The sequence below is a fragment of the Mesorhizobium sp. M0983 genome, from assembly GCF_040318975.1.
In the GTDB taxonomy this organism is placed as follows: domain Bacteria; phylum Pseudomonadota; class Alphaproteobacteria; order Rhizobiales; family Rhizobiaceae; genus Mesorhizobium.
Genome location: NZ_JAMYNH010000026.1, coordinates 1 through 56165, shown reverse-complemented (window position 1 = coordinate 56165; position 56165 = coordinate 1). Strand labels below are relative to the sequence as shown.

Below are 56165 nucleotides of genomic sequence, written 5' to 3'. Positions count from 1 at the left end.
ATCGCCATGCCGCACGGCAAGATCGACGTCCTCTCTGGCGAAGTCGACGTGATGCATGGTTGCGGAAATCCTGAGATCGATGTCCGGATGCGTCTCGGCAAACCTGCCAAGGCGGTTTACCAACCACTTGGCGGCGAAGTCGGGAGACGTGCTGACCGTCAGCGCTCCGGCCCGAGATAGATGCTGGATGCGTTGCGTGCCGAGAGCAATACGGTCGAAGGCATCGCGCACCACCTCCAGATAGGAGAGGCCGGCCCGCGTGATGCTCAGCTTTTGACGTTCGCGATCGAACAGCCTGATGCCCAATTCGAGCTCGAGCGCCTTCACCTGATGGCTCACCGCACCCTGCGTCACGGAAAGTTCGTCCGCCGCCCTGGTGAAGCTCTCGTGGCGCGCCGCCGCCTCGAAGGCTTTGAGGGCGTTGAGTGATGGCAGTCGGCGGGCCAATTTCGCACCATGTCATGAGAAAAATTGGGCCAAGCAAGAGAAACCATGCTTTGCGCCCGCAGGCAGATTGGAGCATTTCCGCATCACACGTCAACCAGCGCACTGCGGAAGGATGAGAAATGTTGATTGAGACGCCAAGGCGTTCGGCGCCACAGACAAGTGCCTATCGCGTCATGGAAAATTTCGTGCGCTCGATCGCATCGGTGGCGCGCTGGATCGAAATCCATCGCCAACGGGAACAGCTGGCCGAACTCGAAGACCATCAGCTGGCAGACTTGGGTTTGAGCCCTGCTCAGATTCGGAAGGAATGTGCAATGTGGCCGTGGCAGGCGTAATTCTCGGCTGAGGACGACATCCTCGCGGGCAGCACGCGCTTGCCTTGCTGGATGCGGCAACTGGTGTGGTGACAGCGAGCCTCGATACCTGCGGCGATGCTGACGATGTTTTCTTCGACGGCAAGCGCGATCGAATCTATGGGAGCTGCGGAGACGGCGCGATCGACGCAGTAAGCGCAGCCCAAAAGGGCTCGGGCTGGTCCAAGGTGTGGCAACTTCCAGCGGAGCTCGGACCTCGCTCTTCGTACCGGAACTCGATCGCCTCGTTGTTGCCGCGCATGCTGGATGACTTGGATCCGGGCCGCTATCCTCGAATTCCGCCCTTCGCTATGATGTCGATCAGGCATCGGTCGTCCAAGTCAAATGCCTTCTCAGTTCGACGAGATTTGCCAAACGGCTACGCCAGCTAGAATGAGGCCGGCGATACCTTCGATGGTCCTGGATATGATATCAAACAGGCGTGGCCGGCTGTCGAAGAAATGCACCAGGCGCTCCCGAAACAGGATCGACAACACGGCTACGCAAGACAGCGTCAACGCCACGCCGACCATCATGGTGATTGCGAAGAGGATGCCGGCGACCGGAACGCCTCTGGATATCGCGAAGGTCATCACAAAAAGCGTGAGTGGACACGGGATCAAGCCCGCCATGACGCCGACGGCTTCACCTTCATGCTTGTGGTGATGGCCATGGCTCAAAGCGCGCCAGAGCATCCAGACGCCGATCAGGCCGAGCAGGCCGCGACTGACATCTTCCAGTAGGGGCGCGCGGCCAACACTGCCCAAGGCAATCGATACCAACGGAAGCGAGAGCGCCGCGATCAGCACAGCAATCGTGACATGCGTGAAGGACAGCGTCATAGACACCAGAAGGCCGCGCGAAACCTTTGCGTCCGAACCGGCCAAATACGTTGCCAGAACGGCTTTGCTATGACCCGGCGTCAGGGCATGCGCCGCACCGAATAGCACGCCCATCGGCAGAAAGGCCATGAAGGCCAGCCAGCCGCCGCCGGCCGAAAGCAGTTTAATCTGCTCGGCCAGCGCCAAGTAGATCGTGCGCTGGAATTCGACAAGCATCTGGAACATGGCGATCGAATCGGCTCCGCGTCAACCACACGTCAACTCAAGACGTGTCGCGAAAATCTTGCCGAGATTGGTCCCCGTCGGGTCAGTGAAGAACGCTTCCGTCAGGCTTTTCTGGTTCTGCGCGATCGCCGTGTCGGGATCCGGACGTACGACGGCGCGTGAGCAGCCTTGCGGCAGACCAGCCACCGCAATCTTATCGTCGTCGGTGAAATCGATTGCCGTGTAGAAGGTCGGATCGTATACGCCGATGCTGACTTTTCCATCCAGGGCCAACGGGTCCTTCGGCTGCGTTTCGAACTGGACGACGAGTTGATCGTTTTCATAGCTGACGCTGAATTTCGGCGGCGGCGCCATCGTCACGTCCTTGCCGTTCAAGGTCACCATCTGAAAGTAGTTGTACTCGGCCAGCGAGGCATGGATGGTGAGAGCGACTTCATCGAGTTCCTTGGCGTCAAGGACAAGGTCGGAATTCTTGTCGAATTCCATCAGCACGGTGCTGGAAAAGAGATCGTCGAAACGCCAGAGATGTCGAAGCGACTTGACCGTCTTGTCTGGGCTGACGGTCAGATCCAGCTTCGCTTCGGCAAAGACATGCGGATGGGCGTTCACCATCACGGTGGAAGCTAGCAGCAGTGCCGCGCCTGATACCATGCCTGCCAGTCGCATTTTCACTCGCACTTCATCGTTTCCGGGTTCAGGCAAGACGTCTGCCATTGCAAGCAGGCCGAAATGGGACGGACTCTCTGCGTGCCATCCATGCTGCGTGACTTATACCGGAGCAGCTACCCAAAGTCGCCCTTCAGCGAGTGGTTGAGCACGATCACTGCGAGGCCGGCAAGGAATGCCAGCGCTATCATCCAGATGATCTTTTGCCTATCGCTCAACTTCCTGCTCCGGATCGATGCCGAGGGATGGTTCCTATCGCGAGTTCCTTGCAAACGCAAAAAGTCCGCGTCTCTTGCGAGAGACGAGCCACCGAGGATTGCGGACTGGAATTTCACACACCGTTGCTGCATATCGTCCACATGGCCGAACGGCGCGGAATACTGGCATTTGTGGTTGGCGCGGTCGTCGGTTCGCTTGGCGGACTAATTGGCCTTGGCGGGGCAGAGTTCCGGCTTCCCTTCCTCATCGGGCTGTTCCGGTTTGCCGCTCTTGAAGCGGTAATTCTGAATAAGGCCACCAGTTTGGTGGTGGTTGCGTCTGCACTGCCCTTCCGGGCCGCTACCGTGCCTTTAGCCGCGGTCGCGGCTCATTGGCCGGTCATTCTCAATCTGCTGGCGGGTAGCCTAGCCGGTGCCTGGTTCGGTGCGGGTTGGGCAACAAGGCTCAAATCCGAAACTCTCTATAAGGTGATTTCCGCACTGCTGCTGCTAATCGCCATCGTCTTAGTCTTCGGCCACGATCCGAGCGCAACAAACCTGTCGCCTCTCAGCGGGCCGGCCTTGATCATTGCCGGGATCATCGCCGGCTTCGCCGTCGGCGTCGTGGCGTCGCTGCTAGGTGTGGCCGGTGGGGAACTGCTCATCCCCACGCTCGTCCTGCTTTTCGGGATCGACATCAAGCTTGCCGGGAGCATGTCGCTTGCGGTGAGCCTTCCGACGATGATGGTCGGTTTCACCCGCTATTCGCAGGATAGAAACTTTGCCGTGATCGCGAGGAACAAATCATTCGTGATCCTGATTGCAGCGGGGTCGATTGTCGGAACATGGATCGGCGGCATGTTGCTAGGCATCGTGCCAGAGAAAGTGCTGCTGCCTCTGTTGGCTGCTATCCTCGTCATCTCGGCCTACAAGGTGTGGCGCCACGAGTAGCACCGTCTGAATCACTTGGTCGCCATCGGCCGCCTGTTCACCCCGATTAATCATCGGCTATCGAGCTTGCAATGATCATGCTCGACTTGATCCGGGACCTTGGCGACGTCAAATGGACAAGCTGCTTGCGATTGCCGGCAATCAATATGTAGAGTTTGGAGACTTGCGTTCCCTTTCTGTCTTCGCCGATTTTTTCCGCATCAGTCCGGGCGAAGAAACGCTCCTCGAAAGCCGCACGGTCGACATCGAACAGCCTGATTGAGCAGGTTTGCACGGCCCTGCCGTTCAAGGTGGCTTTTGTCACCGCGATCATGGTTCTGGCAGGCAGGTCGTCGCCAGTCGCCTCCCAGCCCTGGAAAGCATCTACCTCATCGACCGGAGCAAGCGCTGCGTCGCCGGACAGCGGTGTCCATCCGCGTCTTCCGGCTACAGCGGCGGTTCGCTCGAAGTCAGGCCCATGGGCAAGACAAATCCCGTGAAAAGCTTCCAACGCCAGATCGACATTATCGGCATGCGCCAGCGGCGATGTCAGCCACATAGCCGCAAACGCCAGGACAAAAAATGCCTTCGACATTCAGCGCGCCTCAGTCAGGAGAACGGAACAATCCACACGATCAAGATGGACCCTCTGGCAGTTTGGTCAAGAGAGCCAGCAATGACCCTCTTTCAGATCACCGGGCGGCGCGCGCTATCTGCAAGGTGACAGGCGGCAACGCCGCCATGCGGCACCGATCGCAGCATCGGTTCCTCGACCCGGCAGACATCGATCGCCACCGGACAGCGCGTGTTGAACCGGCACCCCGGAGGCGGCGCGCTGGGACTTGGCGGATCGCCGGCGAGAATGATCCGGCGGCGCCCGGCTTCGATGCGAGGATCGGGAGAAGGAACAGCCGACAGCAGCGCCTGGCTGTAGGGATGGGCCGGCTCGCGAAACAGCGGGCGGGTCAGGCCGGCTTCCGAGATGCGGCCGAGATACATCACCGTCACGTTCGAGCAGACCTCGCGCACGATCGCCAGATCATGCGCGACAATGACAATGGTCAGGCCAAGCTGTTTCTGCAGCGACGTGAACAGGTTGACGATCTGCGCCCGGATCGAAACGTCGAGCGCGCTAAGTGGCTCATCGCATACCAGTATGGACGGCTTCAGCGCGAGCGCGCGCGCAATCGAAACGCGCTGGCGCTGACCGCCGGAAAGCGAGCGTGGAAGCCGATCGAGCACCGTCTCAGGCAGCGCAACCAGATCCAGAAGCTCGGCGATGCGGCGCCGGCGCTCGACTGATGAACCGAAGCGATGGATCTGCAGCGGTTCCTCCAATGTCTGAAAGACGGACTGGCGGCGGCTCATCGACCCCAAGGGGTCCTGGAAGACGAACTGGACCTCGCGGCTGAACGACTTCCTGTCCGATTTCAACCATTCGGCGCGATTCCTTCCTCCAATCAGAACGGTACCTTCGCTCTCCTTCTGCAAACCGACGATGGTACGGGCCAGCGTGGTCTTGCCGCAGCCGGACTCGCCGACGATGCCGTGGAACGCGCCGCGCGCGACCGTCAGGTCTATGCCATCGACCGCCCGCACCGCGCCGGCACCCGAACGGTTGGCGAAATGCACCTTCAATCCCCTGACCTCGATCGCCGCGGCATCAGACATGGACGGCGATCCCCTCTCGTTTCAGCACGACCGGGCAAGCGACACGGTGCGGGCTTGTGGACGCGGATATCGTCTGCAGAGGCGGCCGGTGTAGCCGGCAACCAGCCTCGACCAGTTCGCAGCGCTCGGCAAACCGGCAACCCGGTTCCAGCCGGATCTGGTTTGGCGGCAGGCCCGGTATCTCGCGGGTCGCCGCGCGTTCGTCGGCGCGAAAATCCGGCACCGATGCGAGCAGCCCGCGCGTATAGGGATGGACCGGCCGGGTCAGCACATCCATCGCCGTCCCCTCCTCCGCCACCTGGCCGGCGTAAAGCACGATGACGCGATCGGCGACGGAAGCGACCACGCCGATATCGTGCGTGATCAGCACGACCGCGATGCCATCCTCGCGCTGGATCTGACGGATGAGCTCCAGGATTTGCGCCTGGACCGTGGCGTCCAGCGCCGTTGTCGGCTCGTCGGCAATCAGCACGCGCGGCCGCGCCGCAAGCGCCAGCGCGATCATCGCACGCTGAAGCATGCCGCCCGACATTTCGTGCGGATAGCGGTTGTAGCGATCCTCGGGGTCCGGAATGCCTGAGCGCGCCAGAAGCGAAACCGCTTGCCTGCGCGCAGCCGCACGCGACAGGCCGGCGAAGCGGCGCGCCTGGCGTGCCAGCTGCGGGCCGATTTTCAGCATCGGGTTCAACGCGCTCATCGGGTCCTGGAAAATCACGCCGAAATAGCGCCCGCGCAGGTCCGACAATTGCCGGGAACCGATGCTGAGTAGTTCGCTTCCGTCGGCTCGCGCTGACCCTTTCATGTCCACGGTCACGCCCTCGGGCAGCAGGCCGAGCGGACCGAGCGTCATGACGGTCTTTCCCGAACCGCTTTCGCCGACGACCGCGACCGTTTCTCCGGGACGGACGTTGAACGACACCCCGTCCACCGCCCGCACCGAAACGGTGGTGGCGTAAAGATCGATGACCAAATTTTCGATCGCATAGAGCGGCTGATTGTCACTCATGCTGAAGTCGTCCCGGTTTCGACGGCGTTGCGTTCCGTCTCTTCACGGGCGCGCGCCAGTTTTCTTTTACGCAGCGTTCTGCCGCGAACCGGTCGTGGCACCTTTTGCAGCGCGAAGGCTTCGCCAAGCAGATTGAAGCTGACGACGACAAGTGTCAGTGCGAGCCCTGGCAGCACGACAAGGCGTGGAACCTCCTCGATGTAGCTCATGCCGTCGACGAGCATCTGGCCCCACTCCGGCGTTGGCGGCGCGACGCCAAGTCCAAGAAAGCTGAGGGTAGCGATGGCCAGGACAAGAGCGCCGGCGTCGGCGCTTGCATAGACGACGACCAGGGCAAGTACATGCGGCAGGATATGGCGGACAAAGATCCAGAGATGGCCGGCGCCCATGACGCGGGCCGCCTCGATATAGGGCTGCTGCAGCTCGGCGGTGACGACGGCGCGGCTCATGCGGGCATAGTTCGCCCACCACGCCAAGGTGAGCGCTGTGATCATCGACCAATAGCCCGTGCCCAGAATGCCGATCAACGCCAGCGCGATCACCAGACTCGGAAGTGCCAGCGCAATATCGATGATGCTGATAAGGACGAGCTCGACACGGCCGCCGACATAGCCGGCGAAGGAGCCGATCGTGACCCCGATCGCCAGCGCGGCGACAAGCACGATCACCATCGCCACCAGGGAAATGCGGGCGCCACCGACGATGCGGCTCAAGACGTCACGGCCGAGATAGTCGGTGCCGAGCCAGTGGCTCCAGCTCACGCCCTCCAGTGTCGCCGAATAGTCCTGCGCGCTTGGATCGTAAGGCATGATTACCGGAGCGAAGATGCCGACCAGCACAAAGCCGATGACGGGAAGCAGCACCAGCCACGGCCAGTCCTTGATGTCCCTGATAGCAGCAATGTTCATTGCCTCATGCTCCCCGCGCGCGGCGCATTCGCGGATCCGCGACGATGCAGATCATGTCGACGATGAAATTGACCATGACGAAAAAGACGACAAACAGCAGCAGCACCGACTGCATGCCTATGAAGTCGCGGAAGCGTATCGCCTCGATGAAAAAGGCACCGACGCCGCGCAATGCAAATACCGTCTCGACGACGATCGATCCGATGATCATCAGCGTGAATTGCGCCCCGAATGTCGTCAGGAACGGAATGGCGATGTTGGGCAGCGCCTCGCGCAGCAGCACCTGCGTCCTGGTGTAGCCCTTGGCAAAACCCGTTGTCGCAAACGGCCGCGACATCGCTTCCTGGAGGTTGACCCGAACGACGCGGCTCAGCACGGACGCCGGGAACAACGCGATCGTCACCCATGGCAGAAGCCACGAGGTGAGGCCGCTTGTCCCGAAGGTGGGCACCCAGCCCAGCATGACCGAAAACACGATGACCAGCAGCGCCGCCACGAAGAAGTTGGGGGTCGACGCGCCGATCAACGAAAATGCGTGCAGGAATCTGTCCATCACGCCGCCATTGCTGACGGCGCCAGCGATGCCAAGCGTGATCGACAGGATGAAGGCGAGAACGCCGCCGCCGGCAAGCAGAGCCGCCGTCATCGGAATGCGGGCGGCAAACTCCCGAGAAATCGGCTTTCCCGTTCGCAGCGATATGCCGAAATCGCCGGCCAGCGCGCTGGCCAGCCAGCGTCCATAGCGGATCGGCAGCGGGTCATGAAGGCCAAGCTCGTTGCCGATCTTGGTTATCATTTCGGCGTCCGCGCCGGGACCCGCCGCACGCTCGGCAATCAGTGCTGCAACATTACCCGGCGCCGCCGCAACCAGGGCGAATGTCAGCGCGGATGCTGCCAGGATCAATAGGCAGGCAAGCAGCATCCGTCGCAGGATCGTGCTTTTCATCGTCAGGCCTCGCTTGGGCTCGAAGTCTTCAGGCCTTCAGCGTTATCGCCTTGAACGGCAGATCATAGTCGGTCGCCGGGAGCGAGAAATTCTCCGCGCGCGGATTGTGGGCCCACAGTCGCTGGCTGACGACAAGCGGACAGATGGCGGTGTTGTCGTAGAGCCAGTCGTAGAGGGCCTGCATCTTGAGGTCGCGCTCGGCACCGCTCGCCTCGAGCGCAGCCTTGACCACGCCGTCGAGCGCGTCCGAGACGTAGATCTTGCCGTCAGGCCCGCTGTCTGCCGTCGAGACGAAGGCATTGCCAAGGGTTCCGTGAGGGTCATAGGGAGCGCCATAGGTGGTGAAGAAAGCGAGATCATAGTCGAAGGCCGGCCGCCGTTCATGCATGGTGGCATTGTCCACCGAGGACACTTGGACCTGGAAACCGACCTCGGACAACTGACCCTGGATCATTTCGGCGATGCGCCGCGACCCCGGCAGGGATTCTTCGGAAACCAGAAAGTCGATGGTCAGAGGAGAACCGGCCTTGGTCCAGGCGCCGCCGCTGTCGACCCAGCCGCCGTCGGCGAGGATCTTCTTGGCCACCGCCACGTCGCGCACCGGCACGTCATGCCGCTTGCCCGACGAAGGCACGTTTGCCGGGAAGAGATCGGCGGCCGGGTCGGCAAAGCCCTCGAACAGCACCTTGGCGATCGCCGCCCGGTCGATCGATGCATAGACGGCGTCGCGGACGGCCTTGTCGGCGATGATCTTCGATTTCGGCGAATAGCCGAGCAGCATCGTCGCGGTGCCCGGCTCGGCTACGACCTTCATGCCGTCGCTTTCCAGCGCACGGGCGCGGCGCGGCGACAGCGTCGCCACCCAGTCGCCACCGATGACATCGAGGTCGCCTGAGCGCAGACCATTGGCGCGAGCGAGCTCATCTGGAACCACTTTCAATTCCATGCGGCTGAAGAGCGGCTTCTCGCCCCAGTATTTGTCGTTGCGAACGAGGCTGGTGCCACTCGAATCATACTTTTCGACGATCCACGGACCGGTGCCGATCGGCGCCGTCTGCTTGCCATCCTTGTCGACTGCCTTGGGCGACAGAAAACGAACTGGGCGGACGATGGTGAGTTCAAGCAATGCGGCCGGCACCGGCCGCTTCAGCTTGACCGTCAACTTGTTCGGCCCGTCGGTGACGATGCTGTCGTACGCATCGGAGACGCCAATCCAGGAGAAGTCACTCACCCCCATCCAGCGCTTGAGGTTCCATTCGGCTGCGGTGGAATCGAAGGGCGTGCCGTCGCTGAAGGTCACGCCTTCACGCAGATCGAAGGCGATCGAAAGCTGATCGTCGGCGACTGTCCATTTGGTGGCAAGTCCCGGCTCAAGCGCACCGTTCTGGCCGTAGTGGATCAGCGCATCGAAGACGATGGTGTAGGTGCTCAGCGTTGAAACATTCTGCAGCAGGTCTAGATCGCCGGTCTCCGCAGCGATGGCAATCTTCAGCGTTTCATGCGTTTCGGAAAAGGCGCTGCGCGGAAAGGCGGCGACGAAGGCGAGGCCAGCGGTGGAGGCGAGAAAATTGCGGCGGTCGAGAGTGATCATTTTTCAGTTCCCCATTTTTGATTGATTTTGAATCATCCTAATTCGGATATGCGATATGTCTATACTTATTCGGTTTGCGTCGCTCGAAAACAAGGTCAGAAGCGATGGTCACGGATATGTTGCCACGAGCCGCTACATCCAGCTCAGCGTCATCGCCGCCAGCGCGAGGTAGCGGCCGACCTTCGCGATCGTGACGATCGCAAGGAAGCTCCAGAATGGCTCTCGCAGCGCTCCCGCCACAACCGTCAGCGGATCGCCAACGAATGGCAACCAGCTCAACAGCAGCGACCATCGTCCATAGCGCTGATACCATCGCGTCGCGCGCGTCAGCGCGGAGGGCTTCACCGGGAACCATTTGCGGTCGCGAAAGCGATCGACGCCCCGGCCGAGCCACCAGTTCACGATCGAGCCGAGCACATTGCCGGCGCTTGCGGAGGCGATGAGCGGAGTCGGGGCATAGCTTTCTGTCAGAAGCAGTCCCGCAAGGGCTGCTTCCGATTGCATCGGCAGGATGGTCGCCGCCGCGAACGCGGTCAGAAATAGACCAACATAGATGGCGAGCTCGCCAGGCATGTTGAGTTCTCAGCTTGTCTTGGGCCATTTCGGGTGCCGATCATCGACGACATAGCCATGCGAATGCTCGTAGCCTGCTTCCGACCATACCGCGTCGCCGATGTGCCGGTCGTCCTCAGGCAGATCGACATGCGTATGCACAAGCACGTCGGGATCGTGTTTCGGCCAGAGCCAGACTGCGGCAGCCAGGGCGACGGCGCCTATGACGCCGAGCAGAATGAATGTGAAAGGCAATCCCATTGCCGCACCGACGCGACCGGCAATGGGATAGGTAATCAACCAGCAGGCATGCGAAAGCGCGAATTGGGCAGCAAACAGAGCCGGCCGGTCGACGGCATCGGCGGAACGCCTGATCAATCGGCCCGAAGGCGTCTGCGCCAGCGAATAGCCGAGCCCGAGCACGAACCAGAGCGCCAGTAGCAGATAGTAACTGCCGGCGAGAGGTCCCACCAGCACGCCCACGACCAGGATCGCGGCGCCCGAGAGCATCGCAAGCCGGTCGGGGACGTTCTCGAGCAGCCGCGGCAGGGCAAGAGCTGCAATCATCGATCCACCGCCGAACGCTGCGAGCGCCAGCGCCGTGTCACTTTGCGAAAGGCCGAACTGTGCCTGAACCAGGACGACCGTGTTGACGATCACCATCGCGCTTGCCGCCGCGACGGCAACGTTAAGGGCCAGCAGCCCGCGCAACCGCGGCGTCGCCAGATAGATGCGCAATCCGCGCGTGGTACGATCGTAAACGCCGCGCTGCTGCGACGGTTTAGGGCTCGGCAGGACCACCGACACCACCAGCGCCGCCGAGGCGAGAAAGCCGATAACCGTACCGGCAAACAGGCTATGGAAGCTGATGACGGAAAGCAGCGCCGCCGCCAGCATGGGACTGACGACGCTTTCCAGGTCGTAGGCCAGTCGCGACAGCGACAGGGCTCGCGTGTAGTCCTTCTCCTCGGGCAGCACGTCAGGAATAGAGGCCTGGAAGGCCGGAGTGAAGCCTGCCGACGCCGACTGCAGGACGAAGATGAGAAGATATACCTGCCAGACTTCGGTGACAAAGGGCAGGAACACCGCGACTGCAGCCCGGATGAGGTCGAGCGAAACCAGCATGGTACGGCGTGGCAGGCGCTCTGCGAACGCAGCAGCGACAGGCGCCACGCCGACATAGGCGATCATCTTGATGGCAAGTGCCGTGCCGAGCACCGCGCCGGCATCGGCGCCGGCAAGATCATAGGCCAGCAGCCCGAGCGCCACGGTGGCAAGGCCAGTGCCGATCAGGGCGATGACCTGGGCCAGGAAGAGATGACGGTAAGTGCGATTGGCCAGGACCTGAAGCATATTTTGCCTTCTTGCAGCGGATTGGGGGTCGTCGAGCCAGGAAAGTAGCGCGACAGCCCGCCTGTCTCAGTGGTGGTGGCCTTCCGGCTCGACCATCTTGAACGGCAGCACCTGCTCGCGACCCTTCGCGACCAGGATCAACCTCGCCTGGAACTCATGCGGCTCAGCAGGGGCGACGGTGCTCTCAAGCCGATGATGGTTGTCTGCAACGGGATCGAGGGGAAGCGTCTCTGGCCCTTCGGGCCGGTCGACTATCACCGTCGCCGCCAAGTCATCGGCGTGACGATCGATAGTCAGCCGCATCCGCTCGCCCGCCGGTGTATCGACGATTTCCAATGTCCCTTCAGCCAGATCGCAGACTACCTTGAAGGGCTCCGGCGCATGATGGTGAGCATGAGAGGTTTCCGCGGCCGGCCCGGCCGGGCTCATCAGGCGGACATTGGCTTCCGCCAACGCCGGCAGGTGAGCGAACAGCTCCTCCTTGAGGGCTTCGGTTACGCCCAGCACGTCCTTGGCGGTTGCCATCCCCGGAACACTGATGGCGACGTCCGCATGCAGACGATGTCCGATCCAGCGCGCCTGCACGCTTTCAACGCGCCCGATGCCCGACACGTGTTCGGCGGCATGATGGATTTCGTCGATGACGCCGGGCTCGACTCCGTCGAGCATGCGGGTCAATACGGCTTTCGACGACTGCCAGACGATGGCGAAGATCGCCACGGTGATCAGCAGCCCGACGATCGGATCGGCAAGCGGAAAGCCCAGCCAGACGCCGATAGCGCCCAGCACGACCGCCAGACTGGTAAAGCCGTCGGTGCGCGCATGATAGCCGTCGGCGATCAGTGCCGCGCTGTTGATCTCGCGGCCGACACGGATACGGAACACAGCGACGGCCTCGTTGCCGATGAAGCCTATGAGGCCGGCGATGGCGACCCAGCCAAGAAATGTGATGGGACGCGGATTGATCAGGCGATCGATCGCCTCGTAGCCGGCGACGATGGCACTGAAGAGGATGATGAGAACGATGATGATCCCGGCCAGATCCTCGACCCGGCCCAGCCCGTAGGTGAACGTCTTGCTCGGTTTGCGGCGGGCCAGCGCGAACGCGATCCACAGCGGAATGGCAGTGGCCGCGTCGCCGACATTGTGGATCGTGTCGGCCAGCAGCGCCACGCTGCCGGAGAGGAACACGACCACGAGCTGAAGCGCTGCTGTGATGGCCAGAACGACGAACGACCATTTGATCGCCCAGATGCCACGTGTCGTCGTGGCGATCGTCGGATCGATAACGCCGTGTGTGTGGCCATGGCCACCATCACCGTGATCATGTCCGTGGCCCCCCATGCCATGCGTCATCGGGCCAAACCCGAACCAATCGCGAACTTTGTCCATCATGGCGCTTCTCACAGGTACTTGGTGATGTCCTTGAACTCGTCGATCGAGCGGCGCTGCTCGCGCGCCAGCGGCCCGACGACGTCTTCAAGGCAATGGTTGAGATGATCCTGGATCAGGGTCTTCTTGGCCTGCGAAATGGCCTTCTCGACAGCATGAAGCTGCTGGGCGAGGTCGAGGCAGGACCGGCCCGCCTCGATCATGTCGATGACGCCCTTGAGATGTCCGCCGGCCCGTTTCAGGCGTTTGACGATATCGGGATGGGTTTCGTGGATGTGAGGTTGCTCGCCCATGTTTCGATACTATCCTCCTGGAGTGGATATGCAAGTCTCAAAGAGGCCTCGATTCTGATGTAGCAAAACCATTCCTTAGGATTTTAGAGAATAATCGCCATTCATGTCGAATCGGATCCGCAGCACGGTTTTTTGCCTGGTCATCGCTTTAGCGATGATGTTCGGCGTGCTCCGTCCTTTCGGCTATTCGACCTCACACGATCCGATCGCGATTGCCACCGCGGTTGAACGTCAAGGCGGAGCCGCCGCACAGATCGAAGATCATGGCCACGCACACGATGATGGCGTTTCCGGCGAGCAGAGCTCGGACCATTTTCACGGGCACAATGCGGCAGACCACTCGCACGAGACGGCGAGTACGCCCGCCGACTTCGCACCGACCGTTCCACAAGTCGGGCGCGGCTGGCTGAACTATCCGCCGATTTTCGTCGATCCGGGCATGACATTTCCGCTCGAGCGACCGCCCAGACGATTCCTCGCCGCATGATCGATGTCGCTCAGGCGACAAACCCTCAACGACGAAGATTGGAAATTCTATGCAAGGATCCTTCGACCGGGGTCGGTCACGCTCGTGTCGCGAACGTTGGCGACCCACCCTGCCCCTGCTTATCGCTCTCATGACCCTGCCGCTCCTGGGCGGGGCTGCCTTCGCCCACGCCGTGGCCGAGGGCGACAAGGGCTACATCCAGGAAATCTCGGGCATCAACGTGCTGCCCTTCATCTATCTCGGCGCCAAGCATATGGTGACCGGATACGACCACATCCTGTTCCTGTTCGGCGTGATCTTCTTCCTCTACCGGATGAAGCATATCGGCATCTATGTCAGCCTGTTCGCGCTCGGCCACTCCACGACGATGCTGCTTGGCGTCTATTTCAACGTCGGCATCAACAGCTACATCATCGACGCCATCATCGGCCTGTCGGTGGTCTACAAGGCACTCGACAATATGGGCGCGTTCCAGAGATGGCTCGGCTTCCAGCCGAACACCAAGGTCGCGACGCTGGTCTTCGGATTCTTCCACGGTTTCGGCCTGTCGACGAAGATCATCGAATACAACATCTCGTCGGACGGCCTGGTGCCCAACCTTTTGGCCTTCAATGTCGGTGTCGAGATCGGGCAGCTCTTGGCCCTTGGCGCCATCCTGATCATGATGGGCTACTGGCGTGGGACACGTAGCTTCTGGCGCCACGCCTATACCGCAAACGTCATCATGATGACGGCCGGTTTCCTGCTGATCGGATATCAGCTCACCGGCCTGTTCGTCGCAGCATAAGGAACCGATACCATGTACAACACCGACCTTCCCAGCCGCGCCGATTTGCCGACGTCAGCGCAGCTGAAGCGCTCCACCATGATTGCCGCGCTGACGGCGCTCGCCCTGCTCGTTACGGTTGTCATGCCGTCCGAGTATGCGATCGATCCGACTGGAGCAGGCAGATTGCTCGGCCTCACCAGAATGGGCGAAATCAAGACACAGTTGCCAGCCGAGGCGGCAGCGGACGAAATGGCCAGCGCGAAGGCTTCGGCCGAGCGGATGACGCAAATGGTCCCTCCAGCCGAGTTGATGGCGCGCATGGACCGAATTGAAAACCTCCTCGTTGCGCTTACCGCCGAACGACCCGCGTCGCAGCCATCCCCAGCTGGGGAGGCCGTTGCCCAAGACAACGTGACAGTTGGAGAGGTTACGCCTGCCCAGCCCCTGCCAGTCAATCCGAGTACGGCGCCACAGGTCGCCGAAATCCCTGCGGAAGCGCCGGCCCCGACTACCGGAAGGCGAGATGAAATGTCCTTCACACTGACGCCGGGTCAGGGCATTGAGGTTAAGCTTGTGATGCGGCAAGGCGCCAAGGCAAACTTCGCCTGGGCCGTGGACGGCGGCGTCGTCAACTTCGACGCCCATGGCGATGGAGGCGGACAATCTGTCAGTTATGAAAAGGGCCGCAGCGTTCCTTCCGGTGAAGGCGTGCTGGAAGCCGCCTTCGACGGGAACCACGGCTGGTTCTGGCGCAACCGCGGTGACAGCGACGTGACGCTGACCATCCAGACCGAAGGCGACTACATCGACATCAAGCGTCTGATCTAGCGCTATACGGGGTCGCCCGGCTCCGCTCGGAGAGTCGGGCGTCACTTAGCGGTCTGTTCCACCGAAGATGCGCGTCCAAGGTTTGCGCCTAGACGAGGACGCGGTTGGGTTCCGTGTACCGCCCTTTGAAGGCAGCTCAATCCTACTGACGGATCTTTACCGCCGGCAAGCACCAGTCAGACGACAGCCTCGATAGCGGGGAAATGGAGGGACAGATCCAACAGGCAAGTCAGCGTCACCGCCAAGAAAACCATCATGATTTGTGCAAACTCAATGCCCGCGACCGGAATGCTCTGGAGATCGCGAAGGTCATCATGGAAAGTGCAAATGGACATGAGGTCGGCACGGCTCTGATGCAGTTTCTACAAGCCGCCTCGTTCGTTTTGCCGGCCGGAGCCTTGGCTGGTCGCCCCCTCCAGGATCGGCATGTGCTGAAATCCATTCGGGAAGAGACCAGCCGCGCGGACTTTGAGTGAGTTCGATAGCCTCCATCAGGGCAAGGAGCAGGGCCGACAACTATGCGGCAAGCGAAATCTCTCGTTCAGCGAACACACACAATTAAATCCTGACGCAACCCAAGAGCGTGGGGCCGTGAGATTCAAGCTTTGGCTTGAGCTGTCTACCATTCTGTGGCCTGGATACGGCATGCTGGATCGAGACCAGCGTCAGTCGATCGACGAATTCAAGGCCATCACCAAACACCGGGGCGGTCACTGGGGTTGGGCTCACAAATGCGATAGTTCCTTCGCCTAGACCTCGCTCGACAGCGCATTGCGCGCCGCATAAAGCTCGGCGATGAAATCGGTTGTCAACGTCGAGTTGATGCCGTCTGGGGGACGCAAAATCAGTGCTCGGAAATGCACGGCTGGCTCGAATGGCTTGGCGACGATGCCGTCGATCATGCGGTCGGCAATGACGGAAGGATTGACCAGACCGATACCCATGCCCTTCGCGGCAAGGATCGCAATGGTCAGACCGTAAGGTGTTTCGATCAAGACGCGCGGCCGCACACGATGCTCGGCAAAGATCTTGTCCATGGCGAGCCGCACCGTGTCTTCCGGCGACAGTGCCAGGAACGCCTCACCCTCAAGATCAGCAGGCCTGACCACGGGCTTGTGGGCCAACCGATGGTTCTTCGGCATCACGCAGACAGCGCGCGGGGTGGTGAAGATGCTGTGCAGCACGCCTGTCGTGTCGATCTCGTCGGCAGCGAGACCGATGTCGAAACTGCCAGATGCCACCAGATCGCGCACGACGTTGGACGTGCGCACCTGATAGCTGATGCGAACCTGTGGATGTTTGTTCGAGAAAGCCGCGATGGCACGTGGCACCAGACCGTGGCCGAGTGCCGAGAGGCTGGCAACGCGGATCGTCCCCGTCCCGACTTCCTTGATCTGGGCCGCGCGCAGCTTGAGCCGACCCAACCCCACCAGATTGGCCTTTACCTCGATGTGGAAAAGTTCTCCTTCCCGGGTCGGCACCAGCCTGCCGCGGATACGGTCGAACAGCTTGAAACCGAGCTCCGATTCCAGCTTCGTCAGAGAGCGACTTATCGCGGGCTGCGAAGTATCCAGCAGCGTCGCCGCTGCGCCGGCGCCACCCGTGATCATGATTGCGTTGAACACATCGATGTCGCGCGGGTTCATTGGCATTCCATATCAAAAGTGGATTACCTTTATCGCCACGGTCATAGATGGCAATGGGCGAGCCAGTTAAAGTCCGCCCATGACCCGACACGACGACACTTCACATATCCATCCTCCCAGGCGCTCGGAGGAGCCATTCAGGTCGTTGGCGATGCCAGTTGAACGCGCCTCAACGGTCGTCTTCGACGATCTGGATTCCTTCGAGCGCCGCGTCGAGCGACTGTACGATGGCTTCAGTTACGGACTTTACGGGACTCCGACCAGCCGCCAGTTGGAAGACCACATCGCTGCGCTGGAAGGCGGATCTCGGGCGATCGTCGTCCCTTCCGGAATGGCGGCCATAACGCTGACGACCATAACCGTCTGCCATAGTGGCGATCGGGTTCTGATCCCGGAGACGTTCTATGGGCCGGCACGCGAAATGGCCGCCCGCATTCTCGCTCCCCTTGGCATCGATGCGGTGACCTACGACCCCAAGCTCGATGGAAGCATTTCGGCGTTGATCGATGGCAGGACGCGGCTGGTCTGGGTGGAATCGCCGGGTTCCGGGACCTTTGAGGTACAGGACGTGCCGGCAATCACGGCTGCGGCCCATGAGGCTGGCGCGCTTGTCGCGGTCGACAATACCTGGGCCTCACACTTGCTGTTCAAACCACTCAAGCATGGTGTCGACGTCTCGATGCAGGCACTTTCCAAACATGCCGGCGGCCACGGCGACCTGCTGATGGGCTCGGTGGCGGTGAACGACGAGAGCTTGTTCCGGCGGTTAAAGGATACCGCGCGTTTTCTCGGTTACGGCGTTTCGCCGGAGGATTGCGCATTGTGCGAGCGTGGCCTGATGACCATGCCGGTGCGCATGCGCCAAGCCGACAGCACCGCGCTGAACATCATATCGTGGCTGTCTGAGCGCCCCGAGGTTGCGCAGATCCTTCATCCGAGTGAGCCCGACCATCCCGGCCACTTGACCTGGAAGCGTGACTTCGCCGGATCGGCAGGTGTCTTCTCGTTTGTGTTACAGCCGGAACTAGCGCCGCACCAATCCGAGGCTCTGCGTCGTATGCGACTGTTCAGGCTAGGTGCAAGCTGGGGCGGGGTGCACTCGCTGATCTCCGTCAGTGATCCTCGAAAGCGGCGCAGTGGCCTCGGCTGGCTGAAGCCTGGCCCAGTTTGGCGGCTCTCTATCGGCCTGGAGGCCGTCGGCGACCTTCTCGCCGATCTGTCACAGGCCTTCGAACACTTTGCGGAAACGCGACGAACCACAGTTGGCGACGCCAAGGCTGCAGAATGACAACAACTTCAACGAAAGGGGAATGGATATGAAATGCGAAGGGCATAAATGGCTTGCCGCCTTAGCGATCGGGCTGGTCGGCCTGGCGTCAAGCGCGGGAGATGCGGCCGCGCAAAGCGTCGTCGAAAAGATAAAGGCACGCGGCTACGTCAGTTGCGGCGCGAGCCAGGGAGTGCCCGGTCTCTCTCGACCCGACGAAAAGGGGTATTATCGCGGCTTCGATTCCGACATCTGTCGGACATTCGCAGTCGCCATACTTGGGGACAAGGATAAGATCCGATACGTGCCGCTCAATGCCGCTCAGCGACTTCCTGCGCTACAGACTGGAGAAATCGACATTTTGTCGCGCACGTCCACGATCACCTACACGCGCGACGCCGTGGTCCGTTTCGTCTGGATCAACCTCTATGACACGGATGGCATCCTCGTCCGCAAAGCGGACAAAATCACCGAGCCGAAGCTGCTCGACGGAAAGACTGTCTGCCTTCAAGGCGGCGGCAGCTTGACCGAGAAGGCGATCGAGGAAACCGAGGAGGAGTTCGGGATCTCGATGAAGAAGGTCTACTACGACTCGACCCTCCAGGCCCGCGATGCCTTCTTCGGCGGCCGCTGCGATTCCTACGTCACCGATGGAACCGCGGCAGCAGGGCAGCGTGCCTCGGTCGCAAAGAATCCTAACGATTACGACATCATCAAAGTCGGAAAGGCTGCCGAGCCCAATGGCGTGGCGATCGCGCGCGGCGATGAACAGCTCTTCGACATCGTTCGCTGGACGATAAACGCCCTGTTCTGGGCAGAGGCCAACAACATCACGTCGGAAAATATCGACGAAAAGCTCGCTGTGGGCAATTCGGAGGTCCAGCGAGTGCTGGGCAAGGAAGCCGGCTTCGGCAAGCCCCTCGGGCTGGATGACAATTGGGTCTACAACGTCATCAAGCAGACCGGCAATTACGCCCAGATTTGGGATCGCAATCTTGGCAAGGATAGCCCGCTCAAGGTCGAACGCGGCTTGAACGCCCTGTGGAAAGATGGCGGCCTGAACTACCCTTTCCCGTGGGATTGAGGTGCGTCGAGGGGAGCGCCTGGCGCGCTCCCTCGCTTCCGATAGCGATGTGGATCCGAGGCCAGCATGTTGAGTGACGCCAAAATCAGATCAATCATCATTCAGGCCGCCTTGGCGACTGCTTTCCTGGCGTTCGCCGCGCTACTCGTCAGCACCACATTCGCCAACCTTGAGGCGCGCGGTATCCCGATAGGCTTTGACTTCTTGTCCATGCCGTCCAGGATCGTCATCTCCGAGGCAATCCTCACATACAAGTCGCGGGATCCGTACTACTGGGCCATTGTAGTCGGGCTGACCAACACAGTCTTCATTTCCACGCTGGTCATCGTCTTCTCGTCCATTCTCGGACTGATCGTGGGCATCACGCGGCTGAGCAGCAACCCACTGGCTGCGGGCACATGTCGCGTGTGGGTGGAACTGGCGCGCAATTCGCCCCCTATCGTCCTTCTGATCTTCCTGTATTCGCTATGGTGGAAAATGTTGCCGCCAGTCGGCGAGGCGCTCAACCCGCTGCCTGGCGTCTACGCTTCCATGCGCGGTTTCGTGGTCCCAGCCGTTGGCATCGACGTAGGCATGACCGGTCTCCTCATGATCTTGTGCGCCATCGCGCTCGCTATCGCAGGCTGGATCGCAGTACGCAAAGGTTGGTCGCCGAAGGCTGTCGCGCCCAGTGTGCTGGCAGTTAGCGCCGCAGGAGTTTGGCTCGCTGACGCGCGGTTCACCATCGACTGGCCGGTCTTCACCGGCTCGAACTTTGAAGGTGGCAAAGAACTGACCCCGGAGCTCAGCACGATCCTCATCGGATTGACCCTCTACACAACGGGTTTCGTAGCAGAAATCGTGCGTGGCGGTGTCCTGTCGATAGGCCGCGGCCAGTGGGACGCTGGCCATTCGCTTGGCCTTCCGCGCGGCAAGATATTGCGCCTGATCGTCATCCCCCAGATGCTGCGGGTAATCGTGCCACCGCTCAACAGCCAGTACATCAACGTCGTCAAGAACTCGACCTTGGCAATCGCGGTTGGCTACCCGGATTTCCTTGCAGTCATGAATACAGCCATCAGCAAGTCCAGCCACTCCATCGAAGGCGTCTTCATCATTCTTGGCGTCTATCTCGCCCTCAATCTCACCATGTCGGGCGCAGCCAACTGGTACAACCGCCGCATCGCCATCGTGGAGCGATAATCATGAAGGCCGTTTCTCTCCCGTTACCGGTCGATCCCCTGGAGCGACGTGTTCGCTTCCCAGTCCTGCAGCGTTCTGCCGGGCTCCTATTCGGTACGCCTTTCAACGCCGCATTGACGCTGGTGTTTGGCACTCTGCTGATGGTCACCGTCCCGCCAGTGCTGCGCTGGCTCGTCGTGGACGCAGTGCTGTTCGAATCCGACCCGAACGCCTGTCGTGCGGCGGCTGGAGCCTGCTGGAGTTTCGTATACGCCAAGTCCGGCCAACTCCTGTTCGGCATCTATCCGATTGATGACCGCTGGCGTCCCGCCATTGTGTGCCTACTCATCCTCGCGCTGCTGGGCTGGTCTGTTCGCCCGGCTAGCTGGAGGCCCCGATTACTCGCGCTCTGGTTGGCAGCATTCGCGTTGATCGTCTGGTTGATGGGTGGTGGCCTTGGCCTGGTCGAAGTCCCCACGTCCTTATGGGGCGGACTGCCTGTAACGTTGATACTGACCGTCGTTGCCATCGGTGTCGCCTTTCCGGTCGGCATTCTGCTTGCGCTGGCCCGACGCTCTTCCATGGCTGCGGTGCGGATCGGCGCGGTGGTACTGATTGAATCAGTGCGCGGCCTTCCCCTCTTGTCTATCCTGTTCGTGGCATCGATCATGATGCCGCTCTTCCTGCCGGAATCGCTGCTACCCGACAAATTCGTGCGCGCGCTGGTTGCTCTGACCATTTTTGCTGCGGCCTATCTGGCCGAGGTCATCCGCGGCGGGCTTCAGGCTATCCCCAATGGGCAATACGAGGCCGCCGCCGCGCTCGGCCTTCCCTTCTGGCGCACCCAGTACCTCGTTATCCTGCCACAGGCCATCCGCGTGGCCATCCCTGCACTAGCCAACACAATCATCGTCATGATCAAGAATACCAGTCTTGTCCTCGTCGTGGGCCTGTTCGACTTGATCAGTTCCGGCAAGGCAGCGCTTGCGGATCCCGAATGGCCATCGCCGGCGGCCGAGACCTTCCTGTTCATCGGCGCGATCTTCTTTGCGCTCTCCTTCTCCTTCGCCCGTTTCGCCGACTTCCTAGAACGGCGCGGTCCGACATCGCACTAGGAACAAGAACATGTTGTCATCCACCCCTCGCACGCGACATGCTAAATCTGGATCTTCTACTGCCGAAACGGCTGCCGTCGAGATGATTGGCGTCAACAAGTGGTACGGGACCTTCCATGTCTTGAAGAACATCAATCTCACCGTTCGTCGCGGCGAAAAGCTGGTGATCTGTGGACCGTCTGGGTCTGGCAAGTCCACGATAATCCGTTGCGTCAACCGGTTGGAGGAGCATCAGAAAGGTCATATCGTCGTAGATGGCACTGAGTTAACGAACGATCTGAAGAAGATCGATGAAATCCGCCGCGACATCGGCATGGTGTTTCAGCATTTCAACCTCTTTCCGCATCTGACCGTGTTGGAAAATTTGACGTTGGCGCCAATCTGGGTGCGTAGACTGCGGCGGAAGGAGGCTGAAGAGACAGCCATCCACTATCTCGAGCGCGTAGGGATTCTCGATCAGGCGCACAAATATCCGGGTCAGCTCTCTGGCGGCCAGCAGCAGCGCGTAGCCATTGCTCGCTCACTCTGCATGAACCCGAAAATTATGCTGTTCGACGAACCGACCTCGGCACTTGATCCCGAAATGGTCAAGGAGGTGCTAGATACAATGGCGTCGTTGGCCGATGATGGCATGACAATGCTGTGCGTCACCCACGAGATGGGATTCGCCCGCCAGGTTGCGGACCGCGTTGTGTTCATGGACCAGGGCGAGATTGTCGAGACGAACACTCCGGTCGAGTTCTTCACAAGCCCGCTTCATGAACGCAGCAAGCTGTTTCTCAGCCAGATTCTGAATTAAGCAGTTGAACGCGTCTGCTTTGACGAGTTCAATTACTCTATGTCGATTTGTTCGCACATTCTGCCAAAATCGGTCCCGACGTAGAGACGCTTGCCGACAACTGGATTAGCATCCGCTGTGGGCGCGTCGGCCGATGGGTTGATAGCATCCTAGACGACCGGCTTTGTTTGTATTGGCCGATGCTGAAATCCACTGTTAAAACCCGTTACGGCAAAGGTTTTCAAGATCGGCTTTTGCCATTCCCTCGATGCCGACCGCAGGAAGAATATCATTATCTGCCTTGAGATCGCGACCACAAGCTGCCGATAATATCGAAACTCCGGACTCGTGGAGTATCGCCGGTTTCCCCGTTAGTTTCCCCAGTAGTACGGTCGGCAGCAGTCCGAACGGAACATCCTCTAGAATATAGCGGCTTTCGATGGTTGTCGGGCCAAAGCCGCCACGGCCTTGGCGCTCCATCTCCTGGTTCATCTCCGAAACGGTTCCCATCGGAACATGGAACGACAGTGAAAAATGCTCTCTGACGGTGCGAACGGCGATGCTGAAATGGGCCGCGATGGCCAGCCGTTCGGCATCCAGAGCCTCGATAAGACGGCCGACGGCGGGAGTGACGTTTCCCCCCTGGCTCCATTGCTCGGCCTTCTCCATGCGTGTCAGGTTAAGAAGCGCAATACCTAGATGGTTTTGCGGGTTGAGGTTGCTGAGCGCGATCGCAAGCATCCCGTCGCGCTGGACGAAACGATCGCCGAACAAGGTCGTGCAAAGTTCGTGTCCTTGATCCTGGTAACTGAAAGGCAGCGTCGCCACGTCAAGCTTCTGGCGAATGGTGGTGACATGGACTTCGGTTGGTCCGAGCTGGCGGCCAGTCAATAGTGTTGTGCCCCAAACGACGATCGGCAACGAGACCTTGCGTTCGGCCAACCGCTTGGAGAGATAAAGCGCCGAGAACGAACAATGCGAACTGATGATGACCGGGATTCCATCAATCAGATGGGGGGCGGCGGCATCCATCACCATCTTGTGGCCGTAGGCCGGAAGCGCAATCACCACCACGTCCGCGTTGGCGACGGCATCCGTGCAATCCTTGGCAACGCGCACCAGCACCGTCGCGTCTATATCCCCTGTGGCTTTCAATAATTCACCCGCAGCCAACGCCCTGGTGCGCTGTCCCGACGGTGACCAAAGCGTTGGCGAATGTCCCGATCCTGCCAAATACGCGGCAAGGCCATAAGCAATCGCTCCGGCGCCCAGAATACTCACGCGCATAATATTCCTCCTGTTGCTGGCTTTGTGGTTCGAGAATCCTTGCCGTCGTCACACATGAAAGTTTTCATCAGGAGGTTCCGCAAGCCGGAGTCGCGTCTGCCGTCCTCGTCCGCCTCCGCCACGGATTCCGGCTCTGAAGCCGGCCAAATGCACAAAGCCGCAACGAACATTAGTTTCCGCTTGACATATATCAAAAACGAATGAGACGATGTCAATCATACGGATTGCGCATGAAGGAGACCATGGAAACCCGGGACCTTCAGACTTTTCTTGCGGTTGCCGCCAGCGGCAGCATCACCAAGGCGGCTGACATGCTCGGGCGCTCCCAACCTGCGGTGACACGCACGATTCAGGATCTCGAGGCCGAGCTTGGCTTCGAATTACTGCACCGGATCGGCCGACGGGTGCAGTTGTCTGAAGAGGGAGTCGCCTTTGAAGAGGAAGCGCGGCGCCTGCTGATGTCCTTCACCGAACTCGCAGCGCGAGCCAAAATGATCGCCGCCGGCAGGGGACGGATCCTGCAGATTGTCACAACATCTGCGATCGGGACCGGCTTGATCCCGACGGCCCTGGCCGAGCTCCAAGGTGCCGAGCTTCCACACGAGACGCATCTCGGGCAATTTCTTCCTTCGATCGTAGCCCAGGAGGTGCGCAGCGGACGCGCCGAGATCGGGTTTTCAAGCCTGCCGCTCGATACGCCCGGTCTGGATGTTCTACGGCTGTACTCGGCGCCTGACGTCGCTGCCGTGCGGGAGGACGATCCGCTGGCTGAACTTGATGTCGTGCCGCTTTCGGGTTTTGCCGGCCGCCGCGTCGCCACGCTGCTCAATCCACTGCGTTTTCAGTTGCACGTCGCCAAAGCGCTGGCGGCTCGCGGCATCGACACCGGCCCAGTGATCCGGACCAATACTGCCTATGGCGCGTTGCAGATCGTGCGTCAGACTGGGGTCGCGGCTGTCATCGATCCCCTCACGGCATACGGCGTGCCCCTGCCCGGTGTCGTCATTCGCCCTCTCGACGTAACCGTTCTCTTTTATTGGGGTGTTGTGGCTGCCGCAAACCGTCCCCTTCGTCCAGTTGCGCAGGCGCTGATGGATGCGGTCGAAGCGGTGGCTGAACGGTCGATCGCCGGTTTCAGGAAACTCGATCCAGCTTTGGCCGGCCAATTGGTCACCGATCCCGCCTCGGGCACAAATAACGGGACGGGAATATGAAGCATATTCCCACCCCGGCAGCATCGAGCGGCCTTGCCGCGCTGGAAGCCCAGCTCGCGCAGGATCTCGACTTTCTCGAGCTGCCCGCCAAGCCTTGGGTCCCCAAGCGCACGCACGATAGCGCCCCGGTCCGTGACGTCGTTGTCATTGGCGCCGGCATGTGCGGACTTGCTGCTACGGCAAAGCTTGTGCTGACCGGGATAACCAATGTCGTTGCCTACGATGCGGCTCCGGCCGGGCTCGAAGGACCATGGGTAACTTTTGCGCGTATGCAGACGCTGCGCTCGCCGAAAACCCTCCACGGTCCGTCGCTCGGGCTGCCGCAGCTCACGTTCCGCGCCTGGTTTACGGCACAATGGGGACCTGAGGCCTGGCAGTCGCTGGACAAAATCCCCAAGGGCCAGTGGATGGACTACCTGGTCTGGTACCGGAAGGTTCTTGGTCTGCCGGTGCGCAACAGCGTGCGCATGACCGGCGTCGCAGCCGTTGGTGATCTGATTGCAATCGATATCGAGGGCGCGGAAGCCGGCCGGGTTCTCACCCGTCGCCTCGTTCTGGCCACCGGTCGGTCCGGTCTCGGCGGTTTTGCCGTGCCCGATTTCCTCAGGGGCATCCATCGCGCCTATTGGGCCCATTCTGCCGACGACATCGATTTCGACGCACTGAAAGGTAAGCGTGTGGCGGTTATCGGCGCCGGTGCCTCTTCGATGGACAATGCCGCGACGGCGCTCGAGGCCGGAGCCGGCTCGGTCGACATGTTGATCCGGCGCAAGGAAATGCCGCGCATCAACAAGCTGACCGGCATAGGCAGCCAGGGCGTTGTACATGGCATTTATCACCTGCCCGATGCCTGGAAGTGGAAATTCTTCGACTATACCGCCTCGACCCAAACACCGCCGCCGCGTTCATCGACGCTTCGGGTGTCTCGTCGTGCGAATGCCCGGTTCTTTCTCGACTGCGGCATAGTCGCGGTAAAGGAAGATGCCGAAGGCCTTCTGGTCGAAACCACACAAGGGCCGATGCGCTACGATTTCATGATCGCGGCAACCGGCTTTTCAAACGATTTCAGCGACCGCCCGGAATTTGCAGCACTCGCCCCACACATCCGCACCTGGTCGGATGGCCGATATACACCGGATATGGGGCCGGCTCGTACAGGCATGTCGGAGGCGCCAGATCTCGGTCCCGCCTTCGAATTTCGCGAACACGTTCCCGGCTCCTGCCCGATGCTAGCACATATCCACTGCTTCAACGACGCCGCCATGCTGACCCACGGCAAGGTCTCCGGCGATATCCCGGCCGTCAGTGCCGGTGCCGACCGTCTGGTCCGCGGCATTGCCGCGTCGCTGTTTGCCGAAGATGTCGAAACCCACTTCGCCAATCTGATCGCCTACGACACGCCGGAGCTTCTGGGCGACGAATGGGTCGATTCAACACCCTTGCTGCATAAGGAGGCCGCGCTGTGATCGACGCAATGGACAAGGCCGCCGGTATTTCGCCGAACGATGCACTTTTCGCTGCGCGGCGGTTTCGGCCCGAATTTGTGCAAGGGGCGGAGGAATGTCGCCTCTCCGTCCTGCAGCCGGCAAACGATCAGGGGCTGGCGTCGAATTTGAGGGTTGCTCTGGCCCGTCGCATGGCCGCTCTGAATGCCGATCCCGTCCTGATGGCCGAATATGATGTGCAACTGGCCCAACTTGGTCCGACAGAGCAGCTCAGGGCATTGGCTCGGGGCGAAACGGATCTCGATGAGCCATTGGCGACCATCGCCCGTCACGTCGACCTGATCACGCTGATGCCGAAAAAGGCGGAGGCGAGCCACATCGCCCTCCTCGCTGCGGCCGGACTGAACAATCCTCAGATCGTCGCGCTCTCCGAACTGATTGCGTTCGTCAATTTTCAGACCCGAGTGGCGACCGGTCTGCGATTGTTGAGGTTGGCATGATTTCCTCTGTTCGCCTGAAGCCGCTCAATTGGCATCCCCACATCGCACCGGTCGAGCTCTCCGAGGCCACGCCGGAACAGCTCGAAGCGATGAAGGTCACGCCATCGGCCAAGAAAGTTTCGGAGTATGTGCGCACCCTTGTGCATGATCCCGAGAGCTATCTTGCCCGCACCGTCTTGTTCAACGCGATCATGTATGTCGAAGGCGGGCTTGCCCGTCCCGACCGCGAACTTGGCGCATTGGGTGCCTCGATCGTCAATGGCTGCAAATTCTGCGCCGTTGTTCACGCCCGCCGCCATGCAGAGCTGACCAAGAGCGATGATGTGGTCACCGCGCTTTATCTCGACAAACCCGAGGCGCTCGGGCCGCGCGATGCGGCAATCTACAGCTTTGCCCGCCGTCTGTCGGCGGCGCCGTCGGAAGCAACGGTAGACGACATCGCCTCGCTGCGTGCCGTCGGCATGAATGATGCCGAGATCATCGACCTTGTCCACGCCATAGCGATCTTCGGCTGGGCAAACAGGCTGATGCACGTTCTCGGCCACGCGGAGAGCGGATGATGACGCCGCATACGGTCAAAGCAGTCCGTCCCCCACTCTGAAGGACCAACCAGAAATGCTTGAACTCAAAGATGTAAAGCTGTCTTACGGAAGCACGCAGGTCCTGAACGGCGTCAATCTCTCGGTAAAGCGGGGTGACGTGGTGTCGATCATCGGCCCCAGCGGCACCGGCAAGACCACGCTGCTGAAATGCATCAACTACCTGGCCAAGCCGTCGTCAGGAACCATCGCGTTCGACCAGATTCGGATGGACTACCAGCGCGCCGACAAGACCGCTGTCCAGGCGATCCGGCTTCGCACAGCGATGGTCTTTCAGCAGTTCAATGTCTTCAAGAACATGACCGTCCTCCAGAACGTGATGGATCCGCTGGTCGTCGTGCAGCGCAAGTCAACGGACGAGGCGCGTGAAATCGCGCTGCGAGAGCTTGACCGGGTCGGTCTCTCAGCGAAGCGGGACAGCTATCCGTCCCAGCTGTCGGGCGGCCAGCTCCAGCGCACCGGCATCGCGCGTGCGCTGGCGGTTCGTCCCAACGTGATGCTCTTCGATGAGCCTACGTCATCGCTGGATCCTGAACTCGTCGGTGAAGTTCTGAAGGTGATCAAGGATGTCACGTCGTCAGGGATCACTTCGCTGCTTGTGACCCACGAGATGCAATTCGCAAAGAACATCTCGAACCGGATCGTCTTCATGGATCGTGGCGTGGTTGCCGCCGATGGCAGTCCAGCTGAGATCTTCGATGCACCATCCAGCCCACGACTTGCTCAATTCCTGCAGTCAGAACTCGCTTTTCAATAGCTCAACAAGAAGGGAACCTAAGAAATGTCTGCAATCACATCCAGTTTTTCCCGTCGCGCTGCCCTGGCTGTTGCCGGCGGCATCGCAATTGCTCTTGCAACCGCGGGGATCAGCAATGGTCAGACCGTTCGCACGATCAAGATCGCGACGTCTGCCGAATCCAAGCCGCTGGCATGGGGCGCGATCGGCGTAGAGCCGCAAGGCTATGAACCCGATCTTCTGAGAGCGATCAACGCAAAGCTGCCGCAGTATAAGTTCGAAATGGAAGGTGTTTCGGATATCGCGCAGGAAACCGGCCTCGCCACGGGCAAGTACGACATCGCCGTCGGTGGCTACTACAAATCCCCTGAGCGCGCCAAGCAGTTCTTCATTCCGGAAAACCCCATGGGCGCCAGCCTGATGAAGATCTACAGCAAAAAAGGCAGCGGCATCAAGGAAATGAAGGACCTGGTCGGCAAGAGGATCGTTCCGACCACGGCCGGCGGCGGCACCTACAAGTTCATCATGAACTGGCAAAAAGAAAATCCACAATACAAGCTTGATGTTACGGCATCGAGCGCCGGTATTCCCTATCCCAACCGACTGGACGAAGTTCAGAACGGCAAATTCGACGCGCTTGTTCTGCCTTCGAATCTCGGTGAGCAGACCGTCATCGAGGAAAAGAAGCTCGATATCGTGGCATCCGATCCGGTCTTCAGCAACAACACCTACATGCTGATTCATAGGTCGGACGAAAACAAGGTTTTAGCCGACGATGTGAACAAGGTTCTCAAGGAATTAAAAGACGATGGCACGATCGAAAAGCTCTCGCAGAAATGGTTCGGCGAGGACATCGTCAAATACATGAAGTAACAGGACCTTTTCCCAACCATGTAGCGATAGCCAGCGGTAAGGCTGAATTGCAAGAAGGAGCGTTTCAAAGTGGATGTTTCTGCTATGATTCCCGAGTTGCTCTCGGCGTTGCCGCTGACTCTCGCCATCACCGTTACGGCCATGGTCGTCGGCTTTTGCTTGGCTCTCGTCGCGACAACACTCCGAGTTCAGAGGATACCGGTGATCAGTCACCTGACTGACCTCTACGTGTCCTATGCCCGGAGTGTTCCCGTCGTCCTGCAGTTATTCGTCGCGTTCTACGGGCTGCCCTTGTTGGTGATCCTGTTCGGCGCCGAGGATTTTATTTCTGCAACGATCGCTGCGATGGTGGGGCTGAGCCTCTATCATGGAGGGTATCTGTCGGAAGTCATGCGACCTGCATACCTGGCCGTCGATCGCGGCCAGCATGATGCGGCCGACAGTCTGGGATATACCTTCCGACAGAAGATCACCCGCGTAGTCGGCCCGCAAGCGGTGCACTTCGCATTGCCGGGCTATGGAAACGCCATCATCTACCTGATCCATAACGTTGCGCTGGTCATGTACATCGGGGCAGCGGATGTGATGGCGACCGCGCACTTGATCATGGAGCGCGACTATAACCAGTACCAGTTCGAAACGTACCTCGTGCTGGCGGTTATCTATTCGCTGATGTGCCTCGTCGCGTGGCTCATCGTGCGCTTCTTCGAGCTTCGCTCGCCAATGCAAGCGCCAGAGGCGACGACAACAGCTCAGATCAAGAACGCGGCCGTCGCGAGCGTGTGACGTAAGGGGTAATCCGACCATGTTTGATACCGATATTCTGCTCCAGGACTCGCAGGAAATTCTGAGTGCCGTACCCGTGACAATTGGAATGGCGCTCATGATTTTCGTCCTGTCGACGATAGTCGGCAGCATATTCGCGCTTATCGAATACAGACGGGTGCCAGTGCTGCGAGAGCTCATCATGACTTACAAGATCGTCTTCAAGGGCGTTCCGATGGTCATCGTGATTTTCCTCGCCTATTTCGGTCTGCCGCCCGCATTCCAGTTCCTGTTCTCATTGCTGGGGATCAACTTCAACGCCCACGAAACCCCCAATTGGGTCATCCTTGTAGTTGCGATTACCGGCTGTGTCGCCGCGTTCCAATCGGAGATTATCAAGGGAGCCCTGAATGCATTCGACACCGGTCAGTCGGACGCAGCCCATTCGCTGGGCTATACGGGCGGCCAACTGTTCCGACGTATCTTATTTCCCCAGGTGGCCCTCACGGCAATTCCCGACCTAACAACTTCGATGATGGTCATCATGAAGGCTCTTTCTCTCGGATTCGCCATCGAGGTTGTCGATATCTTCGCCCAGTCCCAGCTGACCGCAGCGCTGAACTACTACTACCTCGAAGCCTTCGTGATCGCCGTCGTGATCTACATGGTGATCGCCTATATCGTCACCCAGATTGCCGACAGGCTGGAGCAGGCGCTGAGGGTGCGGACGTGAGGGCAAGTGTGTGGGTCAGGATCGCCAAGCTTCGGATATCGAGCCGCACCTGGGAGACAATTCTTTTGGGGATGAAAAGCTTGAGGCGAACCTCAAATAGCCGATGCATGTACCGGTGATTTGACGCGGTTCCATAGACAGCGGTCCCCCGCTATCACCATCCCGCGCCACGACGTGCATGCATAAGCGTTCGCCGTGCCTATTCTGAGGCTCGAGCTTAAAGCGATCGAACGAGCGTGCTGAGTGCTGCCTTCGGGAGCAACGCTCATCGGTTGCGCTGAGGTGCCCTCACTCGGGCCCCCACACGTGAGCGAGCGCGCTGCTTGTGGATCGCACCGTGATCAAACTGCCGGGAGCATCTCCAAGAGCGACCGCGTTGATTAAGAAGCTAGCTAGGCCCTCAACGCGTTCCGATGCCCGGCTCTTTTATAAGCGCCCGCAATTCGGCTGGAGGGGCAAGGCAAAAAGTTCGAAAAGCTTCCAAGAACCCCAGTCGATCCCCAATTGTAGAACCGTAAAAAGACCGCTTTGGACCGAATCTGACTCGCGCAGCGCGATGTGAACGGCGGCTTTGAACCTCTTTGCGGCAATGGGAACAGGACCTCGGGCATGACGAGGCGCACACGCTGCTCAGCGATATCCTTGACCGAGAGAAGGTCTAACAAGACAAGTTGATGACCCGGCCTTCCGAGGCGTTAACAGTCATCCCTTTGCTTCTGCGGGGCGGTTTCGTAGAATTACTCGGGCTGAACGTGACGGCCGCTCGATTTGCCGCCGACAGAGAGCGATGGTCGGGTGTGCTACTCAATCGATCACAGGCAAAAAAAGGTCATGACCGCGCTTGCCTTCTATTCCGTCGGGACATGGCGCGTTTGTCTTTCCACTCGTAGAGTGAATAGACGATCGGGATGAACCATGGCTTGCCTCGGTAGAACGGCACTGCCTTCGGCGGCGGATCGAAGTCGAAAGCCGATCGGGCCTTCTCCATCTCGCCAAGAAGTTTGAAGGCTGCTTTCTTACCGAGCCAGCGCGCCCAAACCACGCCTGAGCCGCAGAAGCCGGTGGCGTAAACGGTGTCTCCCACGGTAAACATGCGTGGAACCATGTCACGGTTCATTGCGACCTGGCCGAACCAACTATGCGTAAGACCAACACCCGCCAGTTCGGCGAATATGCGGCCAAGTTCGGAGCGCAGGTGTGTGGTGGGGGCGAGCGGGTCCCCTTCCGTCGTGCCGTCGCGCCCGCCAAAGAGAATGCGTGAGCCGTCTGGCGATGGACGGTAGTAGTAGCTGAGCTGCCTCGTGTCGCCGTACATCATCCGCTTCGGCATCAGGCGCTCCATAACGCCGTCACCCAGGGGCTCAGTGGCGACGATGCGACTTCGTACCGGCACGAGTCGACGGCGAAGCCAGCGATCGAAGCCATCAGTATAGGCATTGGTGCACACCAGCACCTTCTTCGCAAACACCTCGCCCCGCGATGTGGCCACGCGCACGCCACCCACCTCCGCACTTGTCCCCAGAACCGCGGTGTTCTCATGGATGACCGCATCTGTCGCCTGGGCGACTCGCAGTATGCCGGAAAGCAGCTTGGCGGGGTGAAGCCCGCCGATATCCATGCGCACGAAGCCACCAGAGTAGAAGTCAGTTCCGATGTAACGCGATACGTCCGCGCGGGCGACTGGATACGCCTCAATCCCGAGAAAACGTTGCAACAACTCGGCATGGCGGCTCAATTCATCGCAATCGTGCTGATTTATCGCTCCATCGAAAAGGCCAGATAGAAAGAAGTCACAGTCCACCTTCTCTTCTTCAAGAAAGCGCCAAAGATCCTCTCGCGCAGCCTTTCCCTCCATCAAGATGCCGTTGGCGCGCGCTTCTCCAAACCTCCTGATCAATTGTTTGCGGCCGGGCCTTATGCTGCCGCTGGCCATGCCGCCGTTGCGGCTGGATGCGGCTTGCCCAATCGAAAGGCGGTCGAAAAGCTGAACGCTGCGGCCGGCCCTTGCAAGTTCAATGGCCGCCGACAGCCCAGCATAGCCGCCGCCGACAATGGCGACGTCGCATCGAGGGACTACCGGCCGCACTGGCAGGGGAGAAAAAGAGCAATCGTCCCACCAATACGGCATGGACTTGAAGGGGCGTGTGGAATCTTCGATATCCATGACGTGCATCTTGATCCAATCAGCTCACAGGTGTTCCGCTCAATCGCGGGAGACCCATAGCTTTCGTGTCGTTTCGATCACCCGCCAGACGCCCGTGAACCCGGGATGCATCACGAAAGCATCGCCCGCCGCGATTCGACGTGGCTCGAACCCGTCCTCGATGAGTTCCGAGACCCCCGAAAGGATATAGCAGAACTCGAAGGTTTCGCCCTTGACGGAACGATAGGCGCCGGGCGTGACCTCCCATACGCCGGCCTGCACCTGTCCATCGGCGGTTTGCGCGATATCCCAAGTCAGAAAACGCGGATCGCCTTCCACGCGTCGTTCCGGCAGCGGTTCGCCTCTCCTAGGTTCGGGGAGATTGTCATGGTCGACGAAGGTAAGCTTTGACATGGAGGACCTTTCAGCGTGCGGAGCGCGTCTCGAAAGACAAGCGCCTTTCGATGACATTCAGAGCAGTCAGACAGACGACGTTGATCACGAGATAAAAGACGGCGGTGATGACGAAGATTTCCATGATAGCGAATGTCTCGCTCATCAGCCGCTTGGCATAGCCGGTGATTTCAAGGACCGTTATGGTGGAAGCAAGACTCGATTCCTTGACGATAACGGCGACCTCAGTGCTGTAGGAAGGCAAGGCCTGCCGCAGCGCCAGGGGGAATTTGATACGCTGGAAGATCACCCACGGGGACATGCCGCAGGCCTCCGCCGCTTCGATCAGCCCACGCGGCAGCGAGAGAAGAGCGGTGCGGAAAATTTCCGCCGTGTAGGCACCCGTGTTGAGAATGACAGCGAGGATGGCGGCATGCAGACTGTCGCCGATCAGCCACCAGATGATCGTATTGTGGCGTATGAAACCGATCTGGGCGAGGCCGTAGTAAATGACGAAGATCTGCACGAGCATCGGCGTGCCCCTGAAAACCGCGCAATAGAAATCGGCGCATCTCCGGATCGTGCCGACTTGAGATGTACGGGCTGTTGCCAAGAGAATGCCGAACGGCAACCCAATGCCGATCCCGCAGATTGCAATCAGCAGAGTTGTCTTGGCGCCAACGAGGAGAAATGGAACCGCATAGGTGATGATGCCGAGATCCATTTTACCCTCTATCGAAGCCGCGATTGAAGTATTTTTCGGCGCGGTTGAACAGAACCTGGCTCACCGCGGTCATGGCAAAAAACATCGCGGCGGCAAGGCAATAGAACAGAAGCGACGAACGGGTGATGCCGGCGGCGACAGCTGCTGTGCGCATCAGTTCCTGCATGCCGACGACGGAGACGAGCGACGTATCCTTGATCGTCATCTGCCATACGTTGTTGATCCCGCCCAGAGCAAGTCTGAGGGCTAGCGGCAGCGTCACACGAAAAAAGGTCAAGCGTGGCGTCAACGAAAGCGATCGAGCCGCTTCCAGCAGGCCAACGGGTACGGCCTGCAGTGCGCCTCGTATGACTTCAATCGAGTAGGCGCACGAGATGGCGGCGATTGCGATGATACCGACAATGAGCGGATAGGCGTTTTCGGCGCTATTCGCATAGCCGAACGCGGAGGCAATTTTCTGTACCCAATCGACCGAGCCGAAAAACAGGAGATAGATAACCAGCAGTCCCGGAACGCCGCGAATGACGATGCTGTAGGCATCGACAACCTGCGACAGGACAGGCAGCCGGCGCCAACGAAGGATGGCAAGCGGTATTGCCGCCGCCAGCCCTAGGACCACGCCGAGAAAACCGATCAGAATCGTAACGCCGGCGCCGCGCATCAGTGCAAGGGCCCAGCCCTTGTCCACCATCAGCACCCAAATCTCGTTCAACATGAAAAACATCCCGGGACCGTCGCGGCAAAGCCGCGACGATCTGTTGATTGTCGGAAGATCACTTCTTGCACGGGATGGTGTAGTCGTCCTTGAACCAGTTTTGCGAGGTCGCCTTTACTGTACCGTTGGTGATCATGTCACAGAGCGCGGCGTCCAGCTTGGCTTTGAGCTCGGTATTGCCCTTACGCAGGCCGACGCCCATGCCATAGCCCAGCGTTTCGTGATCGTCCGCACCGGTGACCTTGACGTCGATGCGGGCAAAGTTGGCTCCGTCCGGCGAGCCTAGGAAGTCGACCCAGGTCGGGGAATCGCCAAAGGCGGCGTCGAGCCGGCCTGTCGCCAGATCGGAATTCTGCTGGGTAGTGGCATCGTAGGTCTTCAAGTCCGCGGTCGGAATATGTTTCTTGATGAACTGTGCGTAGGTGGTGCCGTTCACTACACCTATGGTTTTTCCGGGCAGCGCCTTTTCAATTTCCGCAAGGCTCTTCAGCCCCACGAGAGGAGAATCCTTGGGAACCACAAAATACTGGGGCGTGGTTGCGTATGGAATGGAGTAGTCGATCTTCTTCATTCTCTCGTCGGTGATGCCGAGACCCGAGATGATGACATCGAAGCGATCCTTGTCCATCGACGGAACCAGCGAACTGAACGTCTGAACCACGAATTTGCACTTGACCTTAAGTTCGGCGCAGATGCCGTTGGCGATATCGGCGTCGAAGCCGGTGACGTTACCGTTGGCATCGGCCATGCTGAATTGCGGTGCATCGCCCTCGGTGCCGACACGCAAAACGCCGTCCTCGGACCGTGCGATTCCCATTGTAGTCGTCAGGATTAGGCAGGATGCGGAGACCGAGCTAAATAGGTTCTTTGCGAGCATGTAATTTCCCCATTTCTTGCTTTTTGGTTGCCGCTATCAAGCGGCGGTTGAAATAACGCTGGAAAGAAACCGCTTCACCGCCTCTGATGCGGGACTGCAAAACAGTTCTTCCGGCACGGCATCCTGCTCAACGGTACCTTTGTGCAGGAATATCATTCGGTTCGACACCTCCCGTGCGAACCTCATTTCATGCGTGACGAGGAGAATGGTCGCCCCCTCGCCGGCAAGCGTTCTGATGACCTTCAAGACCTCGCCGACCAGTTCGGGATCAAGCGCCGAGGTTGGTTCATCAAAAAGCATCAGTTTAGGCCGCATCGCCAGGACACGCGCGATTGCCACGCGCTGCTGCTGGCCGCCCGAAAGCTGGCTTGGATATCGGTCGCGAAAGTCGGCCATGCCCACCTTCGAGAGGGCGGAGAGCGCTGTTTCTTCCGCTTCCCGCTTGTCCTGCCGCAGCACGTAAATCAGTGCTTCGGTCACATTTCCGAGCACGGTCCGATGGGGCCACAGATTGAAGCTCTGAAACACCATGCCAATGCGGCGGCGAAAAACCCTGATATTGGCCGCGTTGACGATTTCCGTTTCGTGGCGTTCGTTCTGGACGACTGAAATCGCGTCGCCCATCACCTTGATCTCGCCCGAGCTCGGGGTTTCAAGGAAATTAATGCATCGGAGTGCGGTGCTCTTTCCCGAGCCGGAAGAGCCAACGAGGGAAATGACCTCGCCCTGCCGCATCTGGAAGCTCACCCCGTTTAGAACACTGGTTGAGCCGAAGGCTTTGCGAAGTTCGTGAACTTTCAGAACAGGGGCCACGCCGTTTCCATCCACTCCACCGTTGCTCCGCCGCTTCAACCTTCGATCGTTTGGGCGACCTCGTTTACGGCCGCCTTGGCGATCAAGACCATCTCATCGATTTCGGATTCCGTCATAACAAGGGGCGGCGCAAACCCTAGAATGTCTCCATGCGGCATGGCACGGGCAATGAGATTGCGGTCGCGCGCCGCCTGAGAGATGCGGATCCCGACCTTCAGGGCTGGGTCGAATGCCTCTTTGGTCTCGCGGTCCGCGACGAATTCAACGGCGGCCATCATGCCGACCCCACGCACTTCCCCAACAATCGGATTCTGCTCGAAGGCCGCCTTAAGGCTCTTGAGAAGGTAGGCGCCCCTGCTCGCGGCCTGTCCGGGGAGATCCTCACGCTCGACAATGTCGAGTACGGCATTCGCCGCCGCCGCCCCGATCGGATGCCCCGAATAGGTATAGCCATGCGAGAAGGGCCCGACTCTAGGCGTCGCCTCCTCCATGACTTGGTAGATTTCCTCGGAGATGATAGACGCCGACAGCGGCGCGTAGGCGGAAGTCAACCCCTTAGCGACGGTAACCAGATCGGGTTCCATCCCATAGAGATCCGAGCCGAACATGGCCCCGGTTCGGCCAAAACCGCAAATCACCTCGTCGGCGATCAGAAGCACGTCGTATTTCTTCAATACGACCTGTATCTTGGCCCAATAGCCCGCCGGCGGGGGCGTGAGCCCGCCAGTCCCGAGCACCGGCTCGGCTATGAAAGCAGCGACGGTGTCGGGTCCTTCGGCAACGATCAGCGCCTCCAGCTCATCCGCGCGGCGCTGCGAGAATGCCTCCTCCGTTTCGCCCGGGAGGGCGCCGCGATAGAAATGCGGCACACTCGTGCGGAGGATGCCGGAAATAGGCAGATCCATATGATCGTGATAAAAACTCATTCCCGTCATTGAGCCGGACACCACCGAGCAGCCGTGATAGCCGCGCTCGCGGGCTATGATCTTCTTCTTCTTCGGTCTACCGCGCAGATTGTTGAAATACCAAACGATCTTGGCCTGTGTCTCGTTGGCGTCGGACCCAGAAAGCCCGTAGAAGACTTTCGACATGTTACCTGGCGCCATCCTGACGAGCCGATCCGACAGGCGGGCGAGTTCTTCGGTCGTGTGCGCAGCATAAGAATGATAGTAAGCCAGCTTATAGGCTTGGCGCGCAATGGCTTCCGCGACTTCAGTTCGACCATAGCCGATATTGACGCAATACAGTCCCGCAAAGCCATCGATATATTCCCGTCCGCTGGCGTCCCGGATGCGGACCCCTTTGCCGGTTTCCATGATCGTCGGCTCATTCGCGCCCGAAGCAAAATCTTTCAAATAAGTGAAGGGATGCAGAACCGAACGGCGGTCCATTTCAGCGATATCGGCAGTAGTTGTCATCCTCGGATCCTCAAGCGGCCTTCAGGTCCATGAAATGCCAAGGGTGTTGACACCTTTTCGCCCCTTGGCCGCAGCGACTGCGGCGTCTGCATCAAATCCGTTACTGATCGCGTCCCGGGAGATTTCCCGTCCCGTCGCCGGATCGGCGTTCCCCATTTTTTCGGCTGCATTCTTCGATGAACAACTGCGAGCGCAGAAGCCCGGACATGAACCGGGCGAGCTCTGGCTGCGCCCTTGTTGCGTATTTCGTTTTCCGTTCCCGACGATTGCCTTCATAAGGTAAGGCTATTGACATGAGACAAAGATTTTCGGCTTATTCAATCCAGAATTCGCAGAAATGCTGCTTGTTTGAAGCCAATGCGAGGAAAAAATGCGAATATCTCTCAAGCTTGATCGGCTGGATTCTCGCTTGCTGAACATCCTGCAAACCCACAACCGCTCCAGCACGGAAGAGCTTGGGCAAATGGTCGGTCTCTCGGCAACGGCCGTCCAGCGTCGTCTCAAGCGGCTACGTGACGGGGGTGTGATCGAAGCTGATGTCTCGATTATCAAACCTAAAATGGTGGGCCGCCCTGTTGCGATGTTAGTGCTGGTTTCGCTCGAGCGCGAACGGGCTGACATTGTCGACCGTTTCAAGCAATCCATCCGCCAGACGCCTGAAGTGATGAACGGCTACTATGTGACCGGGGAATCGGATTTCGTCCTCATAGTGACATCCCGAAGCATGGAAGACTACGAGGCCTTCACGCGGAAATTTTTCTACGAGAACCCAGACATTAAGGGATTCAAGACGATGGTCATCATGGACCGCGTGAAGGTCGGATTCTCCATGCCGATCAATTTCGACGATTTTTAATAAGTGATGCCTTCGTTGGATGCCGATTTGCGGATCACAGAAGATGATTAGCCTTCGGCCTGGGGATTCGTGCTGACGTTCACGACCAGGGAGGGCACGCGCCAGAAAGTCGTTGCCTCATCAAATTCTTTCTAAAACCGAATCTAATGTCCCAAGTTGTCCTGTAAGCGCACGCAATTCGGGCTGAGGCGCGACCCAGAAAGTTCGAAAGCTTCCAAGAACCCAGGCAAACTGGACGCCGCGGCGGACAATGAGGTTCACGGATATCTCGGCGAGCAGCAGCATTGGAACGGTAATATCGCCGGCAGAAGAGCGTCCGAAGGGGCTGTCGGCGACTCTGTCGTGGAAACGAAAAAAGAAGAGAAGCAGAACTTTCGTGTGCATTTTTTGCACACAAGTCATCATAACCATCTGATTTTGTTCATCTCTCTGCCCCATCCATCATAGGCGCCGTGGCAATTCTTCTCTCTAACGTCTTAATTTCCTTGTCTTTTTTATGTCTCAGTCCGTCCAATACCCCGTTGGAAAGACAGAGCAATTTGGCCTGAGCCACCCGCCCAAACGTAACCCAATTTACGATTATTCCGCCACAACGGAAGCCCATTTGGCCATATCGAAGTTCTCAATGCACACATAGTGCACACGAAAGCGTTTGGTCTAGTGCCACTCCGGAGCGGTTAGCGACGCCACACAATGCGTGAACCCGGTCGACCGGGCCGTCGTCCCAGGGAAGGCTGAGGGTCCCAGCCTTCCCTCCATTGCAACGCGGATCAGTAGATTTGTTTCGAGCTAAGTCTGTTTTTCGGTCTAGACTTCGAAATTAACAGGGATAGTCTGCTTTCGCCGGTGACAATAGATCACAAGCATTGGCGGGGTGGGTTGGCATCGAGCTACCATCCGGCTGGAGTGAGCCATGATCAACCCCAAAACGTCCAAATTGGGAGTCGCTCATCGCAGCGACCTGATCCTTTTGAAGCGGGTCTATAACCGCATCTGCCGCGAGCAAGGAATTGCCGAAGGCAGTCATCGGGCGGCGGAACTGAGAGCGAGCGCAATGGCGCTTATCTCGGTGGGCAAGCTCGACGAAGCATCTCTTTACGAGCGGCTTCGACGGGTCGAATACCCCGCCCCCAAACGTTAGATAGTAATGCGACCGGTTGCAACGCCGTAGACGCCAACGAGGCAGCCAGCTGCCGCAGCTGCAAAGACGAACCGTTCCCTGCCAACCAACACCGGCTTGTTCTGCTCCCGTCTGACCTGAACAAAAAGCAAGGTGCCGGGTGCGTAGAGGATGGACGACAGCAACAGGAATTTCAGGCCGCCTGAATAGATCATGAATGCGGCATAAAGGGTGGCGATACCGGCAATGATCAGGTCGCGAGATCGCTCCCGCGGTCTGGCGTCGTAGGTCTCATGGCGCACCGCGAGAAGGAGGCCGTATGCAGCGACGAGCAAGTAAGGAACCAGGATCATAGCGCTGCTCAGCTTCACCATCAGCGCGAATGCGTCTTCCGAAAAAAGCGTGCTGACAAGAAACAATTGAATGACAATATTGGTCAGCCACAGGGCGGCGGCTGGTACTTTGTGACGGTTCTCGCTTGCAAAAATTCTTGGCATGTCCCCGCTCTTTGCTGCTGCGAACAGCACCTCCACGCAGATCAGCGACCAGGCCAGATAGGCTCCGAGCACCGAAACAATCAGTCCGATGCTAACGAAAATTCCTCCCCACGGTCCGACAAGGGACTCCAGCACGGAGGCCATCGAGGGCTGTCTCATAGCCGCGATTTCCGTCCGCGCGAGTACAGCGTAAGGCAGCAGCGTAACCAGAACCAGCAGGCACAGCACGCCGACGAAACCCAGGATCGTAGCGGCGCCGACGTCCGAGCGTTTCTGTGCGTAACGGGAATAGACGCTTGCTCCTTCAATTCCGATGAAAACAAATACCGTGATCAGCATGGTCGCTCGGATTTGTTGGAAGAGACCGCCCGGCGACACGGGCTCCGTGTCCCGGAGGTTCGCGACGAAAAGGTCGGCATTGAACGCGCTGATCAGAATCACGATAAAGACAAGGATAGGAACGACTTTTGCGACGGTGACAACGGTGTTGATGATGGCAGCTTCTCTGATCCCGCGCAGGATCGTGAAATGGAACAGCCAGAGTCCGAGCGAAGAGACCAGGACAGCGGGAACCGTGTCGCCGTTGCCGAAAAAGGGGAAGAAAGCGCCAAGCGTCGATTTAATCAGGACCCAGTAAGAGACGTCGGCGATACAGGCGACCAGCCAGTAACCGAAGGCCGACAGAAACCCGGCATAATCACCGAAACCGGCTTTTGCGTAGGCAAAGATGCCGGCATCGAGTTCGGGCTTCCGCTCCGCGAGTGCCTGGAAGACTCGCGCCAGGGTGTACATTCCGGCCCCGGCGATACACCAGGCGATGATGGCGCCAACCGGCCCCGTCGCGTTGGCGAAAGTGCGCGGGAGTGAAAATATACCCGCGCCGATCATCGATCCGACTACCATGGAAGTTAGCGCGGCCAATGAAAGGGATCGCGGGGTCTCGGATGTCATGGTCGCGTCCTAAGGAGGGCGTTTGCTTACCCCGGCTGTGAGCTTTGCTGTCGCATTCCAGACCATCTTTTCGCCCGCTCCAACGCGGTCAGAGAGGCGATGAGGTCTCGATGCTGCATCGACGTCGTCGACAAGTCTAGCCAAGGTGATGCTCTGGGACGCCACAAGTCCCAAATAGAGACTTGGTGCCAAGCCGTGAGATTCCCAGCTAATTTCACGCCCATTTCAAAGGCATAGATTTACTTCGCCCATTGGTTGCGGGCTCGCTTGGTCGCCCATCACCGGGAGAGAGACGTGACGAGTAAATCCGAGCAGAAGCTGTCCTTATTCGCGTTGACCGCAATGGTCGTCGGATCGATGATTGGGGCCGGCATCTTCAATCTGCCGGGCAGGTTCGCCACCGCGACGGGCCCATTCGGCGCCATCATCGCCTGGGCCATAGCCGGAACCGGCATGTACATGCTGGCCCGGGTGTTCCAGGCGCTGGCCGAGAAGAAACCCGATATCGACTCCGGCGTCTTCGCCTATGCCAAGGCGGGATTCGGCGACTATATGGGCTTCCTCTCGGCGTTCGGCTATTGGCTCGGAAGCTGCCTCGGAAACGTCTTCTACTGGGTGCTGATCGGATCGACGCTCGGGCGCTTCTTCCCCGAGATTTTCGGGGATGGCAGCACCGCGACCGCGATCATCGTCTCGCTGGTTGGCATCTGGGCCTTCCATTTCATGATTCTGCGCGGCGTCGAGCAGGCCACCTTCATCAATAGCGTCGTAACGGTCGCCAAGATCGTACCGATCATCGTGGCGATCCTCGCCATGGTGTTCGCGTTCAACTACACGCAATTCTCCGAGAACTTCCTCGGCGGAGTGGGCATGCCGGATAAGACCCTGCTGGCGCAGGTGCGCGACACCATGCTGATCACCGTTTTCGTGTTCCTCGGCATCGAGGGGGCGAGCGTGTATTCGCGCTTCGCCGAGAAGCGTTCTGATGTCGGCACCGCCACCATTCTGGGTTTTGTCGGCGTCACCGGCCTGATGGTAGCCATCACCCTTTTGCCCTACGCCACGGCTCCGCGTGCGGCCATCGCCGGAGTCCAGCAGCCCTCGCTTGCCGGCGCGCTCGAACTGGTCGTGGGACATTGGGGCGCGGTGTTCATTTCCATCGGCGTGCTGGTGTCAGTGCTTGGCGCCTATCTCGCCTGGTCGCTGATCTGCGCCGAGGTGCTGTTCGCCGCGGCGAAGTCGCAGGACATGCCGAAGCTTTTCGCGGCGCAGAACGGCAACCGGGTTCCTGCCAACGCGCTTTGGCTGACCAATATCGTCGTCTCGCTATTCGTCATCTCAACCTACTGGTCGAGTGACGCCTTCAACGTCATGCTCGACATGACAAGCGTGACGGCGCTGCTGCCCTACCTGCTGGTGGCGGGCTATGGCGTGCTGATCGCCCGCCGCGGCGAGGGTTACGAGACCACGCCCGGCGAACGCGGGCGCGACCAGTTATTCGCCTGGATCGCCGTTGTCTACACGCTCATCATGTTTGTGGCCGCCGGCTTGAAATACGTACTGCTGGTGGCGGTGCTCTTCGTGCCAGGAACCGTCCTCTACCTCTGGGCGCGGCGCGAACAGAACGCGCGGTTCTTCACATCGGTCGAACTTATCATCTTCGCCGTCACCTTGGTCGCCGGCCTCGTCGGTTTCGTTGGCCTGCTGACCGGCGCCATTACACCTTGACGAGAAAGGCACAAGCCATGGCGATGGAAACGAAATTCGGCGTGCATTCCGAAGTGGGCCAGCTACGCAAAGTCATGGTCTGCGCGCCCGGCCGCGCTCACCAGCGTCTCACGCCGAGCAATTGTGACGCGCTTCTGTTTGATGATGTGCTCTGGGTCGACAACGCAAAACGCGATCATTTTGATTTCATGACCAAGATGCGCGACCGCGGTGTCGAGGTCGTCGAGATGCACAATCTGCTCGCCGAGACTGTCGCCATTCCGGAAGCGAAGAAGTGGATTCTCGACAATCAGGTGGTGCCGAACCAGGTCGGCCTTGGTCTCGTCGACGAGGTGCGCTCCTATCTGGAGGGGCTCTCCAACCGCGATCTGGCTGAGACGCTGATCGGTGGCCTCTCGACCCACGAATTTCCCGAATCCATCGGCGGCGAACAGCTCGAACTGATCCGCGACGCGGCCGGGGTGAACGAGTATCTACTGCCGCCGCTGCCGAACACGCTCTACACCCGCGACACCACCTGCTGGATTTATGGCGGCGTCACGCAGAACCCGCTCTACTGGCCAGCGCGGCATGAGGAGACCATTCTCACCACCTCGATCTACAAGTTCCACCCCGACTTCGCCGGCAAGGTGAACGTGTGGTGGGGCGACCCGACCAAGGATTGGGGCCTCGCCACGCTGGAAGGCGGCGACGTCATGCCGATCGGCAAGGGCAATGTGCTGATCGGCATGAGCGAGCGCACCTCGCGTCAGGCCATTAGCCAGCTCGCGGCGGCGCTGTTCGAGAAGGGCGCGGCCGAGCGTGTCATCGTCGCGGCGATGCCGAAGCTGCGCGCGGCGATGCATCTCGACACAGTGTTCACCTTCGCCGACCGCGACTGCGTGTTGCTCTACCCCGACATCGTCAATGGCATCGAGGCATTCTCTTACCGACCGGACGGCAAGGGCGGCGTCGAGCTGCACAAAGACAGGGGTACCTTCGTCGAGACGGTGCGCGACGCGCTTGGCCTCAAGCAGATGCGCGTCGTGGAGACCGGCGGCAACGCCTATATGCGCGAGCGCACCCAGTGGGACAGCGGCGCCAACCTCGTCTGCGCCTCGCCGGGCGTCGTGTACGCCTACGACCGCAACACCTACACAAACACGCTGCTGCGCAAAGAGGGCATCGAGGTCATTACCATCATCGGCGCGGAACTAGGCCGCGGTCGTGGTGGCGGCCATTGCATGACCTGTCCGATAATCCGTGACCCGGTGGACTACTAGCTAGGAGGCTGGCGATCATGGCAGGACTCCTAGCTAGGCAATCGCCAACGAGTGGGGTTTCCAAAAGGAAAAACGATAACCAGCGCCGCGTAGCATCGCTGCAGTCGAAATGGGGCTGGTTTCTGGTGCTGGGTATCGTCCTGTCGTTGTGCGGAGTAATGGCCGTCGCGCTTCCGGCGATTTCCACATTTGCGGCAAGCGTTGTCCTCGGATTCGTCCTTTCGCTCGCGGGCGCTGTTAAGATGATCCAATCCTTGCAAGTCAAGGAGTGGAGCGGATTCATCTGGCAAGAGCTGACCGGCGCGGTCGAGCTGGTTGGAGGTATTCTGATATATTTCAACCCTTTGAAGGGCGCTCTTGCGATCACTCTGGTGATCGCCTTGGTGTTTCTTGTACAGGGCATTCTTCAAGTCGCGCTCGCGGTCCGGGTGCGGAAGCAAGCTGGTTGGCAGTGGTTCGGAGTTTCGGGCCTGGTCGCACTGGTCGCCAGTGCGACGCTCGCATTGAAGTTGCCGTATACCAGCATTTACACGCCGGGCACGATTGCGGGCATTTCCCTCCTTGTCGCTGGCGGCGCGTACATCGCCATTGCCCTCACTATGCGCAGGGCCGGGTCATGAACATCTCGCGCAAAACATCTGGGCAACATCGTTCGGTTGAGAAGCTGAGATGATCAGACATTTCTCTTGTGCTTGCTTGATGATTGCTTGTTTGGCGGGCGCTGCGACCCCTTACGTCAGTTCGATTTCCTTCGCCCAGCAGCCTAGCGCAGGACAGGGAGCTCCGCCTCCTGCTGTTGTCATCGAACATATCAAGGTTCAGCAAGTGAGCAGTCCCGCGCAATTTACTGCCCGTGTCGAGGCCATCGAAGCAGTGGACATCCGCGCGCGCGTCACCGGCTTTCTGCACTCCGTCAATTTCAAGGATGGGCAGACCGTGAAAGTTGGGGACACGCTGTTTGAGATCGAGCCAGATCAGCTTGATGCCTTGGTCGCGTCGGCGCGGGCGCAGGTGGCGCGTGCCGAGGCGACACGCCGGTCGGCCGAACGGACCCTAGCGCGCAACCGGGACCTGTTTGCTCGAAGAACGGTCTCGCAGGCCGCCCTGGACGAGGTTCAGGCGGCGTTCGATGTCGCTGTCGCCGATGTGCAGGTTGCAGAGGCGGCCCTGCACACCGCCGAACTCAACCTTGCCTATGCCCGCATCACTGCACCGATCTCCGGCAACATCGGCCGTGCGACATTCACGACGGGCAATCTGGTCGGATCGGATTCCGGTTCACTGGCACGAATAGTCAGCCTGGACACGGTCCGCGTGGCGTTCGCAGTGACCGAGGGATTGCTTGTGACAATCCGGCAGCAGGAGGCGAGTGGCAGCAACATCGATCCGAATTCGCTGAAGCTTTCACTGCGTCTTGCCAACGGGACGGACTACGACGCGCCCGGTCGAATCGAATTTGTCGAGAACGAGATCGACCCGCAGACAGGTACGGTCGCGGCTCGCGCAGTTTTCCCCAATCCCCGACACATCCTTCTCCCGGGACAGTTCGTCACGCTCCATGTGCAGCAGAAAGACGTGCCCACTTTGCCGGTAGTCCCCCAGACAGCGGTGCTGCAGGATCGCGAAGGGCGCTTCGTCTATCTGCTCGGCAAGGACAACATCGTCTCGCAACGGCGCATCGACACCGGCACACGCGTCGGCAATGGATGGGCGGTCAACACCGGCCTGAATGGTGGCGAGCAGGTCGTGGTCCAGGGAATCCAGCGTCTCGCCGAGGGCATGACGGTTCAGCCGAGCGAAGGCCAGCCCGTCGGCGGCGGCTCATGATTTCCGATCTCTTCATCACCCGGACCCGGATGGCAATCGTCATTTCAATCGTCATGTCGATCGCCGGCACGATCGCCATCTTTTCGCTGCCGGTGCAGCAATACCCTGAAATCACGCCGCCCACGGTTACGGTTTCCGCCACCTATCCCGGCGCCAGCGCGGAAGTGATCGCCGATGTCGTCGGTGGACCCTTAGAGACAGCCATCAACGGCGTCCCCAATATGATGTACATGTCGTCGACTAGCTCGAATGCCGGGCAATATTCGCTGTCCGTGACGTTCGAAGTGGGGACAAATCCCGACATCGCACAGGTCAATGTGCAGAACAGGGCGCAACTGGCGATTTCCCAGTTGCCGGCTGCGGTCACCCAGCAAGGCGTGGCGGTGCGGTCACGTTCGCCCGATTTTGTGCTCGGCATCGCCTTCTATTCCCCGGACAGCAAGCTCGACGTGTTGCAGATCACCAACTTCACTTCAACGACAATCGCTGATGCGATCTCGCGCGTCGCGGGCGTCGGCGAGGCTTCCGTCGTCGGCGCGTCCGAATACTCGATGCGTGTGTGGATAGATCCGGCGCGCATGGATGCGCTCGGCATAACGGCCGATGACGTGGCTGCTGCCATTCAGCGGCAGAACATCCAGGCCTCGCTCGGCCAGACCGGCGCCCCGCCGGCGCGGGAAGGCACCGAGCTACAATATACGCTCGTGGCTCGTGGCCGGCTCTTGAGCACGGGCGAGTTCGGCGACATCGTCGTGCGCACCGGGGAGGCTGGAGCGATCGTACGGCTGCGCGACATCGCCCGCATCGAACTGGGCGCCCGGAATTATTCATCGAGCGCGAGCTTCGCAGGGCATGACACGGCGATGTTGCAGATAAACCAGGCACCTGGGGCCAACGCGATCCAGACCGCCAATGCCGTGCTTGCAGAGCTCCAGCGCCTTTCACCGGGGTTCCCGCCCGGCCTCGAATACCAGGTCGTCTACGATGCAACCCGTTTCGTCCGGACGAGCCTTTCGCTCATTGTCCGTATCCTCGGCGAGGCTTTCCTCATCGTGCTCGTCGTCACGTACCTGTTCCTGCAGGACTGGCGCGCCACCTTGGTTTCGGCACTGGCCATGCCCGTCTCGATGCTGGGCGCGATCGCCGTCCTGCTGGCCTTTGGATACTCGATAAATTCGATCTCGCTGCTCGCGCTGGTGCTGGCTATCGGACTGGTCGCGGATGACGCGATTCTGGTCGTCGAGAATGTCAAGCATGTCATGGAGGACGACCCCGCGATTGAATCGGCTGAGGCCGCCCGCAAGGCGATGCGGCAGATCACGGGTCCGATCATTTCCACCACGCTCGTGCTCCTCGCCGTAGTGACTCCGACAGCTTTTCTGTCGGGCATAAGTGGACAGCTCTACCGTCAGTTCGCGGTCACGTTGTCGGCGGCGCTCGTTCTCTCGTCACTTGTCGGTCTGACGCTCAGCCCGGCGCTCAGCGCGATCCTGCTGAGACGTGGACAGCGCGGATACCGGCGCGGTCCACTCGGCTGGTTCGCGCGCCTCCTCGATGCGACGCGCGTCAGGTATGGCCGAATGGTCGGGCTCCTGGTGCGGTTTTGGATCATCCCTCTCGCCGCGCTTGCCGCTTGCTTCCTGGGCGCCTACCTGCTGCTTAGCAGGCTGCCTACCACCTTTCTCCCGGACGAGGACCAAGGCGCCCTGTTTGTGGATATCCAGCTTCCGAACGCAGCCTCGCTTGATCGCACGAGGGCGATTGTACGCGAGGTTCAACAGACGTTGTTGGCGACGAAACGTGTCGAAAACGTCATTTCGGTCGCCGGCTTCAGCATCGTGCAGGGGACGCAATCTCCCAACGGAGCGATGATTGTCGCGGCATTGGATCCTTGGCAGCAGCGCGCCACGCCGGACCTTCAGCTCAACGCCATCCTGGCGCGGCTCCGCGCGCAGTTCTCGACCATCCCTGGCGCAAATGTAGCCGTCTTTTCGCCGCCGGCCATTTCGGGCATCGGCACGGTCGGCGGTCTCGACCTGCGCCTACAGGCTTTGCAGGGGCAGTCGCCGGAGGAGATCGCGGAGGTGGTGCGCGGATTCGTGACGGCGGTCAACCAGGCGCCGGAAATCGGTGGCGTTGCGACAACCTTCAGCGCCGATGTGCCGCAGATTTATGTCGATGTCGACCGAACCCGCGCCGAAGCACTTGGCGTGAGCGCGTCCGACATCTATTCGACGATCGGCGCCAGCTTCGGGTCTCGTTACGTGAATGATTTCACGCTGCAGGGACGGGTCTTCCAGGTCAATCTTCGCTGACGCCGAGCACCGGGCGGATGCCGAGGACATTCTCAACCTTCATGTCCGCAGCCGGACGGGTGCAATGGTGCCGCTCAGGGCGGTGGTGTCGACCAGCACCGTGCTCGCGCCCTTCGTCATCTCCCGCTACAACCTCTCGGTAGCGGCACCGATCAACGGGCAGGTCGCGGCTGGCGGCAGTTCCGGAGCGGCGATGGACGCCGTCGAACGCGTGGCGGCTCAGGCGCTGCCGGCTGGCTATGGGTACGAATGGTCCGGCCTGTCGTTCCAGGAGCGGCGCAGCAGCGGCCAGGAAACCGTCATCTTCGGACTGGCCTTTCTGTTCGCCTATCTGTTCCTTGTAGCGCAATACGAGAGCTGGACCCTGCCCATCGCGGTCATCCTGTCGCTCGGAGCCGCGTTGTTTGGCGCGACCGCGGCGCTTACGCTCTTCGGACTGCAGAACAGCCTCTACGCGCAGATCGCCATCGTGCTGCTCATCGGGCTGGCGTCGAAGAACGCCATCCTGATCGTCGAATTCGCCAAGGAGCGCCGTGAGGAGGGGCGGCCGATCGCTGAGGCAACCATGCTGGGTGCCGAGCAGCGCTTCCGCGCCGTCATGATGACAGCTCTGTCCTTCATTTTGGGCATAGTGCCCCTGGCGGTGTCCACCGGCGCCGGCGCTGGCGCACGCCAGGCGGTGGGCGCGACAATCTTTGGTGGCATGTTGGCCGCAACGACGATCGGCCTCTTTGTCATCCCGACCCTGTTCGCGGTGATCCAGCGTATGGCGGAATGGGGCTCTCCACGCCCGAAAGCAGAAATGGAACCACCGATGATGAGTTAGTCCCTCAATCGAGGAGGAAGCTATGGCCACCTATGAGAATGGAACAGCATCGACCGCGCCGCCAACTTCAGTTCGTCTCCTGCTGGGCCTTATGCTGATCATTGCCGGAGTCTTCGTTTTGGGCGATATAGCGCTGGCTACCATGATCAGCGCCATGATCATTGGTGTCACTGCCATTGTTGTGGGTGCGTTCGAAATGATGCATGCCTTCTGGATGAAGGGATGGGGCGGCTTCGCAGGGCAATTCGTCCTTGGTATATTGTACGTCGTCTTCGGCGCGACGGTCGTAAATCAACCTGCGTCCGGCGCACTGGTCCTGACTTTCGTCCTCGGACTGCTGCTCCTGGCCTCCGGCATCGTGCGCCTCTTTATTGGCATCAAGCATTGGAGCGATACCGGCTGGACACTCGTGCTCTCCGGAGCATTCGGCGTTCTGGCTGGCGTCATTATCCTGACTGGTTGGCCGGCGACAGGTCTTTGGGTGCTCGGATTTCTGTTCGGCATTGACCTCATTTCGCACGGCGTTGCGTGGTTGGCGTCGGGATGGCTGGCGCCAGCACGCGGCGAGGCCGCTGCGTAACCTGCCCGATCGTTCGCAACCAGAGCGAATTCCAGCAGCGCATTAGCAAAGGTGCCATGTTTCCTGCTCGTCAGCGACGGCACATCCACCCATTCTGGATGTCTCTGCCACAGGCCCGAATACGATACATCATGGACCGCATCGATGCCGGGTTTTCACGGTTGACCGCGCTGTGATTTGCGCGGCTGAAGTCATGAGCATGGCAGTTATCAGCAGGCACAGCTGAGACGGCTGGAATGCTGACAGGATCTTTCTCAGACGAACCGAAAGCCGGACCACACCAGATCTCCACATGTCTGGAATGCGCACCGCGTCCGGATTGCGCCGCGATCATGCCTGCAGCCTATGCAGCAGCAGGCCCAATCGCTCGCCAGCAGCAGCGTTCTGCTCGTCGTCGGTCTGCCAGTTCGAGGGAGCGCTGTTGATGCCCTCTCGCACGTCACTCGGGCAATATCCGAACTCGCGTTTGAAAGCGCGGCTGAACTCCGCCCCGTCACCGAAACCGTGTTCCTCCCCGATGTCAAGAATTCGGCGACGGTCGGTCGGATCGGCGAGCGCTGCACGGGCGGCCAGCAGGCGCCGGTGCTGAATATATAGTGCCTGACTCCTCCCGACGCTTCAAAAAGGCGGTAGAGCCGGGAACGGGATATTCCGAGTTCGCGACGCAATCCCGTGGCATCCAGACCTGGATCCAACAGATGCGCCTGCACAAAACGACGGGCGCGCTCGAGCATCGCAGCGGCGATTGGCTCGTGGGCCTCCCCGATATTTTCGGCGGACGGCGCGAAGCAGGCAAGGATCATCGCTCGCGTGGCAGTGACCAGCCCAGGAAGGTCGGCCACGTCCAATGTCGGAAGCCGCTGAGCGAGGCTCGTCAGATAGTCGGCAAGCAGTCGCCCCATACCTCGACCGAGCACAGAGAACTCGGCGGCGTCGAGAACGTGCGCCATATCGCGGCAGAGGTCGCGCGGCACAAACAGCAAAAGCATTTCGCTGTCCGTTACATAGCCCTCGAAAGCCCTTCCAAGCGGGTGTATCTGCACCGAACCGGCATCCCCCGCGAATGTACCGCGTGAAGTGGTTGTCTGCGCGCCGCCTTCGCGGAGCAGGGTCAACAACCAATGGTCGATCGGATTTCGGCGGATCCGGCCAGCCAGGCCTGCGAAACCCAAACTCTTGGTACTGACCTGAGCCAAGGCAAGCTCACCCAAATCCCAGACGACCTGCGTGCCTGCGAAGCCGGTGGTGGTGTCGTTCAGCTCGACGAGCTCGAGCATGGCAGCAAAACTCTGGCGCCAAGCCGCAAATTGATCCCTAAGAGGGAATTCCCGGGTCGAGAATTCAAAGTGGGGAACCGAAATGTGTTCCGGGACCACCGGAGGCGGCTCAATTGTTGCGCGAACCGCTGCTAGTGGCGCCGCATGCCCCGCCAAGACCACGGGAGCCGTCCGCGCTACATTTGTGATCACAACGGCGCTCCCGACGAAGCATCCGATCTCCGTCCTATGCCCCAGTCATGAACCTCCGTGCATATTAGCAATGCATAATATTTATTACTTTTCGCGCAATCGCCATGTGTCACTGACAGCAAAGCCATCAGAGATACCCTTTCCTCTAAGAACATCTCCCCGCATGAAATCATTTAACTCATTTCAGCCTGCATCTCAAGGTGGTGTAAGAGTCTTACATACTACCGATTCATCTATTATAGTTAATCACCCCGAGACAAAGCGCGTGCGCGTTGACCTCCGGACAGCAGAGCTGCAATCCAGCGTTTTGACGGTTCGTGCGCGCAATATGTAACGACAACGATCAGAATCGGCACGCCAATGAACGCCCCCGGCAGACCCCACATGAAACTCCAGAAGAACACGGCAAACACGACGGCGAAAGGCGATATTGCCAATGATGCGCCGGCAAGCGACGGTTCAAGATAGCTGCCGATCACGAATTGGATGACATTCAGACCGATGAAAACGACGAGCGCCAATTGCCAGGAGCCAGACTGTGCGATGGCGAACAAGGTCGGAAAAATCGTCGCCGTAAGCGGTCCAATGAAAGGAATATAGTTCAATGCAAAAGCCATTGCGCCCCAAGCCGTTGCGAGCTCAAGTCCGGCAACAAGCGCGAACATCCAGACTACAACGCCAGTGAAGACGGACGCGATACTGCGAATAATCATAAAGCGACGAACCTTGCTGCCGATTTCGCCGCTGATCTGCAGGAGCAACTCGCCATATGGCTGAGCCGAAGCCAAGCAGAGGCGATTCCGGAAATCGTCGGCTTCCAGCAAGCCAAGCATTACAAATATGCAGGCAAGCAGGGTGAGGCCAGCAGTACTGTTCAGCCGACCGATCAGGCCCTGGGTAACGCCGACGAGCCAGGTCACGTTGAAATGCTCTTCGATTGCACCGGCGACGGCGATCCCATGGCCCTCCAACCAGGTCGCCCAGTTGGCGTAGATCGTCTGCAGTCGGTCGCTGTTATAGAACAGCCATTGCGCAAGCTTGCTGAACCCCCAGACGATTGCGGAACCCACGACCACGATAACTGTGATGGTAAACAGCAGCGTAATCAGCAAGGCTAATGGTCGTGCTACCCGCTTCTGCAAGGCCGCCTGAATTGGCCAAACCAGTGCGATCACGAACAATGAGAACGCAAGCGGCATGAAGATCGCTCTGGCAAAATACACAAGGGCGACGACAAGAACACCGGTCACCAGAGGGTTGACCATCGGGCGATCGCTCGGTTCAGCCATCTGAGTGCCCTACTCTCGATCCAGCGCGAACCCTGCAATCATCGTCGAGCTTTGGCAGCCGGTTGCTTCACCGGCAGCGGCCGGCGTGAACGAGCCGGAAGCCGTCGGTACGAGCCAGGCAGGCATTCGAGAAAGTGCGCAGGCGCCCGGCTCTAGTCGCGCATACCGGGGCAAACTGGCGAGTGCAGGCGACTGTCTGTATCGGGCGCGATATGCGACACTCGCCATTTCTCACGATCTGGAAGCCCTGCGCACGAGCCATGCATGCATTGCCGAACGTCTGCAGCCTGTCGCCGCGCCGGCCGCAAACGGGCGCATGCTGGAAGGTGCAGGCCTGCGGCCGCGGCGTAACCGGACGAGGCTGATCGACGGGCACGGTGCATGCCGACAACAATGCAGCGACCAGCAACCCCATGGTCGGGCCGGCGAACAGGCATTGAAGCTGCTTCATTTACGCAGCCTCTGATGCCTGACTGAGCGCGTCACGCAGTGTCTGCTCCTTCGTGTCGTCCAGCGATGTCTTGAGCACGACGCCACCAAATCCCTTGATCGCGTTCAGCACTTTGTCAGCGGTCATTCCGTGGACGAGCACGAACAAGGCAGCATTTCCTGGCTGCAAGCTGGCCGACAGATCTTTCATGAAAGCATCGTTTATTCCGACGTCGGTCAGCGCGCCGCCAAGCGCGCCAGAAGCGGCGCCAATCGCCACACCGACGACGGGATTGAGGAAAATGACGCCGATAAGCAAACCCCAGAAGCTACCTGACACGGCACCAGCGACGGTCGTGTTCATGATCTGATTGAGCTTCACGTTGCCGGCTTCCGTCTTGGTCGCGATCACGGCGTCACCGATGTTGATGAGGTATTCCTTCTGCAACGCAAACAGGCGCTGGCGCACCTCTTCTGCCTTCGCCTCTGTGGGGTAGACTAGGACGATGAGATCGGACATGGGACCTCCACTGCGAAATCGATGGGCTCTAGACGTCCACGGTTTGCGACATCTCACTTTATGTCTCTCTCACAGCGAAGAAATCAGCGGAGAATCCCATCCCTTTGCTTTCCGTCTCTTTTTGATTGTGGTCGATGAGGACTGCAGTCCCTCGACTTGCGCTCGGTCGTCGTAGGCTATTACGTCATCTCGACAGCATTTAACCGGCATATACTGGAGGCCTGCATGAGGCGGCACTGGTCGATCGAGCTGTGGCGTTCACTTTCCCCCGGCGGCTTGATTCTCGGGACGCTCTTCTTTGCCGCGTCACTCACCCCGACTCTGCTACCCCGGACCTTTCTCACCCAAGGTGTGCTTTCGGGATTCTCCTTGGCCGCCGGATATGGCATCGGCGTGTTCGGGCGGTGGCTTTGGATTTATCTGGAGTTGCCGGCGCCCCGAAACCTACGTGTCACGAATCTGCTCGCTGCCGTCGGATGTTTGCTCCTCGCCTCGATCTTCCTCTGGCGGGCTGCGCAATGGCAGAATTCCATCCGGAAGCTGATGGGCCTCGACCTGGTCGAAAGCGGACATCCAGTCAAGGTTGGTCTGCTCGCACTGGGGACATTCGCTCTCGTTATCGCCCTGGCGCGGCTCTTTCAGCTGACATTCCGTTTCGTCTCGACAAGGGTTGGCCGCTTTGCGCCGAGAAGGGTATCGAACGTTGTCGGCGTCGTCGTCTCGGTTGCGCTTTTCTGGTCGATCATCAGCGGTGTGCTGTTTCGCGCAGCGCTTCACCTCGCAGACTCGTCCTATCGGCAATACGATGCGCTGATCGAAACGGAGACTGTGCAGCCGACCGACCCCAATAGGACTGGCAGTAGCGCCTCGTTGCTCGACTGGAATGAGTTGGGACGGGCGGGACGAGAGTTCATTGCCACGGGGCCGACGGGTGAGGAAATACGCGCCTTTACCAACAAGGAAGCGCTGCAGCCCATCCGCGTCTATGTCGGGCTTCGATCCGCTGACAGCCCTGAAAAACGGGCGCGGCTCGCTCTGGAGGAGTTGATACGCGTGGGCGGCTTCAGGCGCTCGGTGCTGGTCGTCGTGACGCCCACCGGAAGCGGATGGGTCGATCCGGCGGCGATGGACAGCCTGGAGTATCTTCAGAACGGCGACATCGCGAGCGTCGCAGTACAGTACTCCTACCTTGCCAGTTGGCTGTCGCTGCTTGTGGAGCCCGATTACGGAGCCGACAATGCGCGCGCCCTATTCCGGGATATCTACGAGTATTGGACCAGGCTTCCCAAGAATGGCCGCCCGCGACTCTATCTGCACGGTCTCAGTTTGGGCGCGATGAACTCCGAACGATCGACCGACCTGTTCGACGTGGTGGGAGATCCGTTTCAGGGCGCGCTGTGGAGCGGACCGCCTTACCAGAGCCGCCTTTGGCGTTCGTTTACGAGGGACCGCAATCCGGGGTCGCCTGTCTGGCTTCCCCGTTTTCGTGACGGATCGATTGTTCGGTTCATGAACCAAGATGGCGGGGCAGCGGCTCCGGGCTCCAGCTGGGGACCAATGCGGATTGTTTATCTCCAGTATGCGAGCGACCCGGTGACATTCTTCGATTACCGCGATGTCTATCGCGAGCCGGATTGGATGAAGGCGCCGCGCGGTCCTGACGTCTCACCTGAACTGCGGTGGTACCCGATGGTGACGGTGCTGCAACTCGCGCTCGACATGGCCATGGCGACAACCGCGCCGATCGGGCACGGACATGTCTATGCGCCAGGCGATTACATCGAGGCCTGGATTGCAGTGACAAATGTTCAGGGGTGGTCCTTGCAGCAGATTGCGGAATTGAAACGACATCTAGGCCGTTTGCCCTGACGCGGCCGGGATGCATCTTGTTGGCCGTATAGAGCACGCGCCGGTAGTCGTTGTTTCCTCGGTGAGTTCTTCGATGGCGCTTACAAAACCCTTCATGACGATTTCCCACGTGTCGTTGGGCTGACCGCCGGCCTGCTTTTGTGGATTGCGTTCGCTTGGAGTGGCGGCGCTCCAGCTACGCCGTATGCCATCTTCAACATCCATCCTGATGCCGTGAGGCACCAGGTTCGGTCCGAGGGAGTTCCCCGCGGGTCAGGCGTCGTTCGCGCCCTGCGAGCGTCACGGCGCGGCAAGACACGAAACGCGATCACCTACATCGCGCCTCGAAGATTCGCCCGTTCCGATCCCGGTATCGACAGTATCCACGGCGGTCGGCGGAACTGTCAGGAATTCTGTGCGCGAGGCCGGTTTCGTCATTGGCTGACGAACCTTTCGCCGAAGACGACGGCGAACTGGGTCTTGGCCTCGAACCATTCGCGCGGCGGTCGTTTCCATTCCTCGGCCGCGTGGTTCAGCACCAAATATAGCAGCTTCATGGCCGCATCGTCACTGGGGAAGTGTCCCCGGGTGCGGACGGCGCGGCGCAGCTTGGAGTTCAGCGCCTCTATGGCGTTCGTGGTGTAGATGATTCGCCGCACGCTTTCGGGATAGGCAAAGAATGGGACGACGTGCTGCCAATTGCGCCGCCAGCTTTGGGTGATCGCCGGATACCGCTGCCCCCAGTAGCTGGCTTCGAAGTCCTCAAGAGCCTTCATGCCGGCTTCGGCGTCCTTGGCCCGGTGGATCGCGCGCAGCGCCGGCACGACGGACTTGCGGTCCTTCCAGGACACGAACTCCAGGGAATGACGGATCAGGTGCACGATGCAGGTCTGGACGACAGTCTGG

General features: G+C 59.7%; 56 protein-coding genes and 1 pseudogene (1 of these 57 running past the window's edge). 28 read left to right on the top strand and 29 right to left on the bottom strand.

The annotated features are described in order from the left end of the window. Positions 1-447, bottom strand: the 5' end (the start) of a protein-coding gene (locus tag NKH71_RS29040) for a transcriptional regulator GcvA (protein WP_352895640.1). The gene continues 459 nt to the left of window position 1, outside the view; the window shows 447 of its 906 coding nt (coding positions 1-447); the start codon lies at positions 445-447; its stop codon lies off the left edge, out of view. A 119-nt stretch (positions 448-566) separates the two neighbouring features. Between NKH71_RS29040 and NKH71_RS29035 the strand changes: the two genes are divergently transcribed. Beyond that, positions 567-782, top strand: coding sequence for a DUF1127 domain-containing protein (locus tag NKH71_RS29035; RefSeq protein ID WP_352895638.1), 216 nt, complete (start codon positions 567-569; stop codon positions 780-782). Between the two features lie 371 nt (positions 783-1153). Here the strand turns inward: NKH71_RS29035 and NKH71_RS29030 are convergent, their stop codons facing one another. Both NKH71_RS29030 and NKH71_RS29025 read right to left on the bottom strand, forming a co-directional pair. After that, positions 1154-1867: a HoxN/HupN/NixA family nickel/cobalt transporter gene (locus NKH71_RS29030; RefSeq protein ID WP_352895636.1), complete on the bottom strand. Its 714-nt coding sequence runs from the start codon at positions 1865-1867 to the stop codon at positions 1154-1156. Positions 1868-1888: 21 nt separating this feature from the next. Further along, entirely contained in the window at positions 1889-2518 is a 630-nt protein-coding gene (locus NKH71_RS29025; protein ID WP_352895660.1) for a DUF1007 family protein, read from the bottom strand. Positions 2519-2892: 374 nt separating this feature from the next. Here NKH71_RS29025 and NKH71_RS29020 point away from each other — a divergent pair, with 374 nt between their 5' ends. Continuing rightward, complete coding sequence (locus NKH71_RS29020; RefSeq protein WP_352895659.1) at positions 2893-3681, top strand: sulfite exporter TauE/SafE family protein; 789 nt, start codon at positions 2893-2895, stop codon at positions 3679-3681. A gap of 46 nt (positions 3682-3727) precedes the next feature. Here the strand turns inward: NKH71_RS29020 and NKH71_RS29015 are convergent, their stop codons facing one another. The 10 genes from NKH71_RS29015 to NKH71_RS28970 form a co-directional block, all read right to left on the bottom strand. Continuing rightward, entirely contained in the window at positions 3728-4255 is a 528-nt protein-coding gene (locus tag NKH71_RS29015) for a hypothetical protein (protein WP_352895634.1), read from the bottom strand. A gap of 92 nt (positions 4256-4347) precedes the next feature. Continuing rightward, the gene (locus NKH71_RS29010) at positions 4348-5331 is read right to left on the bottom strand and encodes an oligopeptide/dipeptide ABC transporter ATP-binding protein (protein WP_352895632.1); all 984 of its coding nucleotides are present in this window, start codon (positions 5329-5331) and stop codon (positions 4348-4350) included. Beyond that, complete coding sequence (locus NKH71_RS29005; RefSeq protein WP_352895630.1) at positions 5324-6337, bottom strand: ABC transporter ATP-binding protein; 1014 nt, start codon at positions 6335-6337, stop codon at positions 5324-5326. Before NKH71_RS29005 ends, NKH71_RS29010 begins: the two co-directional genes overlap by 8 nt. Continuing rightward, complete coding sequence (locus NKH71_RS29000; protein ID WP_352895629.1) at positions 6334-7245, bottom strand: ABC transporter permease; 912 nt, start codon at positions 7243-7245, stop codon at positions 6334-6336. Before NKH71_RS29000 ends, NKH71_RS29005 begins: the two co-directional genes overlap by 4 nt. 4 nt (positions 7246-7249) lie before the next feature. Next, positions 7250-8191 carry an ABC transporter permease gene (locus NKH71_RS28995; protein ID WP_352895627.1) on the bottom strand — a complete coding sequence of 314 codons (942 nt, stop codon included), beginning with the start codon at positions 8189-8191 and terminating at the stop codon, positions 7250-7252. A gap of 28 nt (positions 8192-8219) precedes the next feature. After that, entirely contained in the window at positions 8220-9782 is a 1563-nt protein-coding gene (locus NKH71_RS28990) for an ABC transporter substrate-binding protein (RefSeq protein ID WP_352895625.1), read from the bottom strand. A 132-nt stretch (positions 9783-9914) separates the two neighbouring features. Continuing rightward, positions 9915-10355 carry a YqaA family protein gene (locus NKH71_RS28985; RefSeq protein WP_352895623.1) on the bottom strand — a complete coding sequence of 147 codons (441 nt, stop codon included), beginning with the start codon at positions 10353-10355 and terminating at the stop codon, positions 9915-9917. A 9-nt stretch (positions 10356-10364) separates the two neighbouring features. After that, positions 10365-11687 (bottom strand): MFS transporter, encoded by a 1323-nt coding sequence (locus tag NKH71_RS28980; RefSeq protein WP_352895621.1) that lies wholly within the window; start codon positions 11685-11687, stop codon positions 10365-10367. A 66-nt stretch (positions 11688-11753) separates the two neighbouring features. After that, positions 11754-13082 (bottom strand): cation diffusion facilitator family transporter, encoded by a 1329-nt coding sequence (locus NKH71_RS28975; protein ID WP_352895619.1) that lies wholly within the window; start codon positions 13080-13082, stop codon positions 11754-11756. A gap of 8 nt (positions 13083-13090) precedes the next feature. Continuing rightward, positions 13091-13372, bottom strand: a complete 282-nt coding sequence (locus NKH71_RS28970) for a metal-sensing transcriptional repressor (protein ID WP_352663519.1) — start codon at positions 13370-13372, stop codon at positions 13091-13093. Between the two features lie 103 nt (positions 13373-13475). Between NKH71_RS28970 and NKH71_RS28965 the strand changes: the two genes are divergently transcribed. The 4 genes from NKH71_RS28965 to NKH71_RS28950 all read left to right on the top strand — a co-directional run bounded on the left by NKH71_RS28965 (position 13476) and on the right by NKH71_RS28950 (position 15932). Continuing rightward, positions 13476-13859, top strand: a complete 384-nt coding sequence (locus NKH71_RS28965) for a hypothetical protein (RefSeq protein WP_352895617.1) — start codon at positions 13476-13478, stop codon at positions 13857-13859. A 130-nt stretch (positions 13860-13989) separates the two neighbouring features. Next, entirely contained in the window at positions 13990-14646 is a 657-nt protein-coding gene (locus NKH71_RS28960) for a HupE/UreJ family protein (RefSeq protein ID WP_352895615.1), read from the top strand. A gap of 12 nt (positions 14647-14658) precedes the next feature. Next, positions 14659-15456 carry a hypothetical protein gene (locus NKH71_RS28955; protein WP_352895613.1) on the top strand — a complete coding sequence of 266 codons (798 nt, stop codon included), beginning with the start codon at positions 14659-14661 and terminating at the stop codon, positions 15454-15456. A gap of 203 nt (positions 15457-15659) precedes the next feature. After that, complete coding sequence (locus NKH71_RS28950; RefSeq protein WP_352895611.1) at positions 15660-15932, top strand: hypothetical protein; 273 nt, start codon at positions 15660-15662, stop codon at positions 15930-15932. A 273-nt stretch (positions 15933-16205) separates the two neighbouring features. On the opposite strand, the gene NKH71_RS28945 is transcribed toward NKH71_RS28950, so the two are convergent. Continuing rightward, a complete protein-coding gene (locus NKH71_RS28945; protein WP_352895609.1) occupies positions 16206-17102 on the bottom strand; it encodes a LysR family transcriptional regulator in 897 nt (298 codons plus the stop codon). 79 nt (positions 17103-17181) lie between these two features. Between NKH71_RS28945 and metC the strand changes: the two genes are divergently transcribed. The 5 genes from metC to NKH71_RS28920 all read left to right on the top strand — a co-directional run bounded on the left by metC (position 17182) and on the right by NKH71_RS28920 (position 22528). Then, positions 17182-18390: a cystathionine beta-lyase gene (gene metC, locus NKH71_RS28940; RefSeq protein WP_352895607.1), complete on the top strand. Its 1209-nt coding sequence runs from the start codon at positions 17182-17184 to the stop codon at positions 18388-18390. Beyond that, positions 18365-19453, top strand: a complete 1089-nt coding sequence (locus NKH71_RS28935; protein WP_352895605.1) for a transporter substrate-binding domain-containing protein — start codon at positions 18365-18367, stop codon at positions 19451-19453. The genes metC and NKH71_RS28935 overlap by 26 nt, the downstream gene beginning before the upstream one ends. A 66-nt stretch (positions 19454-19519) precedes the next feature. Continuing rightward, complete coding sequence (locus tag NKH71_RS28930) at positions 19520-20635, top strand: amino acid ABC transporter permease (RefSeq protein ID WP_352895603.1); 1116 nt, start codon at positions 19520-19522, stop codon at positions 20633-20635. Between the two features lie 2 nt (positions 20636-20637). Further along, positions 20638-21729 (top strand): amino acid ABC transporter permease, encoded by a 1092-nt coding sequence (locus tag NKH71_RS28925; protein ID WP_352895601.1) that lies wholly within the window; start codon positions 20638-20640, stop codon positions 21727-21729. A gap of 10 nt (positions 21730-21739) precedes the next feature. Next, positions 21740-22528 carry an amino acid ABC transporter ATP-binding protein gene (locus NKH71_RS28920; RefSeq protein WP_502900426.1) on the top strand — a complete coding sequence of 263 codons (789 nt, stop codon included), beginning with the start codon at positions 21740-21742 and terminating at the stop codon, positions 22526-22528. 195 nt (positions 22529-22723) lie between these two features. On the opposite strand, the gene NKH71_RS28915 is transcribed toward NKH71_RS28920, so the two are convergent. After that, positions 22724-23794 carry an NAD/NADP octopine/nopaline dehydrogenase family protein gene (locus NKH71_RS28915; RefSeq protein ID WP_352895599.1) on the bottom strand — a complete coding sequence of 357 codons (1071 nt, stop codon included), beginning with the start codon at positions 23792-23794 and terminating at the stop codon, positions 22724-22726. A gap of 230 nt (positions 23795-24024) precedes the next feature. Between NKH71_RS28915 and NKH71_RS28910 the strand changes: the two genes are divergently transcribed. From NKH71_RS28910 to NKH71_RS28875, 8 genes are all read left to right on the top strand, one after another. Next, positions 24025-25008 (top strand): LysR family transcriptional regulator, encoded by a 984-nt coding sequence (locus tag NKH71_RS28910; protein ID WP_352484297.1) that lies wholly within the window; start codon positions 24025-24027, stop codon positions 25006-25008. After that, positions 25005-26474, top strand: a complete 1470-nt coding sequence (locus NKH71_RS28905) for an NAD(P)-binding domain-containing protein (protein ID WP_352895597.1) — start codon at positions 25005-25007, stop codon at positions 26472-26474. Before NKH71_RS28910 ends, NKH71_RS28905 begins: the two co-directional genes overlap by 4 nt. Beyond that, entirely contained in the window at positions 26471-26953 is a 483-nt protein-coding gene (locus NKH71_RS28900) for a CMD domain-containing protein (RefSeq protein WP_352848472.1), read from the top strand. Before NKH71_RS28905 ends, NKH71_RS28900 begins: the two co-directional genes overlap by 4 nt. Beyond that, positions 26950-27513: a peroxidase-related enzyme gene (locus NKH71_RS28895; protein ID WP_352817334.1), complete on the top strand. Its 564-nt coding sequence runs from the start codon at positions 26950-26952 to the stop codon at positions 27511-27513. The genes NKH71_RS28900 and NKH71_RS28895 overlap by 4 nt, the downstream gene beginning before the upstream one ends. Positions 27514-27568: 55 nt before the next feature. Continuing rightward, a complete protein-coding gene (locus NKH71_RS28890) occupies positions 27569-28309 on the top strand; it encodes an amino acid ABC transporter ATP-binding protein (RefSeq protein WP_031212966.1) in 741 nt (246 codons plus the stop codon). A 24-nt stretch (positions 28310-28333) separates the two neighbouring features. Then, positions 28334-29161, top strand: a complete 828-nt coding sequence (locus tag NKH71_RS28885) for a transporter substrate-binding domain-containing protein (protein WP_352484295.1) — start codon at positions 28334-28336, stop codon at positions 29159-29161. 69 nt (positions 29162-29230) lie between these two features. Beyond that, positions 29231-29947: an amino acid ABC transporter permease gene (locus NKH71_RS28880; RefSeq protein WP_031194989.1), complete on the top strand. Its 717-nt coding sequence runs from the start codon at positions 29231-29233 to the stop codon at positions 29945-29947. 19 nt (positions 29948-29966) lie between these two features. Then, a complete protein-coding gene (locus tag NKH71_RS28875) occupies positions 29967-30659 on the top strand; it encodes an amino acid ABC transporter permease (RefSeq protein ID WP_352895594.1) in 693 nt (230 codons plus the stop codon). An 829-nt stretch (positions 30660-31488) separates the two neighbouring features. Here NKH71_RS28875 and NKH71_RS28865 read toward each other — a convergent pair. From NKH71_RS28865 to NKH71_RS28835, 7 genes are all read right to left on the bottom strand, one after another. After that, positions 31489-32823, bottom strand: a complete 1335-nt coding sequence (locus NKH71_RS28865; RefSeq protein WP_352895592.1) for an NAD(P)/FAD-dependent oxidoreductase — start codon at positions 32821-32823, stop codon at positions 31489-31491. A gap of 39 nt (positions 32824-32862) precedes the next feature. Beyond that, entirely contained in the window at positions 32863-33216 is a 354-nt protein-coding gene (locus tag NKH71_RS28860) for a cupin domain-containing protein (RefSeq protein WP_352643415.1), read from the bottom strand. Between the two features lie 10 nt (positions 33217-33226). Continuing rightward, positions 33227-33919: an ABC transporter permease gene (locus NKH71_RS28855; RefSeq protein ID WP_352895590.1), complete on the bottom strand. Its 693-nt coding sequence runs from the start codon at positions 33917-33919 to the stop codon at positions 33227-33229. A gap of 1 nt (position 33920) precedes the next feature. After that, positions 33921-34634: an ABC transporter permease subunit gene (locus NKH71_RS28850; RefSeq protein WP_352895588.1), complete on the bottom strand. Its 714-nt coding sequence runs from the start codon at positions 34632-34634 to the stop codon at positions 33921-33923. Positions 34635-34692: 58 nt separating this feature from the next. Next, a complete protein-coding gene (locus NKH71_RS28845; protein ID WP_352895655.1) occupies positions 34693-35451 on the bottom strand; it encodes a transporter substrate-binding domain-containing protein in 759 nt (252 codons plus the stop codon). A gap of 96 nt (positions 35452-35547) precedes the next feature. Continuing rightward, complete coding sequence (locus NKH71_RS28840) at positions 35548-36324, bottom strand: ATP-binding cassette domain-containing protein (RefSeq protein ID WP_352895586.1); 777 nt, start codon at positions 36322-36324, stop codon at positions 35548-35550. A gap of 35 nt (positions 36325-36359) precedes the next feature. Then, complete coding sequence (locus tag NKH71_RS28835) at positions 36360-37742, bottom strand: aspartate aminotransferase family protein (RefSeq protein WP_352895584.1); 1383 nt, start codon at positions 37740-37742, stop codon at positions 36360-36362. 370 nt (positions 37743-38112) lie between these two features. Here NKH71_RS28835 and NKH71_RS28830 point away from each other — a divergent pair, with 370 nt between their 5' ends. After that, positions 38113-38598, top strand: a complete 486-nt coding sequence (locus tag NKH71_RS28830) for an Lrp/AsnC family transcriptional regulator (protein WP_352895582.1) — start codon at positions 38113-38115, stop codon at positions 38596-38598. Positions 38599-38718: 120 nt separating this feature from the next. Here the strand turns inward: NKH71_RS28830 and NKH71_RS28825 are convergent, their stop codons facing one another. Beyond that, positions 38719-39036, bottom strand: coding sequence for a hypothetical protein (locus NKH71_RS28825; protein WP_352895580.1), 318 nt, complete (start codon positions 39034-39036; stop codon positions 38719-38721). A gap of 475 nt (positions 39037-39511) precedes the next feature. Here NKH71_RS28825 and NKH71_RS28820 point away from each other — a divergent pair, with 475 nt between their 5' ends. After that, the gene (locus NKH71_RS28820) at positions 39512-39739 is read left to right on the top strand and encodes a hypothetical protein (protein ID WP_352895578.1); all 228 of its coding nucleotides are present in this window, start codon (positions 39512-39514) and stop codon (positions 39737-39739) included. Here the strand turns inward: NKH71_RS28820 and NKH71_RS28815 are convergent. Then, entirely contained in the window at positions 39736-41166 is a 1431-nt protein-coding gene (locus NKH71_RS28815) for a basic amino acid/polyamine antiporter (RefSeq protein ID WP_352895576.1), read from the bottom strand. The genes NKH71_RS28820 and NKH71_RS28815 overlap by 4 nt on opposite strands. Positions 41167-41460: 294 nt before the next feature. On the opposite strand from NKH71_RS28815, the gene NKH71_RS28810 reads away from it, so the two are divergent. The 6 genes and pseudogenes from NKH71_RS28810 (at position 41461) to NKH71_RS28785 (ending at position 49704) form a co-directional block, all read left to right on the top strand. Beyond that, the gene (locus NKH71_RS28810; protein WP_352895574.1) at positions 41461-42894 is read left to right on the top strand and encodes a basic amino acid/polyamine antiporter; all 1434 of its coding nucleotides are present in this window, start codon (positions 41461-41463) and stop codon (positions 42892-42894) included. 23 nt (positions 42895-42917) lie between these two features. Continuing rightward, on the top strand, positions 42918-44156 hold the full coding sequence (locus NKH71_RS28805) for an arginine deiminase (protein WP_352895653.1): 1239 nt from the start codon (positions 42918-42920) through the stop codon (positions 44154-44156). Positions 44157-44173: 17 nt separating this feature from the next. Continuing rightward, positions 44174-44776 (top strand): HdeD family acid-resistance protein, encoded by a 603-nt coding sequence (locus NKH71_RS28800; protein ID WP_352895572.1) that lies wholly within the window; start codon positions 44174-44176, stop codon positions 44774-44776. 205 nt (positions 44777-44981) lie between these two features. Continuing rightward, positions 44982-45983, top strand: coding sequence for an efflux RND transporter periplasmic adaptor subunit (locus tag NKH71_RS28795; protein ID WP_352895570.1), 1002 nt, complete (start codon positions 44982-44984; stop codon positions 45981-45983). After that, positions 45980-49073, top strand: a pseudogene (locus NKH71_RS28790) (efflux RND transporter permease subunit); the annotation flags it as partial. The gene NKH71_RS28795 and the pseudogene NKH71_RS28790, both read left to right, overlap by 4 nt. Positions 49074-49146: 73 nt before the next feature. Continuing rightward, on the top strand, positions 49147-49704 hold the full coding sequence (locus NKH71_RS28785) for an HdeD family acid-resistance protein (RefSeq protein WP_352895569.1): 558 nt from the start codon (positions 49147-49149) through the stop codon (positions 49702-49704). Between the two features lie 254 nt (positions 49705-49958). Here NKH71_RS28785 and NKH71_RS33540 read toward each other — a convergent pair whose 3' ends face one another. The 4 genes from NKH71_RS33540 to NKH71_RS28765 form a co-directional block, all read right to left on the bottom strand. Then, a complete protein-coding gene (locus tag NKH71_RS33540) occupies positions 49959-50981 on the bottom strand; it encodes a helix-turn-helix domain-containing protein (protein WP_502900424.1) in 1023 nt (340 codons plus the stop codon). Between the two features lie 434 nt (positions 50982-51415). Beyond that, positions 51416-52462 carry an AI-2E family transporter gene (locus tag NKH71_RS28775; protein WP_352895568.1) on the bottom strand — a complete coding sequence of 349 codons (1047 nt, stop codon included), beginning with the start codon at positions 52460-52462 and terminating at the stop codon, positions 51416-51418. Positions 52463-52529: 67 nt separating this feature from the next. Then, positions 52530-52913, bottom strand: a complete 384-nt coding sequence (locus NKH71_RS28770) for a Kazal-type serine protease inhibitor domain-containing protein (protein ID WP_352895566.1) — start codon at positions 52911-52913, stop codon at positions 52530-52532. Further along, a complete protein-coding gene (locus NKH71_RS28765) occupies positions 52914-53411 on the bottom strand; it encodes a DUF1269 domain-containing protein (protein ID WP_352895564.1) in 498 nt (165 codons plus the stop codon). Positions 53412-53636: 225 nt separating this feature from the next. On the opposite strand from NKH71_RS28765, the gene NKH71_RS28760 reads away from it, so the two are divergent. Next, positions 53637-55280 (top strand): alpha/beta hydrolase, encoded by a 1644-nt coding sequence (locus tag NKH71_RS28760; RefSeq protein WP_352895563.1) that lies wholly within the window; start codon positions 53637-53639, stop codon positions 55278-55280. Positions 55281-55693: 413 nt separating this feature from the next. Here NKH71_RS28760 and NKH71_RS28755 read toward each other — a convergent pair. Further along, a partial coding sequence (locus tag NKH71_RS28755; protein ID WP_352895561.1) for a transposase occupies positions 55694-56165 on the bottom strand: 472 nt, incomplete at its 5' end.

Coding starts and splice junctions, on each gene's coding strand:
- NKH71_RS29035 (WP_352895638.1), top strand. CDS start 567: ATGTTGATTGAGACGCCAAGGCGTTCGGCGCCACAGACAAGTGCCTAT.
- NKH71_RS29030 (WP_352895636.1), bottom strand. CDS start 1,867: ATGTTCCAGATGCTTGTCGAATTCCAGCGCACGATCTACTTGGCGCTG.
- NKH71_RS29025 (WP_352895660.1), bottom strand. CDS start 2,518: ATGGTATCAGGCGCGGCACTGCTGCTAGCTTCCACCGTGATGGTGAAC.
- NKH71_RS29020 (WP_352895659.1), top strand. CDS start 2,893: ATGGCCGAACGGCGCGGAATACTGGCATTTGTGGTTGGCGCGGTCGTC.
- NKH71_RS29015 (WP_352895634.1), bottom strand. CDS start 4,255: ATGTCGAAGGCATTTTTTGTCCTGGCGTTTGCGGCTATGTGGCTGACA.
- NKH71_RS29010 (WP_352895632.1), bottom strand. CDS start 5,331: ATGTCTGATGCCGCGGCGATCGAGGTCAGGGGATTGAAGGTGCATTTC.
- NKH71_RS29005 (WP_352895630.1), bottom strand. CDS start 6,337: ATGAGTGACAATCAGCCGCTCTATGCGATCGAAAATTTGGTCATCGAT.
- NKH71_RS29000 (WP_352895629.1), bottom strand. CDS start 7,245: ATGAACATTGCTGCTATCAGGGACATCAAGGACTGGCCGTGGCTGGTG.
- NKH71_RS28995 (WP_352895627.1), bottom strand. CDS start 8,191: ATGAAAAGCACGATCCTGCGACGGATGCTGCTTGCCTGCCTATTGATC.
- NKH71_RS28990 (WP_352895625.1), bottom strand. CDS start 9,782: ATGATCACTCTCGACCGCCGCAATTTTCTCGCCTCCACCGCTGGCCTC.
- NKH71_RS28985 (WP_352895623.1), bottom strand. CDS start 10,355: ATGCCTGGCGAGCTCGCCATCTATGTTGGTCTATTTCTGACCGCGTTC.
- NKH71_RS28980 (WP_352895621.1), bottom strand. CDS start 11,687: ATGCTTCAGGTCCTGGCCAATCGCACTTACCGTCATCTCTTCCTGGCC.
- NKH71_RS28975 (WP_352895619.1), bottom strand. CDS start 13,082: ATGATGGACAAAGTTCGCGATTGGTTCGGGTTTGGCCCGATGACGCAT.
- NKH71_RS28970 (WP_352663519.1), bottom strand. CDS start 13,372: ATGGGCGAGCAACCTCACATCCACGAAACCCATCCCGATATCGTCAAA.
- NKH71_RS28965 (WP_352895617.1), top strand. CDS start 13,476: ATGTCGAATCGGATCCGCAGCACGGTTTTTTGCCTGGTCATCGCTTTA.
- NKH71_RS28960 (WP_352895615.1), top strand. CDS start 13,990: ATGACCCTGCCGCTCCTGGGCGGGGCTGCCTTCGCCCACGCCGTGGCC.
- NKH71_RS28955 (WP_352895613.1), top strand. CDS start 14,659: ATGTACAACACCGACCTTCCCAGCCGCGCCGATTTGCCGACGTCAGCG.
- NKH71_RS28950 (WP_352895611.1), top strand. CDS start 15,660: ATGGAGGGACAGATCCAACAGGCAAGTCAGCGTCACCGCCAAGAAAAC.
- NKH71_RS28945 (WP_352895609.1), bottom strand. CDS start 17,102: ATGAACCCGCGCGACATCGATGTGTTCAACGCAATCATGATCACGGGT.
- metC (WP_352895607.1), top strand. CDS start 17,182: ATGACCCGACACGACGACACTTCACATATCCATCCTCCCAGGCGCTCG.
- NKH71_RS28930 (WP_352895603.1), top strand. CDS start 19,520: ATGTTGAGTGACGCCAAAATCAGATCAATCATCATTCAGGCCGCCTTG.
- NKH71_RS28925 (WP_352895601.1), top strand. CDS start 20,638: ATGAAGGCCGTTTCTCTCCCGTTACCGGTCGATCCCCTGGAGCGACGT.
- NKH71_RS28920 (WP_502900426.1), top strand. CDS start 21,740: ATGTTGTCATCCACCCCTCGCACGCGACATGCTAAATCTGGATCTTCT.
- NKH71_RS28915 (WP_352895599.1), bottom strand. CDS start 23,794: ATGCGCGTGAGTATTCTGGGCGCCGGAGCGATTGCTTATGGCCTTGCC.
- NKH71_RS28910 (WP_352484297.1), top strand. CDS start 24,025: ATGAAGGAGACCATGGAAACCCGGGACCTTCAGACTTTTCTTGCGGTT.
- NKH71_RS28905 (WP_352895597.1), top strand. CDS start 25,005: ATGAAGCATATTCCCACCCCGGCAGCATCGAGCGGCCTTGCCGCGCTG.
- NKH71_RS28895 (WP_352817334.1), top strand. CDS start 26,950: ATGATTTCCTCTGTTCGCCTGAAGCCGCTCAATTGGCATCCCCACATC.
- NKH71_RS28890 (WP_031212966.1), top strand. CDS start 27,569: ATGCTTGAACTCAAAGATGTAAAGCTGTCTTACGGAAGCACGCAGGTC.
- NKH71_RS28885 (WP_352484295.1), top strand. CDS start 28,334: ATGTCTGCAATCACATCCAGTTTTTCCCGTCGCGCTGCCCTGGCTGTT.
- NKH71_RS28875 (WP_352895594.1), top strand. CDS start 29,967: ATGTTTGATACCGATATTCTGCTCCAGGACTCGCAGGAAATTCTGAGT.
- NKH71_RS28865 (WP_352895592.1), bottom strand. CDS start 32,823: ATGGATATCGAAGATTCCACACGCCCCTTCAAGTCCATGCCGTATTGG.
- NKH71_RS28860 (WP_352643415.1), bottom strand. CDS start 33,216: ATGTCAAAGCTTACCTTCGTCGACCATGACAATCTCCCCGAACCTAGG.
- NKH71_RS28855 (WP_352895590.1), bottom strand. CDS start 33,919: ATGGATCTCGGCATCATCACCTATGCGGTTCCATTTCTCCTCGTTGGC.
- NKH71_RS28850 (WP_352895588.1), bottom strand. CDS start 34,634: ATGTTGAACGAGATTTGGGTGCTGATGGTGGACAAGGGCTGGGCCCTT.
- NKH71_RS28845 (WP_352895655.1), bottom strand. CDS start 35,451: ATGGGAATCGCACGGTCCGAGGACGGCGTTTTGCGTGTCGGCACCGAG.
- NKH71_RS28835 (WP_352895584.1), bottom strand. CDS start 37,742: ATGACAACTACTGCCGATATCGCTGAAATGGACCGCCGTTCGGTTCTG.
- NKH71_RS28830 (WP_352895582.1), top strand. CDS start 38,113: ATGCGAATATCTCTCAAGCTTGATCGGCTGGATTCTCGCTTGCTGAAC.
- NKH71_RS28825 (WP_352895580.1), bottom strand. CDS start 39,036: ATGGGGCAGAGAGATGAACAAAATCAGATGGTTATGATGACTTGTGTG.
- NKH71_RS28820 (WP_352895578.1), top strand. CDS start 39,512: ATGATCAACCCCAAAACGTCCAAATTGGGAGTCGCTCATCGCAGCGAC.
- NKH71_RS28815 (WP_352895576.1), bottom strand. CDS start 41,166: ATGACATCCGAGACCCCGCGATCCCTTTCATTGGCCGCGCTAACTTCC.
- NKH71_RS28805 (WP_352895653.1), top strand. CDS start 42,918: ATGGAAACGAAATTCGGCGTGCATTCCGAAGTGGGCCAGCTACGCAAA.
- NKH71_RS28800 (WP_352895572.1), top strand. CDS start 44,174: ATGGCAGGACTCCTAGCTAGGCAATCGCCAACGAGTGGGGTTTCCAAA.
- NKH71_RS28785 (WP_352895569.1), top strand. CDS start 49,147: ATGGCCACCTATGAGAATGGAACAGCATCGACCGCGCCGCCAACTTCA.
- NKH71_RS33540 (WP_502900424.1), bottom strand. CDS start 50,981: ATGCTCGAGCTCGTCGAGCTGAACGACACCACCACCGGCTTCGCAGGC.
- NKH71_RS28775 (WP_352895568.1), bottom strand. CDS start 52,462: ATGGCTGAACCGAGCGATCGCCCGATGGTCAACCCTCTGGTGACCGGT.
- NKH71_RS28770 (WP_352895566.1), bottom strand. CDS start 52,913: ATGAAGCAGCTTCAATGCCTGTTCGCCGGCCCGACCATGGGGTTGCTG.
- NKH71_RS28765 (WP_352895564.1), bottom strand. CDS start 53,411: ATGTCCGATCTCATCGTCCTAGTCTACCCCACAGAGGCGAAGGCAGAA.
- NKH71_RS28760 (WP_352895563.1), top strand. CDS start 53,637: ATGAGGCGGCACTGGTCGATCGAGCTGTGGCGTTCACTTTCCCCCGGC.